The organism is Rhodococcus sp. NPDC003382, from assembly GCF_053589135.1.
Genome location: NZ_JBSFRH010000033.1, coordinates 1 through 57017, shown reverse-complemented (window position 1 = coordinate 57017; position 57017 = coordinate 1). Strand labels below are relative to the sequence as shown.

General features: G+C 68.3%; 50 protein-coding genes and 1 tRNA gene (1 of these 51 running past the window's edge). 33 read left to right on the top strand and 18 right to left on the bottom strand.

Annotated elements, in window-relative coordinates:
• The 8 genes from ACWDUD_RS21175 to ACWDUD_RS21140 all read left to right on the top strand — a co-directional run.
• A protein-coding gene (locus ACWDUD_RS21175) for an OB-fold domain-containing protein (RefSeq protein ID WP_248673404.1) crosses the window boundary here: on the top strand, positions 1 to 1118 show its 3' portion. It extends 58 nt beyond the left edge of the window; 1118 of the gene's 1176 nt are visible here — the last part of the coding sequence; its start codon lies beyond the left edge, outside the window; the stop codon is at positions 1116 to 1118.
• Positions 1115 to 2272 (top strand): thiolase C-terminal domain-containing protein, encoded by a 1158-nt coding sequence (locus tag ACWDUD_RS21170; RefSeq protein WP_450110554.1) that lies wholly within the window; start codon positions 1115 to 1117, stop codon positions 2270 to 2272. The genes ACWDUD_RS21175 and ACWDUD_RS21170 overlap by 4 nt, the downstream gene beginning before the upstream one ends.
• A 326-nt stretch (positions 2273 to 2598) precedes the next feature.
• Positions 2599 to 3552, top strand: a complete 954-nt coding sequence (locus ACWDUD_RS21165) for an ABC transporter permease (protein ID WP_282581809.1) — start codon at positions 2599 to 2601, stop codon at positions 3550 to 3552.
• On the top strand, positions 3549 to 4454 hold the full coding sequence (locus ACWDUD_RS21160) for an ABC transporter permease (protein ID WP_450110553.1): 906 nt from the start codon (positions 3549 to 3551) through the stop codon (positions 4452 to 4454). The genes ACWDUD_RS21165 and ACWDUD_RS21160 overlap by 4 nt, the downstream gene beginning before the upstream one ends.
• A gap of 64 nt (positions 4455 to 4518) precedes the next feature.
• Positions 4519 to 6060, top strand: coding sequence for an ABC transporter substrate-binding protein (locus ACWDUD_RS21155; protein WP_450110552.1), 1542 nt, complete (start codon positions 4519 to 4521; stop codon positions 6058 to 6060).
• Positions 6061 to 6118: 58 nt separating this feature from the next.
• Positions 6119 to 7120 (top strand): ABC transporter ATP-binding protein, encoded by a 1002-nt coding sequence (locus tag ACWDUD_RS21150; RefSeq protein WP_450110551.1) that lies wholly within the window; start codon positions 6119 to 6121, stop codon positions 7118 to 7120.
• Position 7121: 1 nt separating this feature from the next.
• Positions 7122 to 8141: an ABC transporter ATP-binding protein gene (locus ACWDUD_RS21145; protein ID WP_450110550.1), complete on the top strand. Its 1020-nt coding sequence runs from the start codon at positions 7122 to 7124 to the stop codon at positions 8139 to 8141.
• Positions 8138 to 8956, top strand: a complete 819-nt coding sequence (locus ACWDUD_RS21140; RefSeq protein ID WP_450110549.1) for a mycofactocin-coupled SDR family oxidoreductase — start codon at positions 8138 to 8140, stop codon at positions 8954 to 8956. The genes ACWDUD_RS21145 and ACWDUD_RS21140 overlap by 4 nt, the downstream gene beginning before the upstream one ends.
• Before the next feature lie 55 nt (positions 8957 to 9011).
• Here the strand turns inward: ACWDUD_RS21140 and ACWDUD_RS21135 are convergent, their stop codons facing one another.
• From ACWDUD_RS21135 to ACWDUD_RS21120, 4 genes are all read right to left on the bottom strand, one after another.
• The gene (locus ACWDUD_RS21135; RefSeq protein WP_450110548.1) at positions 9012 to 9242 is read right to left on the bottom strand and encodes a DUF3263 domain-containing protein; all 231 of its coding nucleotides are present in this window, start codon (positions 9240 to 9242) and stop codon (positions 9012 to 9014) included.
• 87 nt (positions 9243 to 9329) lie between these two features.
• Positions 9330 to 10757 carry a FadD3 family acyl-CoA ligase gene (locus tag ACWDUD_RS21130; protein ID WP_450110547.1) on the bottom strand — a complete coding sequence of 476 codons (1428 nt, stop codon included), beginning with the start codon at positions 10755 to 10757 and terminating at the stop codon, positions 9330 to 9332.
• A complete protein-coding gene (locus ACWDUD_RS21125; protein WP_248673395.1) occupies positions 10754 to 11935 on the bottom strand; it encodes an amidohydrolase family protein in 1182 nt (393 codons plus the stop codon). The genes ACWDUD_RS21130 and ACWDUD_RS21125 overlap by 4 nt, the downstream gene beginning before the upstream one ends.
• A gap of 78 nt (positions 11936 to 12013) precedes the next feature.
• Positions 12014 to 13546 carry an AMP-binding protein gene (locus ACWDUD_RS21120; RefSeq protein ID WP_450110546.1) on the bottom strand — a complete coding sequence of 511 codons (1533 nt, stop codon included), beginning with the start codon at positions 13544 to 13546 and terminating at the stop codon, positions 12014 to 12016.
• A 142-nt stretch (positions 13547 to 13688) separates the two neighbouring features.
• On the opposite strand from ACWDUD_RS21120, the gene ACWDUD_RS21115 reads away from it, so the two are divergent.
• A complete protein-coding gene (locus ACWDUD_RS21115) occupies positions 13689 to 14405 on the top strand; it encodes an enoyl-CoA hydratase/isomerase family protein (protein ID WP_450110545.1) in 717 nt (238 codons plus the stop codon).
• Between the two features lie 275 nt (positions 14406 to 14680).
• Positions 14681 to 15463 carry a M23 family metallopeptidase gene (locus tag ACWDUD_RS21110; protein ID WP_450110564.1) on the top strand — a complete coding sequence of 261 codons (783 nt, stop codon included), beginning with the start codon at positions 14681 to 14683 and terminating at the stop codon, positions 15461 to 15463.
• A 100-nt stretch (positions 15464 to 15563) separates the two neighbouring features.
• On the opposite strand, the gene ACWDUD_RS21105 is transcribed toward ACWDUD_RS21110, so the two are convergent.
• Entirely contained in the window at positions 15564 to 17537 is a 1974-nt protein-coding gene (locus ACWDUD_RS21105) for a M13 family metallopeptidase (RefSeq protein WP_450110544.1), read from the bottom strand.
• Positions 17538 to 17691: 154 nt separating this feature from the next.
• Between ACWDUD_RS21105 and ACWDUD_RS21100 the strand changes: the two genes are divergently transcribed.
• Entirely contained in the window at positions 17692 to 18879 is a 1188-nt protein-coding gene (locus ACWDUD_RS21100) for a serine hydrolase domain-containing protein (RefSeq protein WP_248673391.1), read from the top strand.
• 28 nt (positions 18880 to 18907) lie between these two features.
• Here the strand turns inward: ACWDUD_RS21100 and ACWDUD_RS21095 are convergent, their stop codons facing one another.
• The 4 genes from ACWDUD_RS21095 to ACWDUD_RS21080 all read right to left on the bottom strand — a co-directional run bounded on the left by ACWDUD_RS21095 (position 18908) and on the right by ACWDUD_RS21080 (position 22792).
• Entirely contained in the window at positions 18908 to 19942 is a 1035-nt protein-coding gene (locus tag ACWDUD_RS21095) for a protocatechuate dioxygenase (RefSeq protein WP_450110543.1), read from the bottom strand.
• 92 nt (positions 19943 to 20034) lie between these two features.
• Positions 20035 to 20967 carry a hotdog fold thioesterase gene (locus tag ACWDUD_RS21090; RefSeq protein WP_450110542.1) on the bottom strand — a complete coding sequence of 311 codons (933 nt, stop codon included), beginning with the start codon at positions 20965 to 20967 and terminating at the stop codon, positions 20035 to 20037.
• Between the two features lie 46 nt (positions 20968 to 21013).
• Positions 21014 to 21790: a pirin family protein gene (locus ACWDUD_RS21085; RefSeq protein WP_450110541.1), complete on the bottom strand. Its 777-nt coding sequence runs from the start codon at positions 21788 to 21790 to the stop codon at positions 21014 to 21016.
• Positions 21791 to 21826: 36 nt separating this feature from the next.
• Positions 21827 to 22792: a pirin family protein gene (locus ACWDUD_RS21080; protein ID WP_450110540.1), complete on the bottom strand. Its 966-nt coding sequence runs from the start codon at positions 22790 to 22792 to the stop codon at positions 21827 to 21829.
• A gap of 160 nt (positions 22793 to 22952) precedes the next feature.
• Here ACWDUD_RS21080 and ACWDUD_RS21075 point away from each other — a divergent pair, with 160 nt between their 5' ends.
• On the top strand, positions 22953 to 23405 hold the full coding sequence (locus ACWDUD_RS21075; protein WP_450110539.1) for a VOC family protein: 453 nt from the start codon (positions 22953 to 22955) through the stop codon (positions 23403 to 23405).
• An 854-nt stretch (positions 23406 to 24259) separates the two neighbouring features.
• Here ACWDUD_RS21075 and ACWDUD_RS21070 read toward each other — a convergent pair.
• Positions 24260 to 24409, bottom strand: a complete 150-nt coding sequence (locus ACWDUD_RS21070; protein ID WP_450110538.1) for a hypothetical protein — start codon at positions 24407 to 24409, stop codon at positions 24260 to 24262.
• Between the two features lie 118 nt (positions 24410 to 24527).
• Between ACWDUD_RS21070 and ACWDUD_RS21065 the strand changes: the two genes are divergently transcribed.
• Positions 24528 to 24665, top strand: a complete 138-nt coding sequence (locus tag ACWDUD_RS21065; RefSeq protein WP_450110537.1) for a hypothetical protein — start codon at positions 24528 to 24530, stop codon at positions 24663 to 24665.
• 42 nt (positions 24666 to 24707) lie between these two features.
• Here the strand turns inward: ACWDUD_RS21065 and selB are convergent, their stop codons facing one another.
• From selB to ACWDUD_RS21050, 3 genes are all read right to left on the bottom strand, one after another.
• Complete coding sequence (selB, locus tag ACWDUD_RS21060) at positions 24708 to 26450, bottom strand: selenocysteine-specific translation elongation factor (RefSeq protein WP_450110536.1); 1743 nt, start codon at positions 26448 to 26450, stop codon at positions 24708 to 24710.
• A complete protein-coding gene (selA, locus tag ACWDUD_RS21055; RefSeq protein WP_450110535.1) occupies positions 26450 to 27754 on the bottom strand; it encodes an L-seryl-tRNA(Sec) selenium transferase in 1305 nt (434 codons plus the stop codon). Before selA ends, selB begins: the two co-directional genes overlap by 1 nt.
• A 29-nt stretch (positions 27755 to 27783) precedes the next feature.
• A tRNA-Sec gene (locus ACWDUD_RS21050) sits at positions 27784 to 27878 on the bottom strand.
• Between the two features lie 58 nt (positions 27879 to 27936).
• On the opposite strand from ACWDUD_RS21050, the gene selD reads away from it, so the two are divergent.
• From selD to nrfD, 4 genes are all read left to right on the top strand, one after another.
• Positions 27937 to 28959 (top strand): selenide, water dikinase SelD, encoded by a 1023-nt coding sequence (selD, locus tag ACWDUD_RS21045; protein WP_197252227.1) that lies wholly within the window; start codon positions 27937 to 27939, stop codon positions 28957 to 28959.
• 100 nt (positions 28960 to 29059) lie between these two features.
• The gene (fdh, locus tag ACWDUD_RS21040; protein WP_450110534.1) at positions 29060 to 32365 is read left to right on the top strand and encodes a formate dehydrogenase; all 3306 of its coding nucleotides are present in this window, start codon (positions 29060 to 29062) and stop codon (positions 32363 to 32365) included.
• Positions 32362 to 33276 (top strand): 4Fe-4S dicluster domain-containing protein, encoded by a 915-nt coding sequence (locus ACWDUD_RS21035; protein WP_197252230.1) that lies wholly within the window; start codon positions 32362 to 32364, stop codon positions 33274 to 33276. The genes fdh and ACWDUD_RS21035 overlap by 4 nt, the downstream gene beginning before the upstream one ends.
• Positions 33273 to 34292 carry an NrfD/PsrC family molybdoenzyme membrane anchor subunit gene (gene nrfD / locus ACWDUD_RS21030; RefSeq protein ID WP_450110533.1) on the top strand — a complete coding sequence of 340 codons (1020 nt, stop codon included), beginning with the start codon at positions 33273 to 33275 and terminating at the stop codon, positions 34290 to 34292. The genes ACWDUD_RS21035 and nrfD overlap by 4 nt, the downstream gene beginning before the upstream one ends.
• Positions 34293 to 34296: 4 nt before the next feature.
• Here the strand turns inward: nrfD and ACWDUD_RS21025 are convergent, their stop codons facing one another.
• Positions 34297 to 35337 (bottom strand): sigma-70 family RNA polymerase sigma factor, encoded by a 1041-nt coding sequence (locus ACWDUD_RS21025; RefSeq protein WP_450110532.1) that lies wholly within the window; start codon positions 35335 to 35337, stop codon positions 34297 to 34299.
• 253 nt (positions 35338 to 35590) lie between these two features.
• Here ACWDUD_RS21025 and ACWDUD_RS21020 point away from each other — a divergent pair, with 253 nt between their 5' ends.
• From ACWDUD_RS21020 to ACWDUD_RS20985, 8 genes are all read left to right on the top strand, one after another.
• Complete coding sequence (locus tag ACWDUD_RS21020; protein WP_450110563.1) at positions 35591 to 36925, top strand: ABC1 kinase family protein; 1335 nt, start codon at positions 35591 to 35593, stop codon at positions 36923 to 36925.
• Between the two features lie 93 nt (positions 36926 to 37018).
• On the top strand, positions 37019 to 37828 hold the full coding sequence (locus ACWDUD_RS21015; protein ID WP_450110531.1) for a crotonase/enoyl-CoA hydratase family protein: 810 nt from the start codon (positions 37019 to 37021) through the stop codon (positions 37826 to 37828).
• A 37-nt stretch (positions 37829 to 37865) separates the two neighbouring features.
• Positions 37866 to 39023, top strand: a complete 1158-nt coding sequence (locus tag ACWDUD_RS21010) for an acyl-CoA dehydrogenase family protein (protein ID WP_197252234.1) — start codon at positions 37866 to 37868, stop codon at positions 39021 to 39023.
• A gap of 2 nt (positions 39024 to 39025) precedes the next feature.
• Positions 39026 to 40591 (top strand): acyl-CoA synthetase, encoded by a 1566-nt coding sequence (locus ACWDUD_RS21005; RefSeq protein WP_450110530.1) that lies wholly within the window; start codon positions 39026 to 39028, stop codon positions 40589 to 40591.
• Positions 40591 to 41202: a TetR family transcriptional regulator gene (locus ACWDUD_RS21000; RefSeq protein ID WP_450110529.1), complete on the top strand. Its 612-nt coding sequence runs from the start codon at positions 40591 to 40593 to the stop codon at positions 41200 to 41202. Before ACWDUD_RS21005 ends, ACWDUD_RS21000 begins: the two co-directional genes overlap by 1 nt.
• Before the next feature lie 3 nt (positions 41203 to 41205).
• Positions 41206 to 42351, top strand: coding sequence for an acyl-CoA dehydrogenase family protein (locus tag ACWDUD_RS20995; RefSeq protein WP_450110528.1), 1146 nt, complete (start codon positions 41206 to 41208; stop codon positions 42349 to 42351).
• Between the two features lie 32 nt (positions 42352 to 42383).
• Entirely contained in the window at positions 42384 to 43370 is a 987-nt protein-coding gene (locus tag ACWDUD_RS20990; protein ID WP_450110562.1) for an acyl-CoA dehydrogenase family protein, read from the top strand.
• Positions 43371 to 43455: 85 nt separating this feature from the next.
• A complete protein-coding gene (locus tag ACWDUD_RS20985) occupies positions 43456 to 43893 on the top strand; it encodes a carboxymuconolactone decarboxylase family protein (protein ID WP_450110527.1) in 438 nt (145 codons plus the stop codon).
• 54 nt (positions 43894 to 43947) lie between these two features.
• On the opposite strand, the gene ACWDUD_RS20980 is transcribed toward ACWDUD_RS20985, so the two are convergent.
• A complete protein-coding gene (locus ACWDUD_RS20980; protein ID WP_450110526.1) occupies positions 43948 to 44724 on the bottom strand; it encodes a CoA-transferase subunit beta in 777 nt (258 codons plus the stop codon).
• Positions 44721 to 45641, bottom strand: coding sequence for a CoA transferase subunit A (locus ACWDUD_RS20975; RefSeq protein WP_450110525.1), 921 nt, complete (start codon positions 45639 to 45641; stop codon positions 44721 to 44723). The genes ACWDUD_RS20980 and ACWDUD_RS20975 overlap by 4 nt, the downstream gene beginning before the upstream one ends.
• Positions 45642 to 45752: 111 nt before the next feature.
• On the opposite strand from ACWDUD_RS20975, the gene ACWDUD_RS20970 reads away from it, so the two are divergent.
• On the top strand, positions 45753 to 46754 hold the full coding sequence (locus tag ACWDUD_RS20970; RefSeq protein WP_450110524.1) for a LysR substrate-binding domain-containing protein: 1002 nt from the start codon (positions 45753 to 45755) through the stop codon (positions 46752 to 46754).
• Positions 46755 to 46816: 62 nt separating this feature from the next.
• Here the strand turns inward: ACWDUD_RS20970 and ACWDUD_RS20965 are convergent, their stop codons facing one another.
• Positions 46817 to 48241 (bottom strand): MFS transporter, encoded by a 1425-nt coding sequence (locus ACWDUD_RS20965; RefSeq protein WP_450110523.1) that lies wholly within the window; start codon positions 48239 to 48241, stop codon positions 46817 to 46819.
• 216 nt (positions 48242 to 48457) lie between these two features.
• On the opposite strand from ACWDUD_RS20965, the gene ACWDUD_RS20960 reads away from it, so the two are divergent.
• From ACWDUD_RS20960 to ACWDUD_RS20945, 4 genes are all read left to right on the top strand, one after another.
• Positions 48458 to 49669: a CaiB/BaiF CoA transferase family protein gene (locus tag ACWDUD_RS20960; RefSeq protein ID WP_450110522.1), complete on the top strand. Its 1212-nt coding sequence runs from the start codon at positions 48458 to 48460 to the stop codon at positions 49667 to 49669.
• 161 nt (positions 49670 to 49830) lie between these two features.
• Positions 49831 to 51027: an acetyl-CoA C-acetyltransferase gene (locus ACWDUD_RS20955; RefSeq protein WP_450110521.1), complete on the top strand. Its 1197-nt coding sequence runs from the start codon at positions 49831 to 49833 to the stop codon at positions 51025 to 51027.
• 8 nt (positions 51028 to 51035) lie between these two features.
• Entirely contained in the window at positions 51036 to 51302 is a 267-nt protein-coding gene (locus ACWDUD_RS20950; RefSeq protein WP_197251168.1) for a WhiB family transcriptional regulator, read from the top strand.
• 218 nt (positions 51303 to 51520) lie between these two features.
• Positions 51521 to 52252 carry an IclR family transcriptional regulator gene (locus tag ACWDUD_RS20945; protein WP_450110561.1) on the top strand — a complete coding sequence of 244 codons (732 nt, stop codon included), beginning with the start codon at positions 51521 to 51523 and terminating at the stop codon, positions 52250 to 52252.
• A 2-nt stretch (positions 52253 to 52254) separates the two neighbouring features.
• Here the strand turns inward: ACWDUD_RS20945 and ACWDUD_RS20940 are convergent, their stop codons facing one another.
• On the bottom strand, positions 52255 to 52947 hold the full coding sequence (locus ACWDUD_RS20940; RefSeq protein ID WP_450110520.1) for an SDR family NAD(P)-dependent oxidoreductase: 693 nt from the start codon (positions 52945 to 52947) through the stop codon (positions 52255 to 52257).
• Positions 52948 to 53072: 125 nt separating this feature from the next.
• On the opposite strand from ACWDUD_RS20940, the gene ACWDUD_RS20935 reads away from it, so the two are divergent.
• From ACWDUD_RS20935 to ACWDUD_RS20925, 3 genes are read left to right on the top strand one after another with little or no spacing between them, the layout of a single operon-like run.
• Positions 53073 to 53819, top strand: a complete 747-nt coding sequence (locus ACWDUD_RS20935; RefSeq protein ID WP_450110519.1) for a dienelactone hydrolase family protein — start codon at positions 53073 to 53075, stop codon at positions 53817 to 53819.
• 59 nt (positions 53820 to 53878) lie between these two features.
• A complete protein-coding gene (locus ACWDUD_RS20930) occupies positions 53879 to 55840 on the top strand; it encodes a 2-oxoacid:acceptor oxidoreductase subunit alpha (RefSeq protein ID WP_450110518.1) in 1962 nt (653 codons plus the stop codon).
• Positions 55837 to 56910, top strand: a complete 1074-nt coding sequence (locus tag ACWDUD_RS20925; RefSeq protein WP_450110517.1) for a 2-oxoacid:ferredoxin oxidoreductase subunit beta — start codon at positions 55837 to 55839, stop codon at positions 56908 to 56910. The genes ACWDUD_RS20930 and ACWDUD_RS20925 overlap by 4 nt, the downstream gene beginning before the upstream one ends.
• Positions 56911 to 57017 lie beyond the last annotated feature (107 nt).

Genomic DNA, 57017 nt, shown 5'->3' with positions numbered 1-57017 from the left:
GCGTGCCCGGTGACGACGAGGACGCGATCACACTCGCTGTCGAAGCGGGCCGCGCCGCCGTGGCCGAGACGGGTTCGGTTCAGTACGTGGTCCTGGTCAGCCGGGACCTGCCACTGCTCGAGAGCAGCAACGCCGCAGTGCTGCTCGCGGGACTCGGACTCGATCCGGAGATCGAGGTCACCGAACGCCTCGGCGGTGCACCGGCAACACTCGATGCGCTCGGTTCCGCGCGACCGCGGACCCTGGTGATCGGCGTGGACCTTGCCCCCGCCGGGGCGGCGGCGGCGCTCACCGCGGACCAGGGCCTGCAGGTGCGCACCGCGGCGCGCGTCTCCCGCAGCCTCCCGGTCCGCACCCGCACCGAGAACGGAATGGTGCACGACTACGGGGATCCGCGCCTGGTCAAACAGCGCGGTTTCCTTGCGTCCCTTGCCTCGTCGTGGGTCGACGACCCGGTGACCGTCGCCGGCGTCGAACCCCGATACGCGGCGGACCTGTGCGCCGCCCCGCCGGTGGAACTTCCCACCACGGGCGCGAGTTCGCCGTTGTTCGCGCTCGCGGCGATGGCCGAATCGGAGACGAAGGGTCCACTGGTGGGAGTGGAACAGGCGAGCCTGTCGGCGATCACCGTCGCCGACGGCGTCACCGAGATCCGTCGTCACGAACCGCCGGCGCGGGAGCGCACCGCGCCGGTTCACGTGCCCGGCCCGGACATCCCGATCTCGCTCGCGGCATACGAGCGGGCGTTCGAAGCCAAGGTCCGCTGGGAAGCGGGCCGCCATCCCGGCTCCGACGACCTGGACTTCCCACCGAGATATCGGGTGGGGGAGGACGGAACACTGGGCAGCAGTTACGAGTTCGTTCCCTTGCCGCGAACCGGGAGCGTCTACACCGAGGTCACCGTCCGTGTTCCGGTCCCCGGTCTGGACACCCCGTACTCGCTCGTCCTCGTCGAACTCGACGACGTCGACGTGCGGGCACTGGTCAAGGTGACCGGTGTGGAGCCGGGCACCGTCGACATCGGCGATCGCGGCCGCATGGTGCTGCGCCGCGTCGCGGTGCGGTCCGGGGTTCCGGACTACGGCTACGCGTTCCATCCCGAAAGTGAGGCGTCATGAGGAAAGTCGCGATCGTCGGTGCGGGAATGACGCCCTTCGCCGAACATTTCTCCCTCGGCATCCGCGAGTTGCTGCCGATGGCGTACGCCGAATGTGCGGCGACGGTCGACAATGGCATCCGCACCTCGGACCTGCAGGCCGCGTGGTTCGGTGCGATGGGGACCACCGACGGGTTCCCCGCCGGGATCCTCGCCGACACCCTCGGTCTCCCGGAGATTCCGGTGACACGCGTCGAGAACTCCTGTGCCACCGGGCACGACGCCATCCGGAACGCCCTGTTCGGGATCGCTTCCGGAGCGTTCGACGTGGCGCTGGTGATGGGCGCCGACAAGGTCCGCGAGACCGCGTCGAAGGACATGATCTGGGAATGGGAAGCTCTCACGCGTGACATGGCGTGGGACTACCCGCTCGGTCTCGCGCAGGCCGGTTTCGCGCTGCACGTGCGACGCTACCTGCACGAGTCGCCGGCGACCCGCGAGCACATGGCCATGGTCGCGGTGAAGAACCATCTGAACGGTCTGAACAATCCGAAGGCGTTCCGGCGCTTCGAGATCACCGTGGAGGAGGCGCTGAACGCGCAGACCGTGGTGACGCCGTTCGGTGTCTACGACTGCGCGCCGCAGAGCGACGGTGCCGCCGGGCTGGTGCTCGCCGCCGAGGACGTCGTGGACCGCTACACCGATCGCCCGGTGTGGATCCGCGGTGTCGGTATCGGCCTGGATTCGGTGATGCACCAGCACAAGAAGGACATGACCAGCTTCCCGGCGACCGTCCGGGCTGCGAAGCAGGCGTTCGGGATGGCCGGCCTGACGCCCTCCGATGTCGATGTCGCGGAGGTCCACGACTTCTTCACCGGCATCGAACTGATCAGCTACGAGGATCTCGGCTTCGCGAACCGGTTCGAGGCCTACAAGCTGATCGAATCCGGGGCCACCGCCATCGGTGGGACCCTCCCGGTGAATCCCAGCGGCGGCATGATCTCCAAGGGGCATCCGCCGGGTGCCACCGGTGTCGCCCAGTGTGTCGAGCTGTTCGAGCAGTTGCGCGGCAACGCCGTCAACCAGGTCGACGGTGCACGAATCGGCTTGGCACACAATATCGGTGGACCGACTGCCGTATCGGCGGTGACGATCCTCGAGGGCTCCGGTTCCTGACGGTCCAGTCCGCCCGGTTTCGTCCACCACTGCCTACCACCGCATACGCCTGCAGGCAGCGCCGACGCCCGCGTCGCACCACGCGACGCGGGCGTCGGCGTGTCCGAAGTCGGTGTACGCCGGGATAATTCGAAAAAACAAGACTCGCGGGTCAGGTTCTTGTCACAACCGCCGCAGTCGCATATATTGCGTAGGTCACAATCGAACCTTCGATGTGAACCGAGTCATCGTAATTTCTTGTAGCTCTTGCTCGTTCGTGCACACAGGCGCTCGCTCGTACACACGGTCGACGTCGACATCCGATCCCCCGATGAAAGTCGAGTTGGATGATTCTCACTGTCGTGAACCGAATCGGTCGCAGTATCCTCGTCATCCTGTTGGTGACGGTCGCGGTGGTCGCGCTGCTCGGCCTGGCCCCCGGCTCGGTCGCCCAGGTGATCCTGGGGGAGAACGCGACCCCGGAAGCTGTCGCGGCCATGAATGCCGAACTGGGCCTGGACGCGCCGTTCTGGTCGCAGTACCTCACCTGGCTGGGCAACGCCGTACGAGGAGATCTCGGAACCTCCCCGCTCACCGGACAATCCGTGAGCGAGGCGATCGCCGAGCGACTTCCGGTGACCCTCCAGCTCGCCGTCATGGGGCTGACGATCGCGCTGATCGTCGCGATCGGCATGGGCATCGCGTCGGCGTCGCGTCCGGGCAGCGCGCTGGACCGTACGATCAATGCGGTCTCCGCGGTGTTCCTGTCCGTCCCGGCCTTCATCGCCGGCCCGATCCTGATCTACTTCTTCGCCATCAAGCTGCAGATATTCCCGGTGATGGGATGGTCCCGGATCAGTGAGGGGCTGGGGGAGAACCTGCGCACCGCCCTGCTCCCGGCGATCGCGATCGCGCTCACCGAGATCGCGGCATTCCACCGGCTCCTGCGCACGGATCTGCTCGGCACGCTGCGCGAGGACTTCGTCGCGGCGGCCCGCGCCAAGGGGCTCTCGGCGCGGTACGTCATGTTCCGGCACGCGCTGCGCCCGTCGTCGTTCTCCCTCATCACGCTCGCGGGAATCAATCTCGGACGGCTCATCGGCGGCACCGTCATCGTCGAAACCCTGTTCGGGCTACCGGGTCTGGGGCAGCTCGTCGCGTCGTCGATCACGTCCCGTGACGTGATCATGGTGCAGGGGATCGTCGTCTTCATCGCCGTGGTCTACGTGTGCATCAACACCCTCGTGGACCTCGGCTATCAGGTGATCGACCCGCGGGTCGGAAAGGTGGCGACCGCATGACCGAGATCGCGACGAAGAACACCGTCCTCACGAAACACGCGGTCGATGCGGCGGTGGACACGGTGCCGGTGGTCCCGGCGCCCAAGAAGAAGCGTCCGATCCTGGTGTACCTGTCGGTCGTGTGGCTGGTCGTGCTGATCACCGCCGCGGTGTTCGCCGACCTCCTTCCTCTCGCCTCCTATGCCACCCCCGTGGGCACCCCGCGCACCGGGCCCCAGCTCGGCTCCCTCGACCTGCTGCTCGGCACCGACACTCTCGGCCGGTCGATGCTCTCCCGTATCGTCTACGGCGCCCGTGTCTCGCTGGTGGTAGGAGCGGTCGCCGGGCTCATCGGATTCGTAATCGGTTCCCTGGCAGGCCTGCTCGCAGGCTACTTCAGGGGCCGCCTCGACTCGATCGTCACGCTCGTCGCAGACGCGATGCTCGCCTTCCCGCCCTTGATCCTGCTGCTCGCGCTGGCGTCGATCCTGACGCCCAGTGTCCCGACGATGCTGCTCGGCCTCACCGTGATGGTCGTCCCGTCGTTCATCCGGCTCGCGCGGGCGAACACCATGTCGTGGTCGTCGCGTGAATTCGTCCGTGCCGCAAGGAACATGGGAGCCGGCCACGGCCGGATCCTGTTCCGCGAGATCCTCCCGAACGTTCTGGCTCCGCTGGCGGCGTTCCTGCCGATCGTCATGGCGGCGCTGATCGTGGCCGAGGGTTCCCTGAGCTTCCTCGGCCTGGGAATTCCTCCGCCGCAACCCAGCTGGGGCGGAATGATCAGCGACGGCAAGGACGCCATCGCCACCTATCCGCACCTGGTGTTCGTTCCCGCCCTCGTCATCTTCTTCACGGTGTTCGCTCTCAATCAGGTCGGCGACCACCTGCGGACCAAGTACGACCGCACGCTGCAGGACTGATCGTCCGCAATCGCCCCCCATCCTGGAAAGGTCGACGATGCTTCGACGCAAACGATTTCCGCGCTTGGCCGCCGCCGTGTGTACGGCGGCGATGTTCCTCGCCGCCTGTGGCTCGGGCTCGGGAGGCGGTGACGGAGGATCCGCCGATGCCGGCGAACCGGTGTCCGGTGGTGTAGCCCGTGTCCTGCAGACCGGCGAACCGCGGTCCCTCGACCCGGCAGCGTTGTCGAACACGTGGGCGCACCAGCCGGTGCTGGCCAATGCGCTGTACGGAACCTTGATGATCAACGACCTCGACACGTTCGAGATCGAATACAAGATGGCCACCGACTTCTCCAGCACCGACGGGGGCTCGACCTTCACCCTGAAACTGCGGCCGGACCTGAAGTTCAGCGACGGCACACCGCTCGACGCCGCCGCCGTGAAGTTCAACTGGGACCGTCTCAAGGACCCCACTCTCGGTTCCACGACGATCCGGCAGGCCGTGCAGATCGCGCAGTCCGAGGTTGTCGATCCCACCACACTCCGGGTCACGATGACCGCACCGAACCCGCACTTCGCACAGGCCATCGTCGCGGGCGCCCTCAACTGGATCGCCTCGCCCGCGGCGCTGCAGCAGGGCCAGGCGGCGTTCGACGAGAATCCCATCGGAGCAGGGCCGTTCACGCTCGTCGACTGGAAGCGCCAGGACTCCATCGAACTCCAGCGCAACCCCGGATACTGGGACGCACCGAAACCGTACCTGGACGGCATCACGATCCGCACCGTCTCCGACACCAACCAGCGCGTCAACACCATGACCACCGGCGGCGCCGACCTCGCGTCGGAGACCAACTGGGAGAGCCTGAACAAGATCGAGGCCGCCGGCTACTCGTACGAGGTCGTTCCGACCGGCGGCGGGCAGTTCATGGGTATGAACGTGCGCCGCGCACCGTTCGACGACGAGCGTGCCCGCCGCGCCGTCGCCCTGGCCGTGGACCTGGACGCCGTCAACGTCGCCGTCTACAACGGCGCCGGTGAGATCCCGCGGACCCTGTTCGAAGAGGGATCGCCCTACTACTCGGACGTCGCTCTGGACCGCCACGACCCCGAGGAGGCCCAGCGGTTGTTCGACGAGCTGGCCGCGGAAGGCAAGCCCGTCTCGTTCAGCTTCATGTCCTACCCGACCACGGAGTCGAAGACACTCGGTGAGGCGTTGCAGGCGCAGCTCAGCGCGTACGACAACGTGGAGGCGAAGGTCGAGGTCGTCGACTACGCCGCGGCGACCGCACGGACCGGGGCGCGCGATTTCGACATGGTCATCTCGTCCGCCGTGGTCCAGGACCCGGACTACGCGCTGTGGATGGCGTTCCATGCCCAGTCGCCCGGCAACTTCACCGGCATCCAGGACCAGCAGCTCAGCGAGGCACTCGACGCCGGGCGGACCGCGCAGTCGACCGAGGAGCGGGTCGCGGCCTACCAGGTCGTGCAGCAGCGACTCGCGGAGGTGACCCCGGGCATCTGGTACTACCGCGCGGTCCCGGCGATCGTGTCCGGGAAGAAGCTGCACGGCGTCGTGCTGTACACGCTCGGTTCGCCGCTGCCCGAGGAACTGTGGATCGCCTAGGCACTGACCGCCGCAGCGAGGAACGACCAGCCGACGACAGCGAAAGGGCCGGAGTGCCATGACCACTCAGCCGCTCCTCCAGGTGAGGAATCTGCGTGCCTACATCGGCACACCACGAGGGACCGTCCGGGCCGTGGACGGCATGTCCCTGGACCTGGACGAAGGCCGGGCACTGGGCATCGTCGGCGAGTCCGGTTCCGGCAAGTCCGTGATGGCCAAGGCCGTCATGGGTCTGATGCCGCCCCGGTCCGCGCGGTCCGGCGAAGTGATCTTCCGCGGCCGCGACCTGCTCGCGCTGGGCAAGAAGGAGCAGCGTGAGGTCTGGGGCAAACAGATCGCGATGGTCTTCCAGGACCCGGGGCGCTCGCTCAATCCGGTGGTGCGGGTCGAGCGCCAGCTCACCGAAGGCATGCGCAAGCATCTGGGAATCGGCAGCTCCGAGGCTCGGGGCCGGGCCCTCGACCTCCTGAAGGAGGTCGGGGTGCCCGACCCCGAGCGGCGGCTGCGCAACTATCCGCACGAGATGTCCGGCGGCATGCGGCAACGCGTGATGATCGCGATCGCGCTCGCATGCGAACCGGACCTGCTCATCGCGGACGAACCCACCACCGCCCTGGACGTGACGATCCAGCGCCAGATCCTCGATCTACTGCGCCGCGTGCAACGCGAACGCGGCATGTCGATGATGCTCATCAGCCACGACCTGGCGGTGGTGGCCGGTCGTACCGACCGGGTCTCGGTGATGTACGCCGGTCGCCTCGCGGAGGTCGGATCGACCCGGGAGGTGTTCGAGGCGCCCCGGCATCGCTACACACACGCGTTGCTGGGAGCGACCCCGACCATCGACCACACCCGGCACGCACCGCTGCAGTTGATCGACGGTTCGTTGCCCGACCCCACGGCGCCACCGGGAGGATGCCGATTCGCTCCCCGGTGCGCACACCGCCTCGACGAGTGCGACACCGCCGGCCCGGATCTCGAATCCGTGGGCGCGGATCATCTGGTTGCGTGTCTGAACCCGGTTGCCCTTGCGGCACCGGCACTTTCGGGAGGTCGCTGACATGGCCGGTAGTGGTTCCGCGCACCTGCGCGGTGAGCAGGCGCTGCTGCGCGTGCAGGATCTCGTCGTCGAATACCCGACCGGGTCCGGGACGGTGCAGGCGGTCTCGAAGATCAGCTTCGACGTTCTGCCGGGCGAAACCCTCGGCATCGTGGGCGAATCCGGCTGCGGCAAGTCCACGACGGGGCGAGCCGTGCTGCGCCTGGACCGGGTGACGTCCGGACGTATCCGGTTCGGTGACGACTGGATCGAGGAGGCCGGCGAGAAACAGATGCGCGCGCTACGGCGCGACATGCAGATGATCTTCCAGGACCCGGTGGCGTCGCTGAACCCGCGGCGCAGCGTCGGAGACATCGTCGTGGAAGGGCTCGCGGTCGCGGGTGTCCCGAAGGACGAGCGGTCCGCGACGTCGGCGTCCGTTCTCGGCCAGGTCGGGCTCGGGAGCGACCGTTTCGCCGGCATGCTGCCGCGGCAGTTGTCCGGTGGGCAGGCGCAGCGCGTCGCGATCGCCCGCGCGCTCGCGCTGAATCCGCGCCTGCTCATCTGCGACGAACCCGTCTCCGCTCTCGATGTGTCCGTGCAGGCGCAGATCCTGAATCTCCTCGAGGAACTCAAGGCGGAGTTCGATCTGACCGTCGTGTTCATCGCACACGACCTCGGCGTCGTCCGCACGGTCAGCGACAACGTAATGGTGATGTACCTCGGGAAGGTGTGCGAATTCGGGGATTCCGTCGAGGTGTACGACGACCCGGCACACCCGTACACTCGGGCCTTGCTCGATTCGGTTCCGTTGACCGACCCGGAGAAGGCGTTCGCCGGGCCGGCTCTGGAAGGGGACGTGCCGTCGCCGTTGGCGCCGCCCACCGGGTGCCGGTTCCGGACCCGGTGCCCGATCGCGCAGGACCGGTGCGCCGACGAAGAACCCGAGATGCGGGAGGTGCGGTCCGGTCGGTTCGTCGCATGTCATTTCCCCCTCGGCGGGGCCGAGGCGAATTCGAAGGAGAAGGTGTCGGTCGCATGAGCGGACGGGTAGCGGGCAAGGTCGCATTGATCACGGGCGCGGCGCGCGGGCAGGGCCGCGCGTATGCGGTCCGGCTCGCGGAGGAAGACGCCGACGTCGTCGTCGTGGACGTGTGCGCCCAGGTCGGGGACGTCGCCTACGCACCGGCGACCCCCGAGGATCTCGAGGAGACGGTCCGGCTGGTGGAGAAGACCGGACGCCGCGTCGTGTCCGGGATCGTGGATGTGCGCGACCTGGATGCGCTGCGCGGGATCGTCGACGATGCGGTCCGGCAGTTGGGTCGCCTGGACGTGGTGGTCGCGAATGCGGCCATCTGCTCGGCCGCGCCGTGGAACGAAATGACCCCGCAGATCTTCGAGGACACGATCGGCACCAACGTCACGGGAGTGTGGAACACGGTCATGGCCGGTGCGCCGCACCTCGTCGAAGCCGGCGGCGGGTCGATCATCCTGATCAGCTCGGCCGCGGGAATCAAGGTGCAGCCGTTCGCGATTCCGTACACCACGAGCAAGTTCGCGGTGCGGGGGATGGCCAAGGCGTTCGCCGCCGAACTCGCACAGCACCACATCCGGGTCAACAGCGTGCATCCCACGGGTGTCAACACGCCGATGGTGAACGACGGTGCCCTCGGCGGGCAGATCTCGCGTGCGCTGGAGGGCAACACCCGGCTCGGCGCCATGATGATCAACATGATGCCGGTCGACATCGTGCAGCCCGAGGACGTTGCGGACACCGTGCTGTTCCTCGCGTCCGACGAGTCGAAGTACATCACCGCGCACGAACTCGCGCCCGACGCGGGCGTGACGGAGTACTGACCGATCGTTCCCTGCCGGCCGGCTCCCGCGACGATGCGGGGGCCGGCCGGTCGGGTCAGCTCGCGCGGATCTCGGGGCCGCGCAACCGGTTGTCGCAGATCTCGCGGAGTTGCTGCGCGAGGGACGGTGTGAGCTGGCTCCAGCGCGGGCTGTTCAGGATCGCCCGCAGCCGGTGGAAGAAGACGGTGGGGCTGACCCCGAACTCGACGAAGATGTCCTCGTCGGGGCCGCCGTCCCAGTGGCGCCATTTCGTGGCGAACGCGAGTATCGCGGTTTCGTCGGTCATGGGGGTCCCTCCTTCGCGGGGTTAGGGATCGGCCGGGTGCGGGGAACGGGTGTCACCGCACCCGGCCGACGTGTTAAGGGGAGCGCGTCAGCGCAGCTGGTCCTTCATCACCTTGCCGGTGGCGTTGAGGGGAAGGGCGTCGAGGAACTCGACGAATCTCGGAACCTTGAAGCCGGCCATGCGCTCACGGCTCCAGGAGATCAGATCTTCCGCTGCCACAGTCGTTTTCGGTACCACGAAGGCCTTGCCCACCTGCCCCAGACGGTCGTCCGGGACGCCGATGACCGCAACCTGGTCGACGGCCGGATGGGTGAGCAGGAAGCCTTCGATCTCGGCGGGATAGGCATTGAACCCGCCGACGATGAACATGTCCTTCTTGCGGCCGATGATGCGGAGCCGGCCCGTGTCGTCGATCTCCCCGAGATCGCCGGTGTGCAGCCAGCCGTCCGCATCGATCGCCTCGGCGGTGGCACGAGGATCCTCGAAATAGCCCTGCATGACGTTGTATCCGCGCATGAGCACCTCGCCGTCCTCGGCGATGCGCACCTCGATGCCGTCGCACGGCAGGCCGACGGTCGTCGCGATCTGCTCGAAGCTGTCACCGCAGCGCGATGCCGTTGCGGTTCCGCCCTCGCTGAGTCCGTAACCCGTCATGATCGTTTCGAAGGGCAGTTCGTCGCGGATCCGCCGGATCAGTTCGACGGGTATGTCGGCGGATCCGGTCACCGCGGCGCGCAGGGACGACAGGTCGTGTCCTCTCGGCGCGGACAGCAGCGACTGGTAGAGCGTGGGTGGACCGGGGAGCATGGTGACCTTCTCTCGTTCCACCAGTGCCAGTACCTCGTCGATGTCGAGGACCGGCACCGGCAGAACGGTCGCGCCCCGGATCATGGATGCGATCAAACCTGCTTTGTACCCGAACATGTGGAAGAACGGGTTGACGATCAGATACCGGTCGTCTTCGCGCAGGTCGGCCAGATCGCACCACTCCGAGAACATCCGGAGCGTCTGGGCGTGGTTCATCATGACGCCCTTGGGTCGTCCGGTGGTGCCGGACGTGTACATGATGTCCGCGATGTCCTCACCGTCGACCGCGCATTCGTACGGTGCTCCGCCGGAAAGGAACCCGGATTTCAGATCGATCACGGGGATGTCCTCCGGAGCCTGGAAGTCCAGGCCGAGGAACCCCTTCTGGACCAGGACCGCCTTCGCGCCGCTGCGACGGATGATGTCGTCCGCTTCCTGCGTCTTGTACCGGGTGTTGACCGGGACGAGAATGCCTCCTGCGGTGAGGATTCCGAATGCCGCGACGATCCATTCCGCAGAGTTCGGTGCCCAGATCGCGACGCGGTCGCCCTTGTCGATACCGATGGAGGCGAATGCTCCGGCGGCGCGCCGCACCCGGTCGACGAGTTCGGTGAAGGTGATCCGGAGGTCCCCGTCGACGACCGCTTCGGCATCACCGAAGCGGTCGCCGACGCTCAGGACCATCTCGGGGATGGTCCTGAAGGTCATACCCCGAGCAGCCTCGCGAGGTTGCCGCCCATGACCAGCTTCTGGTCCTCGAAGGGCAGATGCTGGATGTGGTCGATGTACGTCGTCGGCTGGGCCAGGCCCTCCGGGTGCGGGTAGTCGGAACCGAACAGCACGCGCTCGGCGCCGATGAGGGCGGTGAGCTTGCTGAAGTCCTCTTCCCAGAACGGGCTGACGTGGATGCTGCGCTTGATCGCCTCGACCGGATCCTGCATGCCGAAGCCCTCGGGTGCCTTCTTGTAGACGTCCCGGAGGGTTTCCAGCACGTGCGGGAGCCAGGAGGCGCCGTTCTCGATGACCGCGATCTTCAGCTCCGGGAAACGGAACAGCGCGCCGTGGCACACCCAGGACGCGACCGCATCCTGGATCGGGCGCCACTCGCTGACCATGCGGAAGGCATTCGTCACGAACGGGAGCATCTCGGAGCCGGTGCCGTCCCATTCCTGGTTGTAGCGGGCGTAGCCGCTGTCCGAGGAGTGCTGGGTGACGAGCACGTCGAGCTCGACGACGCGCTTCCAGAACGGGTCGAACTCGGGCAGGGCGAACGACCGCGGGCCACGGAAGCCGGGGACCGGCGCCGGGCGGACCAGGATGGCCTTCGCGCCGCGCTCGACACACCACTCGAGCTCCTCGATCGCCTTCTCGACGATCGGGAGGCTGATCACCGGAACGGTGAAGATGCGGTCCTTGTAGTTGAATCCCCAGGTCTCGTACAGCCACTCGTTCAGCGAGTGCACGACCGCGTGGATCAGGTCCGGATCGTCACGCATGCGCTCCTCGACGAGGCTCGCGAGGGTCGGGAACATCAGGGTGCGTTCGATCTGGAGCTCGTCCATCAGCTCCAGGCGCGCCGCCGGCTCGCGGAACGCCGGGATCGACTTCATCGACTTGCCGAAGATCTCCCGCTTGCTCTTGCCCTCGGGATTGCCGTTCTTGAAGTAGTCCTCCATCGCGCCCGGTCGCGCGACAACCTCGAAGGTGGGATTGGGGATGTACTCGCTGATCTGGCCGCGGATCGCGATCTTCGTGCGGCCGTCGACCTGCACGTACTTGATCGCGTCCTTGTACTTGTCGGGGAGGAACTTGGTCAGGGCCTCCTCGGTCTCGTACAGGTGGTTGTCAGCGTCGAACAGCTGATACGGCAGCTCTTTCGGTGCCATGGAATCCTCCCTTTCTTTGTATGAGAATCCTATTCTCATTCTTGAGGTGTGGCAATGCCCAGACTCGCGAGGTCCTGTTCACGAGGTCCTCAGGCCCTGGCGCACGAGGTACTTCTGCACCTTCCCGCTCGCGGTGCGCGGAAACTCGTCGACCCGGTGCAACTGTTCGGGCCACTTCTGCTTGGCCATTCCGGAGCGGTCGAAGTGGGCGCGGATCTCGTCCATCGTCGGCATCGTCCCGCCCTCGTGCAGGCGGAGGACGGCGGCGGCGCGTTCGCCGAGGCGGTCGTCCGGCACCGCGACCACCGCGGCCTCGGCGACACCCGGGACCGTGAGCAGCACTTCCTCGACCTCGAGGGCCGCGATGTTCTCGCCGCCGCGAATGATCATGTCGGACTTGCGATCCGTGATCGTCAGATAGCCGTCGTCGTCGAGCACGCCGATGTCGCCGGTGTGGTACCAGCCGTCGTCGTCGAACGCCGCGGCGGTGAGCTCGGGATCGGTGTAACCGATGCACAGGTCCGGTCCGCGGCTGAGGATCTCGCCGTCCTCGGCCAGCCGGATCTCGACGCCCGGCGCCGGCGCGCCGTCGGTGAACAGGCGCTTGTCCTCGGGGGCGGTCGAGAGCGAACTCGTGATCGACGGGTGCTCGCTGCTGCCGTAGGCGCGGAAGACGCAGATGCCCATCTTCGCGAGCCGCGTGGTCACCGTCGCGGGGACGGACGATCCGCCCAGGCCCGCATACCGCATGAACGGCAGGTGCTCGTCGCTGAAATCGGGGTGGTCGATCAGGCTGGTCACGAAGTACGTCGCGCCGCCTCCGACGGTGAGGCCGTCCGACTTCATGAGGGCCAGAGCCTGACCCGGGTCCCACACGTCGGCGAGATTGATGGGCGAACCGTCGAGCACCGGGATGAGGAAGGCGTTGACCATCCCGATGAAATGGCCGACCGGGGCGGCGGTGAGCTGCTTGCCGCGGTCCGCGGGGTAGCGGGCCGAGAGCTGCCGTGTCTCGCAGCCGAGCGTCCGATGGCTGTGGACGACACCCTTGGGTGCTCGCGTGGTGCCGGAGGTGAACGCGATCAGCGCGGCTCCGTCCGGATCCGCCGTGACGATGCCCTCCATGGGTTCGTCGCTCAGCAGGTCGTCGAAATCGCGGCCGACCACGCCGACGATCGGGACGTGCTTGCACAGGTCGGGGTGGAACTCGGCCCGCCCGAACTGCTCGACGGCGATGAACACCTTGGGATTCGTCTGCTCGAGGATGTAGCCGACTTCCTTGCGTCCGTAGAAGTGGACGATCGGGACCACGGTCGCGCCGAGAAAGGACGACGCCCAGAAGACGGCGGCCGCCTCCATCCAGTTGGGCAACTGGAAGGCGATCACATCACCGGGGCCGACGCCGCGAGCCCGCAGTCCGCCTGCCAGCCGGCGCGCGACCAGTTCGACGTCCCGCAGCGTTCCCGACCACGGCCGCACGGCCGAGTGGACCCGGAACTCGACATCGGGTGCCGCGGCGAGACCTCGGCCGAGCATGTCCCCGAGCGTGTCGTTCGTCCACCACCCCTCCTGTTCGTAGCGCGTGACCAGTTCGGTGGGGATATGCCGCATGCGAGAGCTCCAATGCCCGGGGACAGGGCCGCGCCGAGGGCTGTACGGAGCCTCGGCGGGCGTCGGTCCGATCGATTTTCAGCTGTGCGAGCATGTTATTCTCCGAAAATCAGAATGCCAATATCGCAACGGAGAGCAGCGCATGGTCGATCTCGAGCTTGAACAGGGCCTGGCGGTCATCACCATCGACCGGCCGGAGGCACGCAACGCGATCGCGCCGGAGACGATGGAACAGCTGGAGAAAGCCCTCGACGAGGCCGAGGGCGCGAAGGCGCTCGTGATCCGCGGGGGTGGCGACCGCGCGTTCGTCTCCGGCGGGGACCTCAAGGAGCTGAGCAAGCTCCGGACCGTGGAGCAGGCGGCCGAGATGGCCCGGCAGATGCGGACGGTGTGCGATCGGATCGCGACCTTCCCTGCCCCGGTCGTCGCCGCGCTCAACGGTCACGCGCTCGGCGGTGGCGCCGAGGTGGCGGTGGCCGCCGACATTCGGATCGCGGCCGACGACATCAAGATCGGCTTCAATCAGGTGTCGCTCGCGATCATGCCCGCGTGGGGCGGCGCCGAGCGGCTCTCCGCGTTGGTCGGCCGCGGGCGAGCGCTCATGCTGGCCGGCTCGGGCGCCGTGCTCGACGCCTTCGAGGCCGAGCGGCTCGGTCTGCTGGACCGGGTGCTGCCGCGCGCGGCGTTCGAAGAGGGCTGGCGTTCGCTCGCCCGCGCGCTCGCCAACGACCCGGCGGGGGAGATCAAGCGGGTGCTGGCCGGGGTGTCGGCGGAGGAGGCGATCTCCGCCTTCGCACACCTGTGGGTGAAGGACGAGCACTGGGCGGCTGCCGACAAGGTTCTGAATCGGAGCAAGTGAGCAGATGTCGACTGCTTCGGGACGAAAGGCTCGAAATCGGCCGTAATGAGGCTGTGACGTCGACCACATCTACGGTCGATCTCGTGTTGCTTCTGTGACTCGTAGGGGACAAGTGTGACCGACGTGGCGTCAAACTTGGGGTAAATCGGACTCTGAAACTCGTTGCTGTCAAGCGCGCCACGCCGAAAACGCAGGAGTCGTTGTAGCCTGTGACGAAACCGTGATCTGTTTGTTACCAGATCGGCGTTCGACACAAGGAATCCGTTTTGCGTTACATCCCGAGCAACAACCAGTCCTGCACCGCCCGTTCCCGGAAGGGCCGAGTCGCCGGTGGGCTCGTCGCGATACCGCTGGCCGTCGGTGCCTTCCTCGGCGCCGGGACCGTCGCGGCGAACGCAACCCCGAAGGCCGCGTCCGTCGAAGCTGCGGGATGGAGCCCGACGGCTGCAGCGAGCGTCACCGCACCGCAGGTGCTCGCCGTGCCCCGCACCGATCTGTCCGTCTACGTCGAGCAGCTCGGGCAGGCCGCGCAGCGCGAAGCCGAGCGCCTCGCCCAGGAGAAGGCCGAAGCCGAGCGCATCGCCCGCGAGGAAGCGGAACGCCACGCGCGGGAAGAGGCCGAACGCATCGCCCGCGAGGAGGCCGCGCGTCGTCCGGCAGTGTCCTTCCCGGCCGACGGCACCTTCACGTCCGGCTTCGGCCCCCGCTGGGGAACCAACCACAACGGTGTCGACATCGCCAACGCGATCGGAACCCCGATCCGGGCCGTCACCGACGGCACCGTGATCGAGAGCGGCCCCGCGTCCGGCTTCGGACTGTGGGTGCGCGTCCAGCAGGACGACGGCACGATCGGCGTCTACGGCCACATCGACCAGTCGCTCGTCCGGGCCGGGCAGCCGGTCCGCGCCGGCGAGCAGATCGCCACCATGGGCAACCGCGGCCAGTCCACCGGCCCGCACCTGCACTACGAGGTGTGGCAGGCCAACGGCACCAAGATCGACCCCGCGCCGTGGCTCGCTGCACGCGGAATCCCGATCCCCGGAGCGAATCGCGGCTGAGCGTCGCACCATGATCCCGTGTTCGCGGTAATGCGAATCCACGGACCGGACAGACGACGACCGCCCCTCCACAACAGGAGGGGCGGTCGTCGTTCGTATGTCACCAGATCTTCACGCGCGCTTCCGGTTCCAGATACAGCGCGTCTCCCGGATTCACGTCGAACGCCTCGTAGAAGGCGTCGATGTTCCGCACCACGCCGTTGCACCGGAATTCCGGCGGCGAGTGCGGGTCGACGGCGAGCCGGCGGATCGCCTCCTCGTTGCGAACCTTGGTGCGCCACACCTGGGCCCACCCGAAGAACACCCGCTGGAGACCGGTCAGTCCGTCGATCATCGGCGCCGGTTCGCCGTCCAACGCGATCTCGTAGGCCTTCAAGGCGATCGACAGACCGCCCAGGTCGCCGATGTTCTCGCCGATCGTGAAGCTGCCGTTGACCCGCTGTCCCGGAAGGGCTTTCGGCTCGAACTCGTCGTACTGCGCGATCAACGCGGCGGTCCGCTTCCCGAATTCCTCACGATCCGAATCGGTCCACCAGTTCTCGAGGTTGCCGTCGCCGTCGTACTTGGCGCCCTGATCGTCGAAGCCGTGGCCGATCTCGTGACCGATGACCGCGCCGATCCCGCCGTAGTTGGCGGCGTCGTCCGCGTGCAGGTCGAAGAACGGCGGCTGCAGGATCGCGGCGGGGAACACGATCTCGTTCATTCCTGGGTTGTAGTACGCGTTGACGGTCTGCGGCGTCATGAACCACTCGTTGCGGTCCACCGGGCCACCGAGTTTCGCGAGATCCCGGTCGTACTCGGCGGCGTAACCGCTGCGGTAGTTCCCGACGAGATCGGTGGGGTCGATGGTGACGGCCGAATAGTCGCGCCAGACGTCCGGGTAGCCGATCTTGGGCGTGAACTTGTCGAGCTTCTTCAGTGCGGCGGTCCGCGTCTCGGGGCTCATCCACTCGAGATCGGTGATGCTGCGCCGGTACGCCTCCTGCAGGTTCTCCACGAGCACCTGCATGCGTGCCTTCGCCTCGGCCGGGAAGTGCCGCTCGACGTACAGCTTGCCGACGGCCTCGCCGAGCAGATCCTGCACGAGCGAGACGCCGCGCTTCCAGCGTTCGCGGTTCTCCTGCGCGCCGGTCATGGTGCGTCCGGAGAACGCGAAGTTCTCGTCCACCAGCGCTTCGGTGAGATAGGGGGCCCGGGCCCGCAGCACCTTCCAGGTCGCCCAGGTCTTCCAGTCGTCGAGCGACTCCTCGGTCCACACCCGGGTGAACACGTCCAGGAAGCTCGGCTGCCGGACCACGATCTCGGCCCACTGCGCGGGCGTCGAACCGAGGCCGGCGATCCAGCCGGACCAGTCGAAACCGGCGTGCTCGGTGAGCAGCGCGTCGAGCGTGGTCAGGTTGTACGTCAGGTCGGCATCGCGGCGCTTGACGACGTCCCAGTGCCCGCCGGCGAGCTTCGTCTCGAGTGCGAGAACCCGCTGCGGATCGTGGTCCAGACCGGCGAGCGCGAACATGCGGCCGATGTGGGCGACGTATTCGTCGCGGATCTCGGCGTAGCGGTCCTCGCGGTAGTAGGACTCGTCGGGCAGCCCGATGCCGGACTGGGCGACGTGCATGAGATAGCGCTCGGAATTCTTCGAGTCGGTGTCGACGTAGTGTCCGACGGCGCCGCCCACACCGACCCGCTGCAACTGTCCGAGGACCGCGGCCAGGGCCGCCCGGTCCGCCGCGCCGGTGATCGCGTCGAGTTCGGTGGCGATCGGGGTGAGGCCCAGCGCCTCGATTCGCTCGGTGTCCATGAAGCTGGTGAACAGGTCGCCGATCTTCCGGGCGTCGGTACCGGCCGGGGCATCGGATGCGGCGGCCTCCTCGATGATCGTCCGCACGTCGACCTCGGCCTTGTCGGCGAGCGTGCGGAAGGCGCCGTCGAGCGCGCGATCGGCGGGGATCTCGTGGGTGGCGAGCCAACGGCCGTTGACGTGCTCGAACAGGTCGTCCTGGGCGCGGGTGCCCTCGTCGACGTGGCTGAGGTCGATGCCGGAGTGCCGTGCCTCCGAGTGCTGGGCGATGCTCATGAGCTTCATCCTTACACCGAAATGCGGACCGGTGCAGACGGGTGCTGTCACAACCGGCGGCTGTTGATGCACCGAAGGCGCCGATGGCGGTTGCATACCGGTCGTACGATCGTGGACGGGCCATCGACACGAGCAGGATCTGGAGAGCACGGCCATGACCGCGGATGCAGTACCGTCGACGGAGATGATCGTCGATCCCCGATTCCTGCAGGTCGCCGATCGATTCTTCCGGATGTTCCGTACACGGCCGCAGGGCGGTGGCGCCCTGGCCGTCTATCTGTACGGGGAGCCGGTCCTCGACATCTGGGCCGGGTGGGCGAGCCGCGACCGCCGGTGGGCGCACGACACGATTGCGTTGTCCTTCTCTACCGGCAAGGGCGTGGCCAGCACGGTGCTGCACCGCCTCGCCGAACGCGGCCTCGTGAAATACGACGACCCGGTCGCCACGTACTGGCCGGAGTTCGGTGCCGCCGGCAAGGAAACGATCACGATCCGCGAACTGATGTCGCACCGTGCGGGGCTGCACCGCGTTCGCGGACTCGTGCCCGGACCCCTCGACCTGCTGGATTCGGAGGCCGTCGCGAAGGCGCTCGCCGCCACCCCACCCGACCGGCGCAGACTGTCCGGGCCCGGATATCACGCGGTCACCTACGGCAACCTCGTCGCGGAGATCGCCTGCCGCGTCACGAATCGGACATTCCCGGAACTGGTGGAGCAGGAACTCGCCGGACCGCTGGGCCTGCGCGAATTCTGGTTCCGGGTTCCGCAGAGCGAACGGCGCCGCCTGGCCCCGGTGTTCCCCAAGGTGAACCCGCTGCCCTCGTCGTGGAGCACCACCGCAAGGGTGATGTCGCGGATGCCGGGAATCCGGGGCATCGCGGAAGCGGGCATGGCAGAAGGCTTCGACGAGTTGATGCGCAGCCCGTCGGCGCACGACGCCGTGATGCCCGGCTGGAACGGTGTGTTCAGTGCCCGCGCGCTCGCCCGCATGTACGGCGCGCTCGCGAACGGCGGTGCGCTCGAAGGGGTTCGGCTTCTCAAGGAAGACACGATCGAACAGATCGTCGAGGTGCAGACGCGTCGTCGCGACTACGTGCTCGGCATCCGGCCGAACTGGCGGCTCGGCTATCACCCGGGCTGGGTTGCCTTGCGGGAGCAGCCTTTACGATCCGTCGGGCACTACGGTTTCGGTGGGTCGGGCGCGTTCGCGGACCCCGACACCGGTTTGTCCGTCGCATTCGTCACGAACCGGCTCGGCAGCAACCTCACGACGACGATCTCCGACGCGCGATTCCCGCGACTCGGCGCCGAGGCGGTGTCGATCGCGCGGCGCGTCGCCTGACTGCCGACGCGCCGCGCGATCCGACGAATCAGGTATCGATACCGAGATTGACGGCAGCGAGGATCCGGTCCGGCTGCTGCGACACGGTCGTCATGCCGGACTCGTCGAAGATGTTGTCGTTGTCGTTGCGGGTGTCGCGCCCGGTGTGGTCGGTGTACGGGTCGACGGTGGAGAAGATCTCGTCGTTGAGCGCATCGTCGAAGTACAACTGCGTGGTGAGCACGGTCGACTTGTCGATGTGAACCTTGACATGAATGTGCACCGTGCGCCCCACGTACCAGCCCGGGAAGATGGTCGTGAAGTACGCGATGCCGTCGGCATCGGTCACCTGGGCGCCCCGCAGATAGGTGCCGTCGTCGGTCGTCGTGGCTTCCTGGTCGCCGACGCTGTACGAACCGTCCGAGGTCTCTCCCGAACCTTCCGTGCCACCGGGTCCACCGTTCGGTGGGGTCATGCCTTCCGGTGGTTCCATGCCTTCCGGGAACTCCATGCCCTCGGGTGGAGCCATCCCACCCGGTCCGCCCGGTCCGCCGGGACCACCCGGTCCACCGGGCGGCGGTGTGCCGCCGGGGCCTCCCGGACCCTGCCCGCCGCCCTGGTTGGCTGCGATCGACCCGGATTCGAAGCCCGAATACCCGCCACCGGCGTCGCAGTGCCAGATCTCGACGACCGCGTTCGCGACCGCGCTCGCGGAGCCGTCGGCGCTGCAGTTCTGCAGGTCCTGCACGCGGAGCGCGAGCTGCAGTTCCAGGCCGGGACGGTCCTCCCGGATGTCACGGCGGATGGAGTCGACGTCGAACCAGTACGGACCCTGCGTCTCCTCGCTGGTCATCACGCAGTTCGGGGCCTGGTCGAGGAGCGCTCTGAGCTGTTCCTCGATGCTGCCCGAGGCGGCCGCGGTCGCGTCCGTCGTCGCGGAGCCGGCCGTGGTCGTCGCGGTGCTGCTGCCGTTGTCGATGCCGCACGCGACCGCGAGCAGGCCGCCGAGGCTGATGGTTCCGCCGAGCGCCAGTGCCCGACGGCGGCTCACCCGTCTGCGGCTGAGCTCCACGTCTTTGTTCACGCTTCCTCCCGATATCGAAATCTCGACTCCATCGTGGCGCGCGGTCCTGGACGCCGGTCGTGAGATTCCTGGGAGGTTCCTGTGTGCGGGTTTCAGTCGGAGCTTGCGGCGAACAGTTGAGCGTTCGCGTGGGCACGGAATAACACCGTGCCGTCCTCACCGGTCAGCCGCGCTTCGATCGTGGCCAGCCGGCGCCCGGCCCGGACCACCTCGGCCTGGGCAAGGACGTCGGGTCCCGGAGCGTCGGGGGAGCGCAGATAGTCGATACCGAGGTTGAGGATCCGGTACTGCCCGCCCTGTTCGGGAAGGGTCTGGGCGGCGAGTCCGGTGATCGTGTCGGCGATGGACACGAGCACGCCGCCGTGGATCGAGCCGTACCGGTTGGCCATCCACTCGGCCGGGGTGACGAGGGCGTCGACGCGTCCGCGCTCGGATTGCTGCACGCGTAGGCCGAGCAGTGCGGCCAGCGGTCCCCGGGCGATCGTGCCGTCGGCGATGCCCTCGACGATGCCGAGCCCGGACCGCCCGGCGAGGGACTCCGGACCGTCCCACGGCTCGGGTTCCGGCATGCTCTGTGCGACTGCCGTGGGCGGTGCCTCCGGATCGTCGATGCTTGCGCGTCCGACCGCCATGGCCCGGCCGACGACGTGCGCGACGAGACTGCCCGATTCGTCCACGATCTCGGCCGCGGCCAGCGACGTTGCGTCGTCGGTGTGCAGGGCCCGGCCGGTCCCGACGATCGTGCCGCCGGCGGGGAACGGGTTCGCCGCCGACACACTCAACTGTGCGAGGACGGTACCGACCGGCTCGCCCGCCCGATCCCGCAGCGCGGCGGCGGCCGGGGCACCCACCACGACGTCGGTGAACACACCCAGCGACCCGATCGTGATTTCACCGCGATGATCGAGCAGTCGCGGGCCGAGCGTCTGGGCGATCCGCATGGGATCGGATGAGAAGCTTTCCCGCGTGATGCCCAGGACGGTCACGGGCCGGTCGATCGGAAGGGTCTGAGTGCTGATGCTCACCCGTTCTCTCTATCACGGGTGAGCGGTGAGGGCCGGGTGGCGGCCCTCAGCGACCGATCGTCGCGTGCATCTCCCAGACGAGGACCTCGGCTCCGGTGGTGGTGCTCAGACGCTGCCCGCCGGAGTTCGTCAGCCGCACCGCGTCGCCCTCGGCGAGCGGACCGACACCCTCGAGCTCGGCGCTGCCCTCGGCGACGAAGACGTGCAGATACGGCGCCTCGGGCAGGGTCACCGTCTTGTCCGGCTGCAGTCGCGCGACCGACAGGCCCGCGTACTTGTTGTGGATCCGGATCGCCGCGTGGTCGCGGTCCTTCGCCATCCCGGACGCGACGGGCACCAGACCGCCGCGCATCAGTTCGTCGCCGATCTCGAGCTGCTCGTAGCCGGGGGTGATGCCGGCCTCGTCGGGCATCACCCACATCTGGACGAACCGCACGGGTGTCACGTGTTCGGCGGCGTGCGTGCCGGTGACGCCGTCGAGACGCCACGAGTCGTTCTTCTCCGAATGCAGGATCCCGGTGCCGGCGCTCATCCGCTGGGCCAGGCCGGGATAGATGACGCCGGAGTGGCCGATCGAATCCTGGTGCACCAGGCTGCCGCGCAGCACCCACGTCACGATCTCCATGTCGCGATGCGGGTGGGTGTCGAAACCCTTTCCGGCCGTGACGATGTCGTCGTTGTTGACGAGGAGCAGGCCGTGGTGGGTGTTGTCCGGATCGTAGTGATGGCCGAACGAGAAGGAGTGCTTCGAATCCAGCCAGTCGATCTTCGTCTTCATCCGGTCGGCTGCGCGCCGGACGTCGATCAGCGGGGTCTGGGACATGGTGTTCCTCTCGGGGTGCGAGCTTCAGCGTAGTTACTAGTGCTGCTCGTGCTCGGCGGGGATCGAGCCGAGGCGACCGGCCTGGTAGTCCTCGAAGGCCTGGATGATCTCGGCCTTCGTGTTCATGACGAACGGCCCGTACATCGCGACCGGCTCGCGGATGGGCTTGCCTCCCAGGAGGAACACCTCGAGGGAATGGGTGCGGGAATCCTGGGTCGCGGAAGCGGTCAGCGTGATCGAGTCGCCCTTCGGGCCGAACACCACGGTCTGACCGGTGCGAGCCGGTGCCTGCTCGGCGCCGACGGTGCCGTCGCCGGCCAGGATGTAGGCGAGCGCGTTGTACTCGGGGTTCCACGGCAGCGTCACCGAGGCGCCCGGCGCGATCGTGAGGTGGGCGAGTGCGATCGGGGTGTGGGTGACACCCGGACCGTGCACACCGCCGATCTCACCGGCAACCACGCGGATCAGCGTGCCGCCGTCGGGCGACGACGCCAGTGCCACGTTGCTGCCGGCGATGTCCTGGTAGCGGGGCTGGGCCATCTTGTTGTCGCGCGGCAAATTGACCCAAAGTTGCACCCCATGGAACAGACCACCGCTCACGACCACGTGCTCGGGCGGCGCCTCGATATGCAGGATGCCGGCGCCGGCCGTCATCCACTGGGTGTCACCACCGGTGATCGTGCCGCCACCGCCGTTCGAGTCCTTGTGCTCGAGGATGCCGTCGATCATGTATGTCACGGTTTCGAAGCCGCGGTGCGGATGCCAAGGGGTCCCTTTCGGCTCGCCCGGCGCGTACTCGACCTCGCCCATCTGGTCCATGTGGATGAACGGATCGAGGAAACGCTGGTCGATCCCCGCGAACGCGCGGCGGACAGGGAAGCCCTCGCCCTCGAAGCCGACGGGAGCGGTACGTATCCCGAGGACCGGGCGCGCGGGACGATCGGGTGCCGGGGCCTCGATCCGGGGCAGGGTCAGGATGTTGTCGACGGTGACCGCAGGCATTGCGGGCTCCTCCCGAAGTAATTGACTGTGCAACTACTCTAACCCGGGCGGTGGGCAGAATGTTCCCGGGCCTTGCGCGATGAGTTTCTCCGCGCCGGCGAGTCGATCCCTGTGACCGCACCGACCGGCCCCAGCGCGGCCGTGAACCTCAGGAGCCCACATGTCCCGCATGCTCTTCGCCAACCTCCCCGTCAAGGACGTCGCCGCGACGCGCGCCTTCTTCGACACTCTCGGCTTCACGTTCAACGAGATGTTCTGTGACGCGAACACCGCGTGCATGGAGATCAACGAGCAGACCTACATCATGTTCCTCGAGGAACCGCGGTTCCGGAACTTCATCAACGACGACATCTGCGACACCGGCAAGGCCCGCGAGGTGCTGCTCGCCGTCTCCGCCGACAGCCGCGACGACGTCGACCGCCTCGTCGACGCCGCGATCGCCGCCGGGGGAACCGACTGGACCACCCCGGGATCGGCGGAGATGAACGTGGATTTCATGTACGGCCGGGCGTTCCGCGACCTCGACAACCACGTGTGGGAGGTGTCGTGGATGGACGTCGAAGCGGCGGCAGCGGCGATGGGGCCGCAGGCGGAAGGCGCCGCGCAGTCCTAGGCGGTTGATCGTTGGACGGGGCTGCCGAGGGTTCGGTTCTTCCGGATCCCGGTGGCCTCGTCGGCGGGTTCCGGACCTTCGATTACTCGCGTCGGTATTTTGCCTGGGGGCCACCTCGGCGTCGGGCCGATTGTTCGATGTCGACGCGGCTTGTCACGAATAACTTTCCCGACTTCGGAAAATTACGTGCAATTTGTAGGTACTGGAGAATTCGCAGGAAATATCCGATCGCGACAACCTCGTTCCGGACGTTGCCGCAGGTGGCACCGGGTGCATCAATGAGGTTGGACGACTGTCCGAGTGGCCGAGGCGGGTCGTTGTCATGTAGAAAGAACGTCCACGCGAGTTGCCGTGATTCACATCACAGCGTTTGTGGAGTGATTTGCGGTTATTTCGTTTGATGCCGCCGTTCGGGCAGGGGAATCTTGCCGACGGCCGCTCGGGAGCAGAAGGGGTTCGGAAGGTTTGTGCGCTGAAGCTGTGGCCGATGTCGCCGATCGATTCGCTGTCCGTCCCGGGAGCATCGTCCGTCCCGGGAGCATCGTCCGTGCCGGGAGCATCGTCCGTGCCGGGAGCATCGTCCGTGCCGGGAGCACCGTAGAACCGTCCGATGTACGTCGTACGACCGGCGGTGTTCGCCCTGGCGGCGCCTCGGGCCGCGACGGCAACCGGTCACGGGCTCGATCCGAAGCCGGACGGCTTGGATCGGGTGCACGTGCCGGCACCGTCGCCGCCGAGTGTGTGGTCGTTCCCTCCTGGGCCGTCACCGGATCGATGGGCGTGGCTCTCGCAGCGACGCTGGCGATCCTGTTCACGGTCGCCACCGCCTGGATCATGATCTGAACCAACAGTTTTCACCTACACAGAATTCCAACGAGAACCGAGAAAGCAGGAATCTGCACAATGACCATCGCCACCGGCTCCAGGACGTCCTCGGCGACCGGCAGCATCGCCCGTCCGGGTGCAATCAGCACCGCGGAAATCAAGGCGCGAATCGCGGCCATGTTCGGTGACACCGACGCGGAGGACTCGGATGGACGCCGCTCTCGTTCGAGGACGACGCGCTGATCTGTGCCGCACCAGGCTTTCTCGCCTCAGTCACTTTTCGTCGAAGGAGTGCCCGTGAACCTCAATGTCGCCTCGCTGCTGCTCGTTCTTGCCGGAGGTATCGGCAGCACCGTGACACTGCAGGCTGCCCTGAACCGTCGCGGCCGTCGGCGCCGCCCGACTCCGGGCGCTCTGTTCCACTACAACGGCTGATGTCGGACTTGACCACCGGAGTCACGGCGTTCACACGGACCCTTACCGGACGATCTCGCGCCGGTCGTCGGCAAGCCGTCGCGTGCGGCCGGCCCGGTCGAGGTGGTCGAGCAGCGGGAGCACCACCCGTCGACTCGTCCCCAGCCGTTCGCGCGCAGCACCGGTCGTGAACGGCTGCTCCAGTTCCCGGAGCCGTGCGACGGCTTCGTCGGCCGCGTTGGGGAGCAGGACGATTCCCGGGCCGACCCGCCACAGCTGCCCGTTGCGGTCGGCTGCGCCCAGTGCCCGGTCATCGAGGCCGAGCTCGCGGAGCCGGTCGGCGGTCGGGGCGGCGAACGGAGCTGCCAGAAGCTCGCGACGTACCACGTCGACGGCCTTCCGGACGTCGTTCGGCAGTGCGGCGGTCCCGGGATCGACGACCCGCCCTCCGGCCACTCGCAAGGGCGGGCGCACCAGTGCCCGGATCAGGTCCGGCGAGGGGAGCCGAAGCTGGGAGGCCAGGACCCCCAGCGGGACTGCGGGATCCAGCGGATGTGCGCGAGCGTGCTCTTGGACGAGTGCGGGCAGTCGGTCACCGACCGCCTCCGCGAAGGCCGGTGAGACGAGCCACGGCCCGACGGTCAGGTGGTCGCCCTCCTCGTAGGGAATGCCCAACCGGCGCAACCGCTCCCGGTGCAGGATCCCGCGGCGGCCGAGTTCGCCGGCCAGCCGTGGAACACCGTCGGCACTCGCGAGTTGGAGGGCACGGCGTTTCGCGGCGCCGCGGCGCCGGAAGCGCGGCGGGTCCGGATCGAGTACGTCGACGCGCCAGATCGTCCGGCGGCCCGGGTCGCGCAGCAGAGCGCGATCACCGATTCGTAGGGGCAGCGGGCGGGCGAGGGTGAGCCGGACGAGATCGTCCCCGAGCGGCCGGCAGTGGACGTCGACGTCCGCCGCCCCCACGTGCAGTACGGGACAGGACGGGGGTCGGTCCGCGCCGGTGAGCCGGACGTCCACCACGGAGGTGTGATGCCATGCGCCGGGTGTCACGAGCACACTGCCCCGGGTCACGTCGTCGATGGGGCCGGTGAGATTGAGCGCGACCCTGGCCACGCCGCTCACCGCCGCCCGGTCGCGCCCGAGCGCCTGGATGCCGCGCACCCGCAGCGGTGTTTCGCCCAGGGCCAGGGTGTCGCCGGTCCGGACCGTCCCGGCGGTCAGCGTGCCGGTGACGACGGTCCCGGCCCCGCGCACGGTGAACCGGCGGTCCACCCAGAGCCGGACGTCGGCGTCCGGGTCCGGGTCCGGCAGGCCGGCGACCATCGTCGTCAAGGCGGCGCGGAGATCGTCGAGGCCCGCTCCGGTACGGCCGCTGACAATGACGACGGGAGCCCCCGTCAGACCGGTGCGGGCGACCTCCGCGGCGGCTCGCGCGGCGGCCGCGCCGGGGTCGGCGAGATCGGCTCGGGTCACCGCGACGACCGCGTGCCGCACGCCGAGCGCGTCGAGCGCGGCCAGGTGTTCGGCGGCCTGCGGCATCCACGGGTCGTCGGCGGCCACCACGAGCAAGGCGGCGGGGACCGGTCCCACGCCGGCGAGCATCGTGGTCAGGAATCGTTCGTGTCCGGGAACGTCGACGAAGGCAACCTCTCCCACCTCCGGCCAGGAGGTCCAGCAGTAGCCCAGCTCGATGGTCAGTCCTCGCCGCCGTTCCTCGGCCAGCCGATCGGGGTCGGTCCCGGTCAGCGCCTCGACCAGCGTGGACTTGCCGTGGTCGACGTGGCCGGCGGTCGCGACGACGTGCATCAGCGTTCCTCGCGACCGGCGGCGCGCGTGACGGCCTCGATCAGGACACCGTCTTCGTCGGGGGCGACCGCCAGCAGGTCGAGCAGCAGTCGGCCGCACTCGAGGCGGCCGACCACCGGGGGATCGCCGCGACGCAAGGGACCGGCGAGGCGCTCGGGCAGAGCGATCGCGACACTGGGCAGGATCACGTCGGGAGCGCCGCCGCCGCCCACGACGCCGTCGGAGTCGACCGATTCGGGCTCCAACCAGGCCGGGAGCGCGGCGCAGATCGTCCGGGCCCGGATACGGAGGTCGTCCGTGCGACCGGTCAGTGCGGCCGGCACCGGAGGAGTCGGCCCGGTCAGCGTCGCCTCGAGCGCCGCCAGGGTGAGTTTGTCGACGCGCAGCGCGCGGGCGAACGGGTCGCGTCGCAACCGCTCCACCAGCCGGGCCTCCCCGAGCATCAGGCCGGCCTGCGGACCACCCAGCAGCTTGTCGCCCGAGGCGGTCACGAGGTCGGCGCCGTCGCGCAGCACACTCGTGGCGTCGGGCTCGTTCGGCAGGCGCGGATGAGGGGCCAGCAGTCCCGACCCGATGTCGACCACGACCGGAGGGCCCAGTTCCTTCAGCTCCCGGACCGAGACCGACGACGTGAAGCCACTGACCGTGAAGTTCGAGGGGTGCACCTTGAGAACGAACGCGGTGTCGGAGTCGATCGCCGCGGCATAGTCGCTCGGACGCACTCGATTGGTGGTACCGACCTCCCGCAACCTGGCCCCCACCGACTCCAGCAGCTCGGGAATCCGGAAGCCGTCGCCGATCTCGACCAGCTCTCCACGTGCGATCACGATCGAGCGGCCGCCGCGCGCGAGCACCCGGGTGACCAATGCGAGGGCGGCCGCGCCGTTGTTGACCACGTGGACGGCGCCGGCGTCGGGCACCTGCGCGGCGAGTGCCTCGAGCGCGCCGCGCCCACGTCGGCCGCGCCGGCCGGTGTCCAGATCCAGCTCGACGTCGGTCGCGCCCGCCGCCGTGCTCACGGCGTCCACCGCCGCCCGGGAAAGAGGTGCGCGGCCGAGGTTGGTGTGTACCAGCACGCCGGTGGCGTTGACTACGCGCCGAAGGGTGGTCGCCCGGGCGGGCAGCGCCGCGACCGCCTCGTCGGCGACGTCCGCCGGACCGATCTCACCCGCGCGGCACCGCTGCTGGGCCGCCGCCACCGCCTCCTTGACCAGGCGGGCGCCGAGCCGATCGCGGGCCTCACGCAGCCGTGGGTCCGCGAGGATCTGGTCGGTGCGGGGAGTGTCCCGTCTCGGATCCGGCACGCGCCTCCTCGTCCCCGGAGTGACCGATCTGGCGGAGGCGGACGGGAATCGAACCCGCCTGACCCAGATGCTGGGCCACAACGGTTTTGAAGACCGCGTCCGTCACCAGACGAGAACCGCCTCCGCGCCCACCTTAACCGGAAGTCACGCCCGAGGTCGCGGCTCGGCCGTATGTTGGCGCCATGACCGCACACGTCGATCAGCCCGGTCGCGCCTACCGGCTCACCCAGTACGCGGCCGGTGGCGGCTGCGCCTGCAAGGTCCCGCCCGGCGAGCTCGAACGCGTGCTCGGCGGCCTGCCGGGAGGCCGCGCGGCGGGGGAGCTGCTGGTCGGTGTGGAGAACGGTGACGACGGTGCCGCGGTCCGGATCGACTCGGCGCCCGACGGGAGCGGCCGGGCTCTGATCGTGACCGCCGACTTCTTCACCCCGGTCGTCGACGACCCCTACGACTGGGGGCGGATCGCCGCCACCAATGCGATGTCCGACGTCTACGCGATGGGCGGCACGCCCGTGGTTGCCGTGAACCTGCTCGGCTGGCCGCGGGAGATCATCCCGTTCGAGCTGGCCGCCGAGGTGATGCGGGGCGGTGCCGACGTATGCGCCGAGGCCGGTGCCTACCTCGCCGGCGGGCACAGTATCGACGACCGGGAGCCGAAGTACGGGCTCGCAGTTACCGGGCTCGGAGATCCGGATCGATTGCTGCGCAACGACTCTGCCGAACCCGGCCTACCGCTCACCCTCACCAAGCCTCTCGGTCTCGGCATCCTCAACAATCGCCACAAGTCGACCGGCGAGCGGTTCGAGGAGGCGATCGCGGTGATGACGACCCTCAACCGTGACGCGGCGCGGCTCGCCCACGAAGCAGGGGTCCGTGCCGCCACCGACGTGACGGGATTCGGTCTGCTCGGGCACCTGATGAAGATGATGCGGGCCAGCGGGACGACTGCGGTGATCGACGCCGCGAGAGTGCCCTATGTCGGCGGGGCGAGGGAATCGCTTGCCGAGGGGTTCGTGCCGGGCGGGAGCCGGCGCAACCTCGAGTGGGTCCGCGACCACGTGGAGTCCGCGGTGGACGACGACGAGCTGCTTCTGCTCGCCGACGCACAGACGTCCGGCGGCCTCCTGGTCGTAGGGGAGTTGCCGGGCCACCCGGTGATCGGCGAGGTGGTTCCGGCGGCGGCGCACGCGATTCGGGTGCGCTGAGACCGTGCATGCCGGTGGACGACCCGAACGGCCTGACCTAGGCTCGAAACACGCGGCACGACGCTGTGCCGGCGGGCGGCACCGCACACCTGGAGGCCCGATGGCGGAGAAGAGATCCTCCCTGCCCTGGCCCGTGCTGCGCCAACTCGTCGGCAAGGATCCGCTCGGGCGCGGGAAGGCAGTCCGCTCCCGGCGTACCGACGCAGTCGAACCGCGTACCTCGACCGCCGATCGGGTCGCGCGCAGTGTGTGTCCCTACTGTGCCGTCGGATGTGGACAGCGGATCTTCGTCAAGGACGAGCGGATCGTCCAAATCGAGGGGGACCCAGACAGCCCGGTCAACCGCGGTCGGCTCTGCCCCAAGGGCTCGGCGAGCAAGAATCTCGTCACCAGCGATCTGCGCGAGACCCGGGTCCGGTATCGGCGCCCCTACGGCACCGAATGGGAGGACCTCGACCTCGATACCGCCATGGAGATGGTCGTCGACCGCGTGCTGCGGACCCGGCGCGATACCTGGCAGGAACTCGACGAGAAGGGCCGCCGTGTCCGGCGCACGATGGGCATCGCCAGTCTCGGCGGCGCGACGCTGGACAACGAGGAGAACTACCTCATCAAGAAGCTGTTCACGGCGATGGGGGCGGTCCAGATCGAGAACCAGGCCCGCATATGACACTCCGCCACCGTCCCCGGTCTGGGGACCAGCTTCGGGCGCGGCGGCGCCACCGGTTACACAGCCGACCTGGCCAACGCTGACTGCATCGTCATCCAGGGCTCCAACATGGCCGAGGCCCACCCGGTGGGCTTCCAGTGGGTCGTGGAGGCCCAGAAGCGTGGCGCACGCGTCATCCACGTGGATCCCCGATTCACCCGCACCAGCGCTGTCGCGGACAAACACGTGCCCATCCGGGTCGGCAGCGACATCGCTTTCCTCGGCGGCATCGTCAACTACGTGCTGAGCAACGAGCTGGACTTCCGCGAGTACGTCGTCAACTACACCAACGCCCCTGTGCTCGTCAGCGACAAGTTCGTTGACACCGACGACCTCGACGGGCTCTTCTCGGGCTTCGACCCCAAGTCCCGGACGTACGATCCGACCAGCTGGCAGTACGACGTGGAGGACGAGCCGGGCGATCTGCACCGGTCCCAGGCCGCGGACTCCGCGGAGCACGCGAAGCATCGGGATACCGCCGCGGGTCTGCAGCACGAGGCGCACGGCATCCCGATCGCCGGGCATCCCAGGCGCGACGAGACCCTGCAGCACCCGCGCTGCGTCTACCAGGTGCTCAAACGGCACTTCGCCCGCTACACCCCCGAGGTGGTCGAGCAGGTGTGCGGCGTCTCGCAGGAGGATTTCCTCGACGTCTGCCGAGCGTGGACGGAGAACTCCGGGCGGGAGCGGACGACCGCCCTCGTCTACAGCGTGGGCTGGACCCAGCACAGCGTGGGCGTGCAGTACATCCGCACCGGCGCGATCCTGCAGCTGCTGCTGGGCAACATGGGCCGCCCCGGTGGGGGCATCATGGCCCTCCGCGGGCACGCCAGCATCCAGGGCTCCACCGACATCCCGACCTTGTTCAACCTCCTCCCCGGCTACCTGCCGATGCCCGACGCCGACCGGCACCGGTCGCTGTCGGACTGGATCGACAGCGTCCGCAACCCCGGCAGCAAGGGCTTCTGGTCGAAGGCCGATGCGTATGCCGTCAGCCTGCTCGCGGCCTACTGGGGCGACGCTGCCACCGCGGACAACGACTTCTGCTTCGACTACCTGCCCAGGATCACCGGAGACCACGGCACCTACCGCACGGTGCTCGACATGATCGACGGAAAGGTCAAGGGCTACTTCCTCCTCGGCCAGAACCCCGCCGTGGGATCCGCCCACGGCCGGGCGCAGCGGCTCGGGATGGCGAACCTCGACTGGCTCGTGGTGCGCGACCTGTTCGAGATCGAGAGCGCGAGCTTCTGGAAGGACTCACCGGAGGTCGAGACCGGTGAGATCGTGCCCGAGGAGTGCGGCACCGAGGTGTTCCTGTTCCCCGCCGCCGCCTATACGGAGAAGGAAGGCACCTTCACGCAGACCCAGCGGATGCTGCAGTGGCGTGAGAAGGCGGTCGAGCCGCCGGAGGACTGCCGCTCGGAGTTGTGGTTCTTCTACCATCTCGGGCGCATGATGCGGGCGCGGCTGGCCGGGTCGACCGACGAGCGCGACCGCCCACTGCTCGACCTGGCATGGGATTACCCCGTGCACGGCACGCACGACGAGCCCAGCGCCGAGGCGGTGCTGATGGAGATCAACGGTTACGACGTGGCGACGCGCCGGCCGCTGTCGTCGTTTACCGAGATGAAGGCGGACGGCTCCACACTTGGTGGCTGCTGGATCTACACCGGTGTGTTCGCCGACGGCGTCAACCAGGCAAACCGCCGAAAATCACGCCACGATCAGTCTTTCGTTGCGCCGGAGTGGGGTTGGGCGTGGCCGTTGAACCGTCGCATCCTCTACAACCGGGCTTCCGCCGACCCCGAGGGCAGGCCGTGGAGCGAACGCAAGGCCTACGTGTGGTGGGACGCCGACACCGGCCGGTGGACCGGCGAGGACGTGCCGGACTTCGAGAAGACCAAGCCACCGAGTTACCGGTCGCCGGTCGGTGCCCAGGGCGTCGAGGCGATCGAGGGCAACGATCCGTTCATCATGCAGGGCGACGGCAAGGGTGCCCTGTACGCGCCGCAGGGACTCGTCGACGGCCCGATGCCGACCCACTACGAACCGGTCGAATCGCCGTTCCGGAACCTGCTCTACGGGCAGCAGGCCAATCCGACGCGCGTGGAATACCGCCGCGACGACAACCGGATGAATCCCGCGCCGCCGGAGGAACACGTCGACGTCTTCCCGTTCGTGTTCACGACCAGCCGGCTCACCGAGCACCACACGGCGGGCGCGATGAGCCGCTATCTCGAGCACCTCGCCGAACTGCAACCGGAGATGTTCGTGGAGGTCTCGCCCGTTCTGGCGGCCGAGCGCGGACTCGAGCACATGGGCTGGTGCCACGTGGTCACCGCCCGCTCGGTGGTCGAGGGCCGGGTGCTGGTGACCGACCGGTTGCGTCCGCTGAAGGTCGAGGGCAGGACCGTCCACCAGATCTGGCTGCCGTATCACTGGGGCGCAGGCGGCAAGGTGAAGGGCGATTCGGCGAACGACCTGTTCGGGATCACGTTGGACCCCAACGTGCTCATCCAGGAGACCAAGGTCGGTACCTGCGACGTCCGCGCCGGACGTCGGCCGACCGGCGCGGCGCTGCGCAAGTACGTCGAGGGGTACGCGCGCCGGGCCGGGGTAACCGGCACCTACCCGCCCATCGTCACCGTCACCGGCACGGACGGCGCATCCACCCCCGAGGAGGACGACGAGTGATCGGCCGCAACAGTTTCTTCGGACCGCTCGACCCCGCACCCGACGCCGGTTACGAGGATTCGCCGGCGCGGAAGGGTTTCTTCACCGACACCAGCGTGTGTATCGGCTGCAAGGCGTGTGAGGTCGCCTGCAAGGAGTGGAACGACGTCCCCGAGAACGTGTTCGCGATGCTGGGCACGTCCTACGACAACAGCCATTCGCTCAACGCCAACCAGTGGCGTCACGTCGCGTTCATCGAGCGACCGGCGCAGAAGCGGGAACCGGTTTCTCTGGGCATGCCCACCGTCGGAGCCGCGCCCGGTGACCGACCGGACGAGGAGAAACCCGACTTCCGGTGGCTGATGTCCTCGGACGTGTGCAAGCACTGCACCCACGCCGCCTGCCTCGACGTCTGCCCGACCGGTTCCCTGTTCCGCAGCGAATTCGGCACCGTGGTCGTGCAGGACGACATCTGCAACGGCTGCGGCTACTGCGTCGCCGCCTGCCCGTACGGCGTCATCGACCGCCGCAAGGGACCGGAGGGGAACCCGAAAGTCGGTATCGCCCAGAAGTGCACACTCTGCTACGACCGGCTCACCGACGGGCAGACCCCCTCGTGCGCGCAGGCATGCCCCACACAGTCGATCCAGTTCGGCGACGTCGAGGAGTTGCGCGCGCGGGCCGAGGAACGGCTGGCGTCGTTGCACGAGCGAGGCGTCACGGACGCCCGGCTCTACGGCAACGACCCCGAGGACGGGGTCGGCGGAACCGGTGCCTTCTTCCTGCTCCTCGACGAGCCCGAGGTCTACGGTCTGCCTCCGGACCCGGTGGTGACCACCAAGGACCTGCCGGAGATGTGGACCCGGGCCGCCGTCGCGGCGGTCGCGATGCTGACTGGCGCGGCCGTGTCGTTCCTGAGGAGGCGCGGGTGACGCAGACGCAGCACGGCGGCAGCCCAGGCAACCCACGCCGATCGGGAGCCGGAGGCGGCGGCGACCGGGTGATGGTGCCGGAAGCCGCCTTCGAGTCCTACTACGGGCGGCAGGTCGTGAAGCCGGCGCCCTGGGAACACGACATCGCCGTCTACCTGTTCTCCGGAGGCGTGGCGGCCGGGAGTTCGCTGCTGGCCGCGGGCGCGGATCTCACCGGCCGCCCTGCGCTGCGCCGGGTCGCCCGGTTCGGTTCGCTCGCCTCCCTGCTCGTCAGCATCGTCGCCCTCGTTCGCGACCTGGGCAAACCGGCTCGTTTCCTCAACATGCTGCGGGTGGCCAAGCCGACCTCGCCGATGTCGGTGGGCACCTGGATCCTGTCTCTGCACGGTCCGTTCGCCGGTATCGCTGCCGCGGCGGAACTGGCCGCAGTGCTGCCCACCCGGTGGAAGCGGGGGCCGGTCCGGCTTCTGCTCGCCCTCGGCCGGCCCGCCGGGATCGTGGGGGCCGTGACCGCGCCGCCCGTGGCCGCCTACACCGCGGTACTTCTTTCCGACACTGCTACTCCTGCATGGCATTCCGCTTACAAAGAGCTGCCGTTCGTCTTCTGCGGATCGGCTGCCGCAGCGTCCGGCGGTCTCGGTCTTCTGGGTGCACCGGTCGCCGAAGCCGGGCCTGCACGCGCCTTCGCCGTCGGCGGCGCGCTCGTCGAACTGGCGACGGAGCACCGGATGGAGCGGTCGATGGGACTTGCGGCCGAGACGCTTCACCGGGGGAGGGCAGGACGGCTGATGGGGGCCGCCAAGGCCCTTACTGCGGCAGGGGCCGTGGGTTCCCTTGCCGGACACCGCATTCGGGTGCTCTCGATGGTCTCCGGTGCCGCGCTCATGGCTGGCTCGCTGTGTACACGACTCGGCGTCTACGAGGCCGGCATCGCCTCGGCGAAGGATCCGAAGTACACCGTCGTGCCCCAACGGGAGCGGGTCGACCGCGGGGAACCGGTGCGCTACCGGGGCTGAGGTATCAGTCGCGTGCCGGCGGCGTCGGCGGCAGCCCGAACTTCTCGAACAGATCGACGTCGAAGAACACGGTCACGTGCACGACCCGGCCGTCGACGATGTCGAGGACCTGTAACTGGAACGGACGGTGCTGTCCGTCCTCGCCGCGCATGTACAACCCGAGCGCCGGCTGCCCGTTCGCGACCGTCGGGATCAGGATCTGGTCGCCGGGACCCTCCGCCGGGCAGTTGACCCGGATCAACGTGCCGATGTTCTCCGCACCCTGATACCAGCCCTCGAACGGCGGCATCTCCCAGACCGCCTGCTCGGTGAGCATCCGGACGATCGAGTCGATGTCGTAGTTCTCGAAACCGTCCACCCAACGCTGGACCAGTTCACGGGTCTCGGCACTGTCCGGTTCGGCGAGTTCGTCCCGCCTGACCTCGGCTTCGTTGAGTTGTGCGCGCGCACGCTGCAGCAGGCTGTTGACCGCCGCGGTCGTCGTACCGAGCGCTGCGGCGACCTCGGACGCCCGCCACTGCAGCACCTCCCGCAGCAGCAACACCGCACGTTGCCGCGCCGACAGGTGCTGCAGCGCGGCGATGAACGCCAGCCGGATCGAATCCCGCGACGTGACGATCACGGCCGGATCGGACGGGTCGTCGGAGTGGCCGTCGTCGGTGAAGGTGCCCGGTATCGGTTCGAGCCACGGCACCTCGGGGCGCTGGACGAGATCCTCCGTGGGATCCGAGCTGGGTGCACCCAGGCCGGTGGGCAGCGGACGACGTGAGCGGCCTTCGAGCGCCGTGAGGCAGACGTTGGTCGCGATCCGGTGCAGCCACGTCCGCAGGGACGCCCGCTCCCCGAAGTTCTCGTACCCGCGCCACGCGCGCAGATAGGTCTCCTGCACGAGGTCCTCGGCGTCGTGGATCGACCCGCTCATCCGATAGCAGTGCGCCAGCAGCTCCCGGCGATACGGATCCGCGCGGCTCATGAAGTCGGTCTCGTCGGCACCGTCCACCGACTCCGGAATGTCCTGTACTACGTCGAGCGCCTGTTCGGTCATGGCCCCTGCCCGCCTCGGTCGACACGAATGTTCTCGGCTACCCGACCGAGGGTAGTCGGCGGCACCGACAGAAACAGCCTCTCGAAGTATCTGTGCACGCCGGGTACCGTCGCACCTTGCGCAGGACTACGAAGACGCCGGCGCCGGACACGAGGGGGATTTCGTGCACGTTGCAGCGCACGTCGGTGACGGGCAGCAGCATCCCGTCGGCCCGTACGCGGGCGGACCGCCGCCCGAGGCACTGCAGGTGGCCATGCCGCCGCTCGACAGGTTCGGCCCGGCCGAACTCGGCCGCGCGGTCGTCGTCGCCGTCGTCATCGTCGTCGCCGTGCTGACGAAGGTGCTGGCCTGGCCGCTGCGGCCGGACGGTCGCGGGATCGTCGACGCGGCCGCCGAGGGTGTCGTCGACGCGTTCGAGACACTCGGGCCGACGTTCGTGAAGCTCGGTCAGCTCGTCGCGTCGTCGTCGGGCCTGTTCCCCAAGCCCCTCGCCGACGCGTGCCTGCGTTGCCTCGACGACGTTCCGCCCGTCCCGGCCGCGAAAGCTCGCGCGGTGCTCGAGGAGGATCTCGGGCACCGCATCGACGAGTTGTTCGCCGAGTTCGACGACACCCCGCTCGCCGCGGCCTCGGTCGCGCAGGTGCACGCGTGTGTGTTGCGGGACGGGCGCCACGCGGTGGTGAAGATCCAGCGGCCGGGCATCCGTCACCGCATGCTCGTCGATCTGCGCGCCGCGTACGCCGGTGCGCGGCTGTTGCAGGTGTTCGAGTTCTTCCGGATCGCGAATGCACCGGCGATCATCCGGGACCTCTACTCCGCGACCATGACCGAACTGAACAGTGCCGTCGAAGCGGACCGGCAGTCGCGGTTCCGGGACCGGATCGGCGCGTTCGGGGACAACAAGGGTGTCACCACCCCCGAGGTGTACTGGGACTACTGCGGTCCGCGGGTGATCTGCATGGAACGCCTGTACGGGATCCCGATGGACCGCGTCGCCGCCGATCCGGACAGTGGCGTCGACACGCGGCTGCTGATCCGGCGCGGGGTCAAGGTGTGGATCGAATCGGTCGTGCTGCACGGCCCGTTCCACGGCGACGTCCACGCCGGAAACCTGTGGCTGCTCGACGACGGCCGGCTCGCGCTCCTCGATTTCGGGATCGTCGGTGAGCTGCCCGAGCCCTGGCGGGTGATCCTCCGGGATCTGTTCCATGCCACCGCCGTCGACGGCGATTTCGCCGGCGTGGCGCGCGGGATCCGCGAACTCGGTTACGGAACCGGGACGGATCTCGACGACGAGACGCTGGGGTTGGAGGTCGCCGAGGCGCTCGCACCGCTCCTGGGGCGGGAGCTGGGGGAACTGCGGCTGAGCGACCTGATCATGGCGTTGATCCGGCTCGGCAAACGGTGGGGTGTCGCGAGCCCGGAGGAAATGGTGCTGTTCGGCAAGCAGCTCGGGTACTTCGAGCGTTATGCGCGGGCGCTGGCGCCGGGCTGGGTACTCGGCCAGGACCTGTACCTGTTCCGCAACATCTTCCCGCAGGACGTTGCGATAGGCGCGGCCGAATCGGGCATTAGCCTGCCCGACTGATCAACAACGCTCGCGGCTCTTTACAGGTCGCGCCGGCTACCCTAATTTTAACGATCGTTCGACTCAAACTTTTCGGGAAGGGATCTCCTCGCCATGAGCACCGCGAACGACGTCGTACTCAGCACCCGCAAAGGCAACGTCGTCACCTGGACGATCAACCTCCCGGACCTGCGCAATCCCATCTCCGGTGACGACGTCGTCGAACGCCTCGTCGAACTCGTCGACGAGGCGAACGCCGACATCGAGACCCGCGTCGTGATCCTGACCGGCGCCGGCAGCGCGTTCTCCGCCGGCGGCAACGTCAAGGACATGGTCGACCGCACCGGTATGTTCGCCGGCGCGCCGCACGCGCTGCGCGAGGGCTACCGCCGCGGCATCCAGCGCCTGCCGAAGGCCATCTACCACTGCGAGGTCCCGATCATCGCGGCTGTCAACGGCCCCGCGGTCGGAGCCGGTTGCGACCTGGCGATGATGTGCGACATGCGGATTGCGTCGAACACCGCGTTCTTCGCCGAGAGTTTCGTCAAGCTCGGCATCATCCCCGGTGACGGCGGCGCCTGGCTGCTGCCGCGCGCGATCGGTGCGGCCCGGGCGGCCGAGATGGCGTTCACCGGGGACCGCGTCGACGCGGCCACCGCCCTCGACTGGGGCATGGTTTCGCGTGTCGTCGAGCCGGAGAACCTGCTCGACGCCGCCCACGAACTCGCCGAGCGTGTCGCCGTCAACCCGCCGAACGCCCTGCGTATGACCAAGAAGCTTCTGCGTGAAGGCCAGCGCGTCGACCTCGACACGCTGCTCGAGCTCTCCGCCTCGCTGCAGGCACTGTCCCACCACACCGCCGATCACCGGGAAGCGTTGTCCGCCTTCCTCGAACGCCGCACCGGGAACTTCACCGGCGAGTGACCCCGGCACCGCCCACACTTTCGACAAGGACGATCACATGAAGCGCACAATCCTCACCGAAGAGCACGAACAGTTCCGGAAGATGGTGCGCGACTTCATCGAACGCGAAGTCGCACCGCACCGCGAGGAATGGGACGAGATCGGCCACCCGCCCCGCGAATTCTTCAAGCGCCTCGGCGAACTCGGCATCCTCGGCATCCAGGTCCCCGAAGAATTCGGTGGCGGCGGCGAATCCAGCTTCGTCTACAACACCATCGTGTTCGAGGAGGTCGCGCGCGCGGGAGTCTCCTTCGGCGGCTACACCGTTCACGCCTGCCTGATCCTGCCGTACCTGCTCGAATACGCCACCGAGGAGCAGAAGAAGCGCTGGCTGCCCGGCTTCGCGGACGGCTCGATCATGACCGCCATCGCGATGACCGAACCCGGCACCGGCTCCGACCTGGCGAACATCGCGACCACCGCGAAGCTGTCCGAGGACGGCAGCCACTACATCATCAACGGCGCCAAGACGTTCATCACCGGCGGCGCCACCGCCGACCTGATCCTCACCGTGTGCCGCACCTCGCCGTTCGACCCCGAGAACCGGCGCGGCGGCCTCTCCATCATCGCGGTTCCGACTGCGAACGAAGGCTTTTCGGTCGGACGCAAGCTCAACAAGATCGGGCTGCACCAGCAGGACACCGCCGAGCTGTCGTACAACGACGTCAAGGTTCCTGTCGAGAACCTCCTCGGCGAGGAGGGCAAGGGCTTCTCGTACCTGACCCACAACCTGCCGCAGGAACGCCTGAGCATCGCCCTGAACCAGGTCGGGTTCGCCGAGGCCGCGATCGCGCACGCGATCGCCTACACCTCGGACCGCAAGGTGTTCGGCAAGCCCGTCGCCGCGTTCCAGAACACCAAGTTCGTTCTCGCCGAGTGCTCGGCCGAGACCCAGATGGCCCGCGTCTACGTCGACCACTGCCTCGAACTGCTCGACCGCAAGGAGCTGACGGTCGCCGACGCGGCGCGCGCGAAGCTCGTGTGCACCGAGATCGCCGGGCGGGTCATCGACAAGTGCCTGCAGCTGCACGGCGGATACGGCTACATCACCGAGTACCCCATCGCCCGCCTGTACGCGGACACCCGCGTCACCCGCATCTACGGCGGCACCAGCGAGGTCATGAAGACGATCATCTCCAAGGATCTGGGGCTGTAGGAATGTATCCGGGTCGCTACGCCGCCACCACCCCGGACCGTCCGGCGGTACACGAGGCCGCGACCGGACGCGTGATCACCTATCGCGAGCTCGAGGACGCGTCGGTACGGTTCGCGCACTGGCTGCGCCGGCACGGCGTCGGGGTCGGCGACCACATCGCCGTCCTCACCGTCAACGACGCCACGGTGTTCGAACTGTACTGGGGCGCAGTGCGTTCGGGTGTGTATATCACCCTGGTCAACACGCACCTCGCACCCGCCGAGGCGGCGTACATCGTCGACGACTGCGACGCGAAGGTGCTCGTCGTGTCCGCGCCGCTGGCGCAGCTCGCCCGCGACATCGTGCCGCTCACGCCGAAGGTGGCGCACCGCCTGGCATTCGGAGCTCCGGTGCCCGGCCACCTGGTGTACGAGGACGAGGTGGCGGACCTGCTGACGGTCCCGCCCGCCGACCAGCCCCGCGGCAGCGACATGCTGTACTCGTCCGGAACCACCGGACGCCCGAAGGGCATCCGGCCGCCCCTCAGCGGCGCACAGGTCGGTGACGAGCCGGGCCCCCCGCTGCTCAACACGGTGCGGGGCTTCGGATTCGACGAGAACACCGTCTACCTGTCGCCGGCGCCGATCTACCATGCCGCGCCGCTGCGTTACGGCGCATCGACCCAGGCGCTCGGCGGGACAGTCGTGCTCACGGACCGGTTCGACGCCGAGCGCTGCCTCGAGTACATCGAGCGGTACCGCGTCACCCACAGCCAGTGGGTGCCCACGCATTTCGTTCGGATGCTGCGGCTTCCGCAGGAGGTGCGGGACCGATACGACCTGTCGTCGATGAAGTACGCGCTGCACTCGGCGGCGCCGTGCCCGGTCGACGTCAAGCAGGCGCTCATCCGCTGGTGGGGTGAGATCGTGTACGAGTACTTCTCGTCCACCGAGGCCATCGGCAGCACGGTGATCACCCCGCAGGAGTGGCTCCGCAAGCCGGGCAGCGTCGGCCGGACGGGCGGGCCGGGGACACTCGGCATCGCGCACATCTGCGACGAGGCGGGGAACGAACTTCCGTCGGGGGATATCGGTGTCCTGTACTTCGAGCGGCAGGACTATCGGCTCGAGTACCACAAGGATCCCGAGAAGACCGCGCGCACACGGCATCCGGTCCACGAGGACTGGATGACGACCGGCGACCTCGGTTACCTCGACGCCGATGGCTTCCTCTTCCTGACCGGACGCGACAACTTCACGATCATCTCGGGTGGCGTGAACATCTACCCTCAGGAGATCGAGAACCTGCTCGCACTGCACCCGGCCGTCGCCGACGTCGCGGTGGTCGGGGTGCCGGACCGCGACTTCGGGGAACGGGTGGAGGCATTCGTCCAGCTCGTCCCCGGTGTGGCCACCGGCGACGACACCGAACGCGACATCGTCGACTACTGCCGCGACCGGCTGTCGTCGTTCAAGTGCCCTCGCCGGGTGCGGTTCGTCGGCGACCTGCCGCGCACCCCCACCGGCAAGATGGTCAAGGGCGCGTTGCGGGAGCTGATCGACACGTACGCGGATGCCGAGGCACACTGATGGCACTGTCACCGCGGCAGCGGATGTTCGTCGAGGTGGGGCGAAAGGAGTTCGTCCGCAACGGATACGGCTCCTCGTCCATCCGCACCATCGCGCAGGAGGCGGGCGTGAGCCTGTCCGCCCTGTACTACCACTACAAGAACAAGCAGGATCTGCTGCTCGCCATCCTCATGGACGGCGTCGACACCTACGACTCGCTGTGGGAGAAGGCGCTGGAAGCCGCCGGTGACGATCCGGTCGAGCAGTTGCGCGCATTCGTCCGCGCGAACGTCGAATTCCGCACGCAGTTCCCCGAACACGGGCGCATGATCGCCACCGAGATCCGTAACCTCGAATCCGAGGGTGCGCGGCTCTACGACGAGCGGCGACGGGTGGGGCGGCAGCGGATCCGCACGATCATCGACGACGGTGTCGCGGCGGGGGTCTTCACGACGAAGTACCCGGACGACTGCCGCAAGTCGATTCTCGCGATGACGGCCGCGATCGCGAACTGGTACGACCCGAACGGACCCGACACTCCCGCCGAACTCGGCGAACGGTACGCGGAGATGGCATTGAACCTCCTGTGCCCCGGGGATATACCGGAATCGTCGGCCGGGAAGAAAGGTTAGGACATGAGTACGAAACTGGTGCCGCCGGCCGGCGCCCCCGATCCCGCGCTCGCGCAACTGCGGGCCGAAGTGCGGGAGTTCCTGCACGAGCAGATCGAGAAGGGGGTCTTCACCCCCGGCATCGACACGTGGCTGACGCGGTGGAATCCCGACTTCACGCGGTCGCTCGCCGCGAAGGGCTGGATCGGCATGACGATCCCCACCGAGTACGGCGGGCACGGGCGCACGTTCATGGAGCGGTTCGTCGTCACCGAGGAACTGCTGGCGGTCGGTGCCCCGGTCGCGGCCCAGTGGGTCGCGGACCGGCAGGCCGCGCCGTCGTTGCTGAAGTACGGCACCGAGGAGCAGAAGCGGCGGTTCCTCCCCGGCATCGCGGCCGGTGAAATCTGCTGGGCCATCGGCATGTCCGAACCCGACTCCGGTTCCGACCTCGCGAGCGTGAAGACCCGGGCGACGCAGGTGGACGGCGGCTGGCGCATCAGCGGCACCAAGCTGTGGACCTCGGGGGCACATCACGCCGACGCGTTCTTCGCCCTGGCCCGGTCCGCGCCGCTGGACCCGGCGCACCGACACGACGGGCTCAGCCAGTTCATCGTGCTGCTGGACTCACCCGGTGTGACGATCCGCCCCATCCTGTCGATGTCCGGTGAGCACCACTTCAACGAGGTGCTGCTCGACGACGTGTTCGTTCCCGACGACCTGGTGCTCGGCACCGTCGGCTCCGGCTGGGAGCAGGTCACCAGCGAACTGGGCTTCGAGCGCAGCGGGCCGGAACGATTCCTGTCCACGTTCGGTCTCCTCGAGGAGCTCGTGCGCGGCGCGGGCGCCGGCAGCGTCGACCGCGATCCGCGGATCGGCGCGTCGATCGGCCGGATCGCGGGGCTGCGCCGCATGTCGCGTGCCGTCTCCGAATCGCTGCAGCGCGGTGAGGACGCGGCCCTGTCGGCGTCGGTCGTGAAGGTGCTCGGCACCGGGCTCGAAGGCGACATCGCCGACCTCGCCGACGAACTCGTCGGCTACGGCCCCGGCGACGACCAGCTCGCGCAGCTGGTCCGGGCGGGTGTGATGCAGCGACCCGGTTTCACGCTGCGCGGTGGTACGAGCGAGATCCTGCGCGGGGTCATCGCACGAGGATTGGGGTTGCGTTGACGCAGTCGACCGAATTGCAGGACTTCGAACAGATGCTCGCCGAGGTGCTCACCGCCGGCGACGATCACCGGATCGGGGAGGTCATCGAGCTCGACCGTCCGTTGTGGACCACGCTCGCCGAGCTCGGGCTGACCCGGCTCACCGGTGACGAGGCCACCGGTGGCAGCGGCGCCGGCTGGACCGAGGCCGCGCTGCTGCTGTCCGCGGCCGGTCGCGCCGCCGCGGCCGTCCCCGTCGCCGAACACGATCTGCTCGCCGGATGGCTGCTCGAACAGGCCGGGCTTCCCTCCGACGACGGGGTGCGCACCGCCGCGGTGCTCGACTCCGAGGGGCACGCCCGGTACGTGCCGTGGGCGCGCGACGCGGATGCCGTCGTCGTGCTGTGGCAGGGCACCGACGGATGGTCGGTGGCCGACGTGCCGCGCGATCGCATCGAGCTGACCGAAGCGGTCAACCTTGCGGCCGAGCCCCGCGACCACGTGCGGGTCGATCTGTCCGGGTTGTCGGGTACTCCGGTATCCGACACCGTCGCCGAGCAGTTCCGCTACCGCGGTGCGCTGGCCCGGGTGCTGATGTCGGCCGGCGCGATGGACCGCATCCTCGAACTGGTCGTCGAACACACCACCGCCCGCGTGCAGTTCGGACGCGCCCTGGGCAAGTTCCAGGCCGTCCAGGCGCTGGTGTCGGATCTGGCCGCCGAGGCGGCACTCGCACGGGCTGCCGCCGACGCCGCGGTCGATTCCGCCGTCGAACGCGGATTCGACGACGCGGCAACACGATTCGACATCGCTGCGGCGGTGTCCTGTGCCGGGCATGCGGCGGGGAAGATCGCGCGGAACGCGCACCAGGCGCTCGGCGCGATCGGATTCACGATGGAACACGAGCTGCACCGTCACGCGAACCGGATCCTGTCGTGGCGCAGTGAATTCGGATCACTCGCGTCGTGGGACGCGGAACTGCTCGACACCGCGGTCGCGTCCGGCGACGTGTGGGCGTTGCTCACCGGAGGTTCCGCGTAGCTGCCCCGGCGGCCCGGGTGCGACTGGCAGAATGAAACGGCCGGTCGCATCCGGGCCGGTTTCGCTCGCCGGAAGGACCTCGACGATGGCGCACGTGAATCTCGGTAAGCAGCATCCGGCCCCGTACAAGAGCGTGCTGGCGCTGAACAAGGAGGTCGAGGAGGCCGTCGCGCGGGCCGAACTCGATCCGAAGCTGGCCGAACTGGTGAAGATCCGGGTGTCGCAGCTCAACGGATGTGCGTTCTGCCTGCGCATGCACACCCGCGATGCGCTAGACAAGGGCGAGACCACGGATCGTCTCGCGGTCCTCGCGGCCTGGTGGGAGTCGCAGTACTTCACCGAACAGGAGCGGGCCGCGCTCGCGCTCGCCGAGGAGGTCACGCACCCCATGGAGCCGGGTCGTCACGAATGGGACGACGGTTCGCTCAACGGCGAGCAGGTCTCCGCGATCACGTGGCTCGCGATCGTCATGAACGCGTGGAACCGCATCGCGGTCCGAAGCCATTACCCCGTGGCCCCCTGACCCGTGCGCGTTTTCGGTAGCAGCAACTACCGAAAACGCGCACGAGGGGCAGGGTCAGCGCAGGTAGAGACGCACCCTGTCGATCTCGTCGCGCAGCAGATGGATCTCGTGGGCGGTGGGAGGTTCGGTCACGGTCAGGGTGTCCGAGACCTTCAGATCCCAGCCGGTCGCGGCGCGCACCTCGTCGACGGTGACGCCTTCGTGCACGCTGGTGAGTTCGAGTTCGTCGAACGGACCGCTGCGGGAGAGCACACCCAGGCTCGTGAACACCTTGGTGACGCCCCTGCCGCGCGGCATCATCCCGACACCGGCCTCGCGGGCGCGCACCGGGGACGGGGACGTGCAGAAGTCGAGCTCGGCGGGGAAGGAGCTCGGGTCGTGCCGGCGCATCACCACGAAGACCTCACCCGCATTCGGCATGATCTCGGCGGCGCCGCCCGCCCCCGGCAATCGCACGGTTGGCTTGTCCCAGTCGCCGATCATGCTGGTGTTCAGGCTGCCGTATCGGTCGATCTGGCCGGCGCCGAGGAACCCGACGTCGACGTTGCCGCCCTGCAGCACGTATCCGAACAGCGACGCCATCGAGACGACGGACTCGGCACCGGACACCACCACCGAGTCGGCGATCCCCTCGGCCATCGCTTCGGGATGTGCACCGCACACACCGGATTCGTAGATCAACTCCACGTCGGGGTTCGACGTGCGGGCCGCGAGGTCCACCGCGAGCGTCGGAAGTCCCACGCCCGCGAAGACCCGGGTCTTACCGGCCAGGGCGCGTGCGGCGACCGAGACGATCAGCTCTGTCGTGGAGAAGGTTTCGGCAGCAGTCACTTTCGGCTCCCATAGTTGACGGTACCGGAATGGCGCGGTGCGACCTCGAGGTCGCTCCAGTAGTCGTCGCCGAGCTTGGCGAGGTAGGCGTCGTGGTCGGGGAGTTCGAACACCCACTCCTTGAGCCACGTGCGCAGTGCCTGCGGGTCCTTGCTGATCGCCGTCCACCGGCGGTAGAACGCGCAGTCGCGGTCGTAGTAGCCCTGCGCGTAGGACGGGTGCGCGCCGCGCGGGCACACGACGACGGCATCCACCGCGTGGGACGGGATGAGCGTGCGGCTCGGGTCGGAGCGGATCACGTCGTCGTCGACGATCTCCTCGACCACGACGATCGCGTGCTTCGCCGCGTAGACGGCTTCCTGCTGGACACCGGCGATGCCCCAGATCTGGACGTTGCCGGACCGGTCGGCGCGTTGCGCGTGGATGATCGTCACGTCCGGATTCAACGGTGGCACAACGTAGATGCTGCCCTCGCCGTACGGGTCGTCGACGAGGCGGATCTGCGGGTTGAGAGCGGGCAGGTCGCTGCCGGCGTAGGAACGCAGCGGGAAGAACGGCAGTCCGGCCGCGCCGGCCTGGTAGCGGCACACCATCCCGTAGTGGCTGTACTCCTCGACCTCGAGCTTCACGGGGTCGTGCTTCTCGATGCGTCGACGAATTTCGTACAGCGATCCGGCGGAGCCGCTCGCGAAGAACGACGCGACCAGCTTCGAGACGCAGTCGGCGGCGATGAGCTGGTCGGAGATGATGTCGGGCGTCATCCGGCACAGCGTCAGGTCCTTGCGGCCCTGGCGGATGATCTCGTGGGCGGCCGCGAACGGGATCAGGTGCGAGAAGCCTTCGAGGGCGACCGTCATCCCGTCCTGCACGTACGTGGCGACGGCGTCGCGCATCGTCATGACTTTGTCTGCGGCCATAGCGAACTCCTGCTCGTTCTCTGCTGTCCTATGACTGTGACATGCGCAATAGATGCAGTCCAATACAAAGTGTTGCCAGCTCTGATATCAGAAGAGGAATAATCTGGAGTGGTGGAGATCCATGAGATCAGAGCCTTTCTTGCGGTCGCGGAGGAGCTGCACTTCGGGCGTGCTGCGCAGCGCCTGCACATGGCGCAGCCGCCGCTCAGCCGCACCATCCGGCAACTCGAGAAGGGGCTCGGGGCAACGCTGTTCGAGCGGAGCACGCGCAGTGTCCGGCTGACCGAGGCGGGACGTGCCCTCGTCGAACCGGCTCGCGCGATCCTCGACGCGGTGCGCCTGGCGGAGATGGCGGTGACCGCAGCCGGGCGCGGCCGGACCGGACGAGTGCGGATCGGGTTCGCCGGCTCGTCGTCGCACCATCTGGTGGGCCGGTGGGCGAAGCTGGTGCGACGCACACATCCGGGCATCGAATTCGTGCTCGCCGGATCGAGTTACGCCAGCGAAGTCGTGAACCGGCTCGCGGAGGGCACCCTGGACATCGGCATCGTGCGACTGCTGTTCTTCCCACCCGGGATCGCGTCGCGGGTCGTCGCCCGCGAGGACCTGGTGATCGGGCTGCCCCGCGAGCACCGGCTCGCCGGGCGGACGAGCCTGAGCCTCGACGAACTCGCCGACGAACCGTGGGTGATGCTCCCCGCCGAACCGGGGTCGATGCTGCGCGAGCTGCTGCTGCGTCTCGCGCACGATGTCGGGTTCACGCCGCGGATCGTGCAGAGCGCACCGGATTCCCTGTCCCTCGCCGCGCTGGTCTCCGCCGATGTCGGCTGCACGCTGACGGTCTCGTCGGTGGCTCAGCACGTCGTCAACCCGGAGGTGGTGTTCATACCTCTGGAGGGTCAGCCGCCGATCGACGTGCGGCTGGTGTGGCGAGAGGACGACACCAGCCCGGCGCTCGCGGAGGTCCTCCGGCTCTCCGAGGAGGCTCTGCCGACCCCGGGTGCTGCGGCTCTGCCGACTCCGGGTGCTGCGGCTCTGCCGACTCCGGGTGCTGCGGCTCTGCCGACCCCGGGTGCTGGGGCTCTGCCGACCCCGGGCGACCGATCCTCCTGACGCAAGCGAGCGGTGCCGAACCCGGGAAGGGTTCGGCACCGCTCGGTGTGTCGGGTTGTCCGTCAGGCTCCGACGCGGACCCGGCCGGTCGATTCGGTCGCGGACTCGGTGCGGGTCGTGGATGCGGCAGCCTCGGCCGCTTCCTGCGCCTCGAGCTCCAGCTCGGCCTCGTCGGCCTGCTCCGCGATCGACAGTGCCTTCGGGTTGTAACCGGTGCGCTTGAGCAGAAGCAGGGTGCACACCAGCGACACCGCGGCGTACGTTCCGGCGGCGATCGCGACGCCGGTGACGTTGCCGGAGCTGTTGAGCAGCCACTGCGCCAGGACCGGGGTGCCGCCGCCGACGATGAGCGAGCACAGCTGGTAGGCCGCGGACAGGCCCGAGTAGCGGATCTTCGCGGGGAAGGCGCGGGCCAGGATGCCGCCGATGGCCCCGTAGAACATCGAGTGCGGAATCGTCGCCAGGCACATGCCGACCGCGGCGATCGCGAACGTTTCGGTGCGGATCGCGTAGAACATGGCCGGCATCAGGAACAGTTCGGGAACGATCATCAGGCACATCGCGACGCGCATGTCGATCTTCGACACGAGCACGGCACCGAACGGCTGCACGATGAACTGGACGACGAGTGCGATGGCGATGATGCCGAGGAACGTGCCGCGCTCGTATCCGAGTTCGCTTGTCGCCCAGGACAATGCGAACGTGTTCTTGAAGTAGGTGACCTGGGCGAGCGGCAGGGCGCCGGCGCCGAGCAGGACGAGCACCCAGTGCTTGCGCAGCACCTCGGCGATCGGCAGCTTGACGGTCTTCTTCTTGGCGAGCACGGCCTTCATCGCGTCGGACTCTTCGAGCTTGAGCCGGATCACCATGCCGACGATCACGAGCAGCGCCGAGAACAGGAACGGGATGCGCCATCCGTAGAGCAGGAATTCGGGCGTCGGCATCGACGAGAGCAGGAAGAACGCCATGGTGGCGAGGAGGTTGCCCGCCGGAGAACCCTGCTGCGCGAACGCGGAGTACAGGATGCCCTTGCCCTTGGGGGCGTTCTCGCTGGCGATCAGGACGGCACCGCCCCATTCACCGCCGACCGCGATGCCCTGCAGGACCCGCAGGAACACCAGCAGGATCGGCGCCCACATCCCGATCCGGTCGTAGGCGGGGAGCAGACCCACACCGACGGTCGAGACACCCATCATGATCAGCGTGATCACCAGGGTGTTCTTGCGGCCGATGCGGTCGCCGAGGTGCCCGAAGATCACGCCGCCGATGGGGCGGGCGAGGAATCCGGCCCACAGGGTGACGAACGCCAGGAGGGTTGCGACGCCCGCCGGGAGTTCGTCGGAGAAGAAGATCTTGCCGAAGACGAGCGCTGCCGCCGTGCCGTAGATGTAGAAGTCGTACCACTCGATGGTGGTGCCGACGAAGGAGGCGATTCCGGCTTTTCGGGCCTTCTTCGTCGCTTCCCGGTCGATGGGGGACGCACTCATACCTCGTCCTCTCTTCTGGGGGGATGGGGTTCTCGGATGCCGAGCCGTATCCTGTGCTCCGCATCACAAAGAATTCCAGCGCGGACTGTGGCTGTCCAATACTTGATGGCGGCGTGATTGTTAGCGAACGCGTATCAATCGGTGTTGTCACCTGTGCGCTCCCTGCACGGAGCGCAGTCGGCACCGATGCGGACGCGTCTGGTACCTGTGAAAGTTATGAGCGAACTCAGCGCGAAAGACAGCGGGTCGTCGGACCTCCCCTTGGCCGGCTTCACCGTGGTGAGCCTCGAACAGGCGGTCGCGGCGCCGCTCGCGACCCGGCACCTCGCGGACCTGGGTGCCCGGGTGATCAAGGTGGAACGGGTCGGCGACGGCGATTTCGCCCGCGCCTACGACAGCGCCGTGCTGGGACAGGCCGCCCACTTCGTGTGGCTCAACCGGGGCAAGGAGTCGTTCGCCGTCGATCTGAAGGCCGACGACGGGATCGCCGCCGTGAAATCCCTGATCCGCGGTGCCGATGTGTTCCTGCAGAACCTCGCGCCCGGTGCGGCCGAACGACTCGGGCTCGGCGCCGACGAACTGCGCGCCGACCATCCCGAACTGATCGTGGTGAACATGTCCGGTTACGGCACCGACGGTCCGATGCGCGACCGGAAGGCGTACGACCTGCTGGTGCAGTCTGAGACCGGGCTGTGCTCGATCACCGGCACACCCGAGACGGCCGTGAAGACCGGCATCCCCACCGCGGACATCGCCGCCGGAATGTACGCGCTGACCTCGATCCAGGCCGCGCTGCTGCGTCGTTGCCGCATCGGCGTGGGCGCGACGATCGACGTCTCGATGTTCGACGCGACCGCCGAATGGCTCGGCTACCCGATGTACCTGCAGATGTATCAAGATCGGCAGGTTCCGCGAATGGGGCTGGCGCACACGTCGATCGCGCCGTACGACAAGTACCCGACCGCCGACGGAGAGATCCTCATCGGCGTCCAGAACGATCGCGGCTGGCGCACCCTGACCGATGTGCTGGGGCTGCCGGAACTGGCGGACGACCCGCGGTATGCGACGAACGTCGAGCGGGTGCGTCGCCGCGAGGAGGTCGACGCGATCGTCGGGGAGGCGACGAAGCAGTTCGCGAGCGACGTGCTCGACGAGAAGCTCGCCGCCGCCGGCGTGCCCGCCGCACGGTTGCGTGATCTGCGCGGGCTCATCGAACATCCGCAGCTCGCCACCCGCGACCGGTGGCGCGAGGTCGAGACCCCTGCCGGTCCCATCCGGGCGGTTCGTCCGCCGATGAACTTCCGGGACGTCGAACTGCCGATGGGGGCGGTGCCCGCGCTCGGCGAGCAGACCGATGCGGTGCTGGCCGAGCTCGGCCTGACCGACGAGCAGGTCGCGGGACTGCGGGCCGCAGGCATCGTCGGCTAGAGAATGTACGGCCAATCGGGGCCGGATTTGCACCGTTTGTCGGTCGCGAATCCGGCCCAGATTGCGTGTTCGGGGAGATTCCGGGGCGTGCCCTGTTGACGTGGGCGGTCGCGTACCGAAAAATGGCCGTACAAATCTTGTTCCCGTTGAGGAGTTAATCCATGACCCGAGCGGCCCTCGTCGCCCCCGTCCGCACGCCCGTCGGCCGATTCGGTGGTGCACTCCGGGACGTCTCCGCCGTCTCCCTCGCGACCACCGTCGTCAAGGAGACCGTCGCCCGCTCCGGCGTCGACCCGGAACTGATCGAGGAGGTCGCGTTCGGGCAGTCCTACGCGAGCTCCGAGGCGCCGTGCATCGGTCGTTGGGCCGCCCTCGACGCGGGCCTGCCGATCTCGGTCGCAGGAATCCAGACCGACCGCCGCTGCGGCACCGGCCTGCAGGCGCTGGTCACCGCCGCGATGATGGTGCAGACCGGTGCCGCGAACGTCGTCGTCGCCGGTGGCGTCGAGTCGATGAGCAACATCGAGCACTACACGACCGGTGCCCGCTGGGGCACCCGCGCCGGCAGCCTGAACCTCTACGACCGCCTCGACCGCGGTCGCGAGCGGTCGCAGCCGGAATGGCGTTTCGGCAAGATCAGCGGAATGATCGAGACCGCGGAGAACGTCGCCAAGCAGTGCGGTATCACGCGTGAGGACTCCGACGCGCTCGCAGCGGAAAGTCACCGCCGCGCCCACGAATCCTGGGAGACAGGGCGTTTCGATGACGAGGTCGTGCCGGTCGAGATCGTCGACCGCAAGGGGAACACCACCGTCGTCTCCCGCGACGAGGGCATCCGGCCCGACAGCACCGTCGAATCGCTCGCCAAGCTCCGCACGGTGACCCCGCACGGCGTCGTCACCGCCGGTAACGCAAGCCAGCAGAACGACGCTGCCGCAGCTCTTCTCGTCGTCGCCGAGGACAAGCTCGACGAGTACGGGCTCGAGCCGATCGGATTCCTGGAGGGCTGGACCGCTGCCGGCTGCGACCCCGCGACCATGGGTCTCGGCCCGGTCGCGGCGACCCGGAAGCTGTTCGACCGCACCGGACTCGGATTCGACGACTTCGATCTCGTCGAACTCAACGAGGCGTTCGCCTGCCAGGTTCTCGGTGTGCTGAAGGAATGGGGCTGGGACGACCGGGATCGACTGAACGTCAACGGATCCGGTATCTCGCTGGGCCACCCGATCGGCGCGACCGGTGTGCGCATGACGGCGACCGCCCTGCACGAACTGAAGCGCCGTGGCGGCGGCCGAGCACTGGTGACCATGTGCATCGGCGGCGGCCAGGGCATGGCTGCCTCGATCACCACCGCATAGGACACGAGATGACGGACCGCGACTGGACCCTGTGGGCACGCTGCCGGGGCATGGACACCACGACGTTCTTCCCGCAGAAGGAGGACGGCCGGCTCGCGGCGGCGCGCGCCGAAGCCGCGGCAAAATCGATCTGCCGATCGTGCGCGGTGGTCGCCGAATGCCGCGAGACGGCGCTGCAGGCGGACGAGACGCACGGCATCTGGGGCGGCATGACGTACGCGGAACGCCGCGCATACGCCCGCGCGCGGAAGCTGGGTCGCGTACTGTCCGCGTGACCGCTCGCCGCTACGGTGGGTTACCGGAGCGAATGTATCGTTCGTCTCCTTCAACCGAGCGAACGGTACATTCGCTCGGAGAATGCGGCGAGCACCGGACAGCGCGGACGCCGCGCGGAGAGTGTGGAAGGCACGCGGTGGGTGAGAACGGGACGGACGAGGTCGGTGCCGGCGGCGCGCACGGTGCCCTCGACCGGAACACGGTGCTCGGCAAGGTCATGATCGTGCTGCACGCCTTCACGATCGACGACCACGGCGTCAGCCTGGCCGAACTCGCCCGCCGCACCGGCATCCCGAAGGCTTCGCTGCACCGTATCGCCACCGATCTCGTCGGGGTGCGGCTGCTCGAACGCACCCCGGCCGGGTACCGGCTCGGCCGTCAGCTCTTCGAACTGGGGATGCGCGCCTCGGTGGAGCGCAGTCTCGTCGAGGTCGCGATCCCGTTCATGGAGGACCTGTACGAACGCACCCACGAGACGGTGCATTTCGGGATCCGTGACGGCATGGAGGTCGTCTACCTGACCAAGATCGGCGGCCACCGGCAGGTCGGCGCGCCGTCTCGGGTGGGTGGCCGGATGCCGTTGTACTGCACCGCAATCGGGCGTGCCCTGCTGGCGTGGGCGGAACCCGAGGTGGTGACGCATGTGCTCACCGGCCCGTTGCCGCGGCGCACTCCGCGCACGGTCGCGACGCCGGGCATGCTGCGGCAGCTGCTCGACCGGGTGATCTCCGAGGGGGTGTCCTACGAGTTCGAGGAGTCCGCGCCGGGCATCGTGTGCGTCGGCGCCCCGATCTTCGAATCGGAGGGACGTGCCGTCGCCGCGATCAGTGTCACCGGCCCGGTGACCGGGTTCCGGCCGCAGCAGCACGCCGCGTCGGTGCGGGCGGCCGCCGCCGGTATCGGTGCGACCCTCGCGCGGCGCGCGCACCTCTCCGAACAGCCCGACTGAGTTCAGCCGAGACTGGTCACCGGGATCAGTCCGCGCGTGATCGCCGAGCTCTCGTCGGACAACAGGAACGAGATGACCTTCGCGATGTCCTCCGGCTTCGACCAGTGCGTCGTGTCCGCGTCGGGCATCGCGGTCCGATTGCCGGGGGTGTCGATGACCCCGGGCAACAGCGCATTGACGCGGATGCGGTCGGGCCGGTACTCGACGGCGAGGGACTGCACGAGCGACGCGACCGCTGCCTTCGACGCGATGTAGGCGGCTGCGCCGGTGAACGGATTGTTGGTCGCGGCCGCCGAGATGCACACCACGGAGCCGCCGCCACCGCGGATCAGATGCGGCAGCGCCGCCTGCGTCACCGCGTAGGTGGTGCGCAGATTGAGGTCGATCTGGGAGTCGAGCACCTCGACCGGAGCCTCGTGGACACGCTGACCGGACACGAAGCCGCCGACCAGGTTGACCACACCGAACAGCGGGGCATCGGGATCGGCGGCGGCGAGGTCGACGGCCGCCTCGAGCTGCGCCTCGTCGGACAGGTCGGCCTCGATGAGGTGCAGGTTCGGGTGTTCGGGGACGCGGTCGAGCTCCTCCTTGACGAGCCACGGCACGACGACCCGCCAGCCTGCCGCCAGCAGATGCGCGGTCACGGCGGAACCCAGGCCGCCGGTGCCACCGGTGATGAGTGTGGTGCGTGTCATAGTCGGCAGATTAGGGCATGGCAAGTCACAGTCGCGCGGCGGGTTCCGGCAGGTGGGCAGTGCGCCGCCCCAGCTGTGCGTGTAGATGCCCACAACGGGCGCATCGGTGACGTACGTTCGAGGTCATGAAGGATATCGAGGCCGAACGCATCACTGTCGGCGGATTGTCGGCGTTCTTCGCGAGACCGCTCGGACGCAGCCGCGGCGGGATGCTGCTGCTCCCCATGATCACCGGCATCGGCGCGCAGGTCCGCGAATACGCGGAGGACATCGCCGGGGCCGGACTGACCGCGCTCGTGTGGGACCCGTTCCACGGGGTCAGCGACGACGACGCCCCGCGCGAACGCCTCGTCGAACTGATGAACGGCCTCGACGACGAGGCATGCGTCGCCGAGATGCGCACGCTGCTCGACCACATGTTCGGCGAACTGGAACTCGAGTCGGTCGGTGTGATCGGCTGGTGCCTCGGTGGACGCCTCGCCCTGATCCTCGGCAGCCGCGACGACCGGCTGGCGAACGTCGTCGCCTACCACCCGTCGATCCACGACGAGAGGCCCCCGAACCAGACCGTCGATGCCGTCGACAGCGCCGGGCGGATCACCGCCCCGGTGATGGTGCTGCACGCGGGCGCCGACACCGTCATGTCGCCGGCCACGTTCGCACGGTTGCAGACGACCTTGCAGAACCGGGAGTCGGGTGCGACCGTAATGCACGTTTATCCGGGTGCCGAGCACGGTTTCAGCGTGCGCGCCCGGCACACGAACCCGGTCAACGCCGCAGCGTATGCGGTGTCCTGGCCGCAGGTTCTCGAGTTCGCGGCCGCCACCACGGGGGGCGACGACGACCGGGGCAGGTTGCGTCCGTCCGGCTGAGGACGACGATGGAGAGTGCGCACGGCAGGTTCGGTCACACAAGGAAGTGAGACTCGCCTATGAGTTCGGACGTACAGAGTTCAGCGCGACGCAGCGCGGTGGGGGAACCCGACCGTAGCGACGAGGTGACCGTCCTCGAACAGGTGGTCATCCGCATCGCCGGCGACTCCGGCGACGGCATGCAGCTCGCCGGGGACCGGTTCACCGCCGAAGCCGCCGCGTTCGGCAACGACCTGGCCACCCAACCGAACTTCCCTGCGGAGATCCGCGCTCCACAGGGCACCCTGCCGGGTGTCTCGAGCTTCCAGATCCAGATCGCCGAGTACGACATCCTCACGGCCGGCGACCGTCCCGACGTGCTCGTCGCGATGAACCCGGCCGCGCTGAAATCGAACATCGCGGACCTGCCGGCCGGCGGAATCCTCATCGTCGACATCGACGAATTCACCAAGCGCAACCTCGCGAAGGTCGGCTACGACTCCGACCCGCTCGCCACCCCGGAGTTCGAGCAGTACCAGGTGCACGCGATCCCGATGACGTCATTGACCGTCGGTGCCGTGGAACCGGCCGGGCTCGGACGGAAGGACTCACAGCGGTCGAAGAACATGTTCGCGCTCGGCGTGCTGTCGTGGATGTACGGACGGCCGATCGCCGCGGTCGAGGAATTCCTCGACCGGAAGTTCGCGGCCCGGCCTGACGTCGCGCAGGCGAACATCCTGGCATTGCGCGCCGGCTGGAACTACGGGGAAACCACCGAATCGTTCGCCTCGCGATTCGAGATCGCGGCGGCGGCCCTGCCGTCCGGGACCTATCGGCAGATCACCGGCAACACCGCGCTCGCGTACGGGCTGGTCGCGGCCGGGCGGACGGCCGGGATGGACGTCTTCCTCGGCACCTACCCGATCACCCCGGCCTCGGACATCCTGCACGAACTGAGCAAACTCAAGCACTTCGGCGTGGTCACCTTCCAGGCGGAGGACGAGATCGCCGGGATCGGCGCCGCGCTCGGCGCGTCCTACGGCGGTGCGCTCGGCGTCACCAGCACGTCCGGTCCCGGTGTCGCCCTGAAATCCGAGGCGATCGGCCTGGCGGTGATGACGGAACTGCCGCTGATCGTCGTCGACGTCCAGCGCGGCGGCCCGTCGACGGGCCTGCCCACCAAGACCGAACAGGCCGACCTGCTGCAGGCCATGTTCGGCCGCAACGGCGAATCCCCGGTCGCGATCGTCGCGCCGCAGTCTCCGGCCGACTGTTTCGACGCGGCGCTCGAGGCCGCGCGGATCGCCGTCACCTACCGCACCCCGGTGATGCTGCTGTCCGACGGCGCAATCGCCAACGGTTCCGAACCGTGGCGGATCCCCGACGTCGCGACGCTGCCCGCCATCGAACCGGACCTCGCGCGTGCGAACGGCGACGGCGCCCACCTGCCGTATGCGCGGGACCCGGACACGCTGGCCCGGGACTGGGCGATCCCGGGGACGGCCGGTCTCGAACACCGCATCGGCGGGCTCGAGAAGGCCAACGGCACCGGCGACATCTCGTACCACCACACCAACCACGAACTCATGACGCGGGTGCGCGCGGCCCGGATCGCCGGGATCACCGTGCCCGACCTCGACGTGGACGACCCGACCGGTGACGCGACCGTCCTCGTTCTCGGTTGGGGTTCGTCGTACGGTCCGATCGGTGAGGCGGTGCGCCGGATGTGGCGCGGTGGGCACGCGATCGCGCGGGCGCACCTGCGGCATCTGAATCCGATGCCCGCCAATCTCGGTGAGGTTCTCGGCCGGTACCGGCGGGTACTGGTGCCGGAGATGAACCTCGGGCAGTTGTCACTGCTGCTGCGTGCCCGGTTCGACGCGGACATCCAGCCCGTGACGAAGGTGTCCGGCATGGCCTTCCGGGCCGACGAACTGCACGACGCGCTGCTCGCGGAGGTCGCGGGCGCCCTCGCCGCCACGGAGGACGCGAAGACCCGGGCCGCGGTCGCGGCCGTCGTGAAGAAGGGGGAGCGGGCATGACCGGTGGGATGCGAGTCGGTGCCGACCTAGGGTTGACGGAGCACGCGGGGTTGACGGCGCACGTGCCGCACACCGACGAACCGCAGAAGGCGAAGGACTACACGTCTTCGCAGGAAGTGCGTTGGTGCCCCGGGTGCGGTGACTACGTCATCCTCGCGACAGTCCGGTCGGTGCTGCCGCAACTGGGCATCAAGCGGGAGAACGTCGTGTTCGTCTCGGGCATCGGCTGCTCCTCCCGCTTCCCGTACTACCTCGACACGTACGGTGTGCACTCGATCCACGGCCGCGCCCCGACCCTGGCGACCGGCCTGACGGTGAGCCGGCCGGACCTGTCGGTGTGGGTCGTCACCGGCGACGGCGACAGCCTCTCGATCGGCGGCAACCATCTCATCCACGCCCTCCGCCGCAATGTGAACATGCGAATTCTCATGTTCGACAACAGGATCTACGGTCTGACCAAGGGGCAGTACTCGCCGACCTCCGAGACGGGAAAGGTCACCAAGTCGACGCCGATGGGATCGCTCGACGCGCCGTTCAACCCGCTGTCGCTGGCGGTCGGCGCGGAGGGCACGTTCGTCGCGCGCGCCCTCGATTCCGACCGGGCGGGTCTGACCGAGGTGCTGCTGGCCGCGGCGCAGCACCGCGGCACCGCGTTCGTCCAGATCCTCCAGGACTGCCCCATCTTCAACGACGGTTCGTTCGACGCCCTGCGCAAGGACGGCGCGGAGCATCGGCTCGTCCCCGTCGTGCACGGCAAGCCCATCGTCTTCGGTCTCGACGACCAATGGTGCGTGATACGAAGCGGATTCGGGCTGCGGGTGGTGCCGACCGCGGAGACCGCGCCCGAGGACATCGTCGTCCACGACGCGCACACCGACGACCCCGAATACGCCTACGCGCTGACGCGGCTGTCGACACACGATCTGACCTACACCGTCACCGGAGTTCTGCGCGCGGTCGCGCGGGACACCTACGACGACGGGGTGCGCGCGCAGATCGCACAGGCGCGGCAGGAGAAGCCCGCGGATCTACAGGCGCTGCTCAACGGTTCCAATACCTGGAGCGTGTGAGCGGTGTGCCTTTGTGGCGGCTGGGACCTTGCCACGAGACTCAGCAACACATCTTCGAGCAGAACCGGGAACTCGGTGTCGGCACCGATGCCGGCCGCAAGGTCGGG

What these genes read in the sequence shown, in the direction of transcription:
- ACWDUD_RS21170 (WP_450110554.1), top strand. Translation starts at nt 1,115, where the DNA reads ATGAGGAAAGTCGCGATCGTCGGTGCGGGAATGACGCCCTTCGCCGAA.
- ACWDUD_RS21165 (WP_282581809.1), top strand. Translation starts at nt 2,599, where the DNA reads ATGATTCTCACTGTCGTGAACCGAATCGGTCGCAGTATCCTCGTCATC.
- ACWDUD_RS21160 (WP_450110553.1), top strand. Translation starts at nt 3,549, where the DNA reads ATGACCGAGATCGCGACGAAGAACACCGTCCTCACGAAACACGCGGTC.
- ACWDUD_RS21150 (WP_450110551.1), top strand. Translation starts at nt 6,119, where the DNA reads ATGACCACTCAGCCGCTCCTCCAGGTGAGGAATCTGCGTGCCTACATC.
- ACWDUD_RS21145 (WP_450110550.1), top strand. Translation starts at nt 7,122, where the DNA reads ATGGCCGGTAGTGGTTCCGCGCACCTGCGCGGTGAGCAGGCGCTGCTG.
- ACWDUD_RS21140 (WP_450110549.1), top strand. Translation starts at nt 8,138, where the DNA reads ATGAGCGGACGGGTAGCGGGCAAGGTCGCATTGATCACGGGCGCGGCG.
- ACWDUD_RS21135 (WP_450110548.1), bottom strand. Translation starts at nt 9,242, where the DNA reads ATGACCGACGAAACCGCGATACTCGCGTTCGCCACGAAATGGCGCCAC.
- ACWDUD_RS21130 (WP_450110547.1), bottom strand. Translation starts at nt 10,757, where the DNA reads ATGACCTTCAGGACCATCCCCGAGATGGTCCTGAGCGTCGGCGACCGC.
- ACWDUD_RS21125 (WP_248673395.1), bottom strand. Translation starts at nt 11,935, where the DNA reads ATGGCACCGAAAGAGCTGCCGTATCAGCTGTTCGACGCTGACAACCAC.
- ACWDUD_RS21120 (WP_450110546.1), bottom strand. Translation starts at nt 13,546, where the DNA reads ATGCGGCATATCCCCACCGAACTGGTCACGCGCTACGAACAGGAGGGG.
- ACWDUD_RS21115 (WP_450110545.1), top strand. Translation starts at nt 13,689, where the DNA reads ATGGTCGATCTCGAGCTTGAACAGGGCCTGGCGGTCATCACCATCGAC.
- ACWDUD_RS21105 (WP_450110544.1), bottom strand. Translation starts at nt 17,537, where the DNA reads ATGAGCATCGCCCAGCACTCGGAGGCACGGCACTCCGGCATCGACCTC.
- ACWDUD_RS21100 (WP_248673391.1), top strand. Translation starts at nt 17,692, where the DNA reads ATGACCGCGGATGCAGTACCGTCGACGGAGATGATCGTCGATCCCCGA.
- ACWDUD_RS21085 (WP_450110541.1), bottom strand. Translation starts at nt 21,790, where the DNA reads ATGTCCCAGACCCCGCTGATCGACGTCCGGCGCGCAGCCGACCGGATG.
- ACWDUD_RS21080 (WP_450110540.1), bottom strand. Translation starts at nt 22,792, where the DNA reads ATGCCTGCGGTCACCGTCGACAACATCCTGACCCTGCCCCGGATCGAG.
- ACWDUD_RS21075 (WP_450110539.1), top strand. Translation starts at nt 22,953, where the DNA reads ATGTCCCGCATGCTCTTCGCCAACCTCCCCGTCAAGGACGTCGCCGCG.
- ACWDUD_RS21070 (WP_450110538.1), bottom strand. Translation starts at nt 24,409, where the DNA reads ATGGCCGCGATTCGCGCCTTGATTTCCGCGGTGCTGATTGCACCCGGA.
- selB (WP_450110536.1), bottom strand. Translation starts at nt 26,450, where the DNA reads ATGCACGTCGTCGCGACCGCCGGCCACGTCGACCACGGCAAGTCCACG.
- selD (WP_197252227.1), top strand. Translation starts at nt 27,937, where the DNA reads ATGACCGCACACGTCGATCAGCCCGGTCGCGCCTACCGGCTCACCCAG.
- ACWDUD_RS21025 (WP_450110532.1), bottom strand. Translation starts at nt 35,337, where the DNA reads ATGACCGAACAGGCGCTCGACGTAGTACAGGACATTCCGGAGTCGGTG.
- ACWDUD_RS21020 (WP_450110563.1), top strand. Translation starts at nt 35,591, where the DNA reads ATGCCGCCGCTCGACAGGTTCGGCCCGGCCGAACTCGGCCGCGCGGTC.
- ACWDUD_RS21015 (WP_450110531.1), top strand. Translation starts at nt 37,019, where the DNA reads ATGAGCACCGCGAACGACGTCGTACTCAGCACCCGCAAAGGCAACGTC.
- ACWDUD_RS21010 (WP_197252234.1), top strand. Translation starts at nt 37,866, where the DNA reads ATGAAGCGCACAATCCTCACCGAAGAGCACGAACAGTTCCGGAAGATG.
- ACWDUD_RS21005 (WP_450110530.1), top strand. Translation starts at nt 39,026, where the DNA reads ATGTATCCGGGTCGCTACGCCGCCACCACCCCGGACCGTCCGGCGGTA.
- ACWDUD_RS21000 (WP_450110529.1), top strand. Translation starts at nt 40,591, where the DNA reads ATGGCACTGTCACCGCGGCAGCGGATGTTCGTCGAGGTGGGGCGAAAG.
- ACWDUD_RS20995 (WP_450110528.1), top strand. Translation starts at nt 41,206, where the DNA reads ATGAGTACGAAACTGGTGCCGCCGGCCGGCGCCCCCGATCCCGCGCTC.
- ACWDUD_RS20990 (WP_450110562.1), top strand. Translation starts at nt 42,384, where the DNA reads ATGCTCGCCGAGGTGCTCACCGCCGGCGACGATCACCGGATCGGGGAG.
- ACWDUD_RS20985 (WP_450110527.1), top strand. Translation starts at nt 43,456, where the DNA reads ATGGCGCACGTGAATCTCGGTAAGCAGCATCCGGCCCCGTACAAGAGC.
- ACWDUD_RS20975 (WP_450110525.1), bottom strand. Translation starts at nt 45,641, where the DNA reads ATGGCCGCAGACAAAGTCATGACGATGCGCGACGCCGTCGCCACGTAC.
- ACWDUD_RS20965 (WP_450110523.1), bottom strand. Translation starts at nt 48,241, where the DNA reads ATGAGTGCGTCCCCCATCGACCGGGAAGCGACGAAGAAGGCCCGAAAA.
- ACWDUD_RS20960 (WP_450110522.1), top strand. Translation starts at nt 48,458, where the DNA reads ATGAGCGAACTCAGCGCGAAAGACAGCGGGTCGTCGGACCTCCCCTTG.
- ACWDUD_RS20955 (WP_450110521.1), top strand. Translation starts at nt 49,831, where the DNA reads ATGACCCGAGCGGCCCTCGTCGCCCCCGTCCGCACGCCCGTCGGCCGA.
- ACWDUD_RS20950 (WP_197251168.1), top strand. Translation starts at nt 51,036, where the DNA reads ATGACGGACCGCGACTGGACCCTGTGGGCACGCTGCCGGGGCATGGAC.
- ACWDUD_RS20945 (WP_450110561.1), top strand. Translation starts at nt 51,521, where the DNA reads ATGATCGTGCTGCACGCCTTCACGATCGACGACCACGGCGTCAGCCTG.
- ACWDUD_RS20940 (WP_450110520.1), bottom strand. Translation starts at nt 52,947, where the DNA reads ATGACACGCACCACACTCATCACCGGTGGCACCGGCGGCCTGGGTTCC.
- ACWDUD_RS20935 (WP_450110519.1), top strand. Translation starts at nt 53,073, where the DNA reads ATGAAGGATATCGAGGCCGAACGCATCACTGTCGGCGGATTGTCGGCG.
- ACWDUD_RS20930 (WP_450110518.1), top strand. Translation starts at nt 53,879, where the DNA reads ATGAGTTCGGACGTACAGAGTTCAGCGCGACGCAGCGCGGTGGGGGAA.
- ACWDUD_RS20925 (WP_450110517.1), top strand. Translation starts at nt 55,837, where the DNA reads ATGACCGGTGGGATGCGAGTCGGTGCCGACCTAGGGTTGACGGAGCAC.